Annotated in this window: 53 protein-coding genes (2 of these 53 only partly in view); 16 read left to right on the forward strand and 37 right to left on the reverse strand. The window is 70.0% G+C overall.

Annotation, left to right across the window (positions count from 1 at the left end):
* Positions 1–155: the final stretch of a cupin domain-containing protein gene (locus KBZ08_RS06760; protein ID WP_254972153.1), read on the forward strand. The gene continues 544 nt to the left of window position 1, outside the view; 155 of the gene's 699 nt are visible here — the last part of the coding sequence; the start codon falls outside the window, past its left edge; the stop codon is at positions 153–155.
* Positions 156–175: 20 nt separating this feature from the next.
* Here KBZ08_RS06760 and KBZ08_RS06765 read toward each other — a convergent pair whose 3' ends face one another.
* From KBZ08_RS06765 to KBZ08_RS06795, 7 genes are all read right to left on the reverse strand, one after another.
* Positions 176–1,012: a metal ABC transporter permease gene (locus tag KBZ08_RS06765; RefSeq protein ID WP_254972154.1), complete on the reverse strand. Its 837-nt coding sequence runs from the start codon at positions 1,010–1,012 to the stop codon at positions 176–178.
* A 196-nt stretch (positions 1,013–1,208) separates the two neighbouring features.
* A complete protein-coding gene (locus KBZ08_RS06770) occupies positions 1,209–1,421 on the reverse strand; it encodes a hypothetical protein (protein WP_106219513.1) in 213 nt (70 codons plus the stop codon).
* 289 nt (positions 1,422–1,710) lie between these two features.
* Complete coding sequence (locus KBZ08_RS06775; RefSeq protein ID WP_015110192.1) at positions 1,711–2,079, reverse strand: AbrB family transcriptional regulator; 369 nt, start codon at positions 2,077–2,079, stop codon at positions 1,711–1,713.
* 68 nt (positions 2,080–2,147) lie between these two features.
* The gene (locus KBZ08_RS16315) at positions 2,148–3,380 is read right to left on the reverse strand and encodes a mechanosensitive ion channel family protein (protein ID WP_106219512.1); all 1,233 of its coding nucleotides are present in this window, start codon (positions 3,378–3,380) and stop codon (positions 2,148–2,150) included.
* Positions 3,377–4,618 carry an extracellular solute-binding protein gene (locus KBZ08_RS06785; protein WP_254972155.1) on the reverse strand — a complete coding sequence of 414 codons (1,242 nt, stop codon included), beginning with the start codon at positions 4,616–4,618 and terminating at the stop codon, positions 3,377–3,379. Before KBZ08_RS06785 ends, KBZ08_RS16315 begins: the two co-directional genes overlap by 4 nt.
* Positions 4,619–4,693: 75 nt before the next feature.
* Entirely contained in the window at positions 4,694–5,563 is an 870-nt protein-coding gene (locus KBZ08_RS06790; RefSeq protein ID WP_254972156.1) for a methyltransferase domain-containing protein, read from the reverse strand.
* 14 nt (positions 5,564–5,577) lie between these two features.
* Positions 5,578–5,832: a hypothetical protein gene (locus KBZ08_RS06795; protein WP_015110195.1), complete on the reverse strand. Its 255-nt coding sequence runs from the start codon at positions 5,830–5,832 to the stop codon at positions 5,578–5,580.
* 62 nt (positions 5,833–5,894) lie between these two features.
* On the opposite strand from KBZ08_RS06795, the gene KBZ08_RS06800 reads away from it, so the two are divergent.
* Positions 5,895–6,374 carry a protein phosphatase gene (locus tag KBZ08_RS06800; RefSeq protein WP_254972157.1) on the forward strand — a complete coding sequence of 160 codons (480 nt, stop codon included), beginning with the start codon at positions 5,895–5,897 and terminating at the stop codon, positions 6,372–6,374.
* Here KBZ08_RS06800 and KBZ08_RS06805 read toward each other — a convergent pair.
* Complete coding sequence (locus tag KBZ08_RS06805) at positions 6,289–7,614, reverse strand: ScyD/ScyE family protein (RefSeq protein ID WP_254972158.1); 1,326 nt, start codon at positions 7,612–7,614, stop codon at positions 6,289–6,291. The two genes, KBZ08_RS06800 and KBZ08_RS06805, sit on opposite strands and share 86 nt — an antisense overlap.
* Positions 7,615–7,747: 133 nt before the next feature.
* Here KBZ08_RS06805 and KBZ08_RS06810 point away from each other — a divergent pair, with 133 nt between their 5' ends.
* Positions 7,748–8,407, forward strand: coding sequence for a 2OG-Fe(II) oxygenase (locus KBZ08_RS06810; RefSeq protein WP_106219507.1), 660 nt, complete (start codon positions 7,748–7,750; stop codon positions 8,405–8,407).
* A gap of 16 nt (positions 8,408–8,423) precedes the next feature.
* On the opposite strand, the gene KBZ08_RS06815 is transcribed toward KBZ08_RS06810, so the two are convergent.
* The 3 genes from KBZ08_RS06815 to KBZ08_RS06825 are packed head-to-tail and all read right to left on the reverse strand — an operon-like array spanning position 8,424 to position 11,526.
* The gene (locus KBZ08_RS06815) at positions 8,424–9,806 is read right to left on the reverse strand and encodes a 1-acyl-sn-glycerol-3-phosphate acyltransferase (RefSeq protein ID WP_254972159.1); all 1,383 of its coding nucleotides are present in this window, start codon (positions 9,804–9,806) and stop codon (positions 8,424–8,426) included.
* A gap of 50 nt (positions 9,807–9,856) precedes the next feature.
* A complete protein-coding gene (locus KBZ08_RS06820; RefSeq protein WP_254972160.1) occupies positions 9,857–10,366 on the reverse strand; it encodes a hypothetical protein in 510 nt (169 codons plus the stop codon).
* Positions 10,363–11,526, reverse strand: a complete 1,164-nt coding sequence (locus KBZ08_RS06825; protein WP_254972161.1) for a DUF2157 domain-containing protein — start codon at positions 11,524–11,526, stop codon at positions 10,363–10,365. Before KBZ08_RS06825 ends, KBZ08_RS06820 begins: the two co-directional genes overlap by 4 nt.
* A gap of 118 nt (positions 11,527–11,644) precedes the next feature.
* Here KBZ08_RS06825 and KBZ08_RS06830 point away from each other — a divergent pair, with 118 nt between their 5' ends.
* Both KBZ08_RS06830 and KBZ08_RS06835 read left to right on the forward strand, forming a co-directional pair.
* On the forward strand, positions 11,645–12,694 hold the full coding sequence (locus KBZ08_RS06830; protein ID WP_106219503.1) for a sensor domain-containing diguanylate cyclase: 1,050 nt from the start codon (positions 11,645–11,647) through the stop codon (positions 12,692–12,694).
* Positions 12,695–12,740: 46 nt separating this feature from the next.
* Positions 12,741–15,560, forward strand: a complete 2,820-nt coding sequence (locus KBZ08_RS06835) for a valine--tRNA ligase (protein WP_254972162.1) — start codon at positions 12,741–12,743, stop codon at positions 15,558–15,560.
* A gap of 28 nt (positions 15,561–15,588) precedes the next feature.
* On the opposite strand, the gene KBZ08_RS06840 is transcribed toward KBZ08_RS06835, so the two are convergent.
* From KBZ08_RS06840 to KBZ08_RS06875, 8 genes are all read right to left on the reverse strand, one after another.
* Entirely contained in the window at positions 15,589–15,795 is a 207-nt protein-coding gene (locus KBZ08_RS06840; RefSeq protein WP_254972163.1) for a hypothetical protein, read from the reverse strand.
* 174 nt (positions 15,796–15,969) lie between these two features.
* Entirely contained in the window at positions 15,970–16,458 is a 489-nt protein-coding gene (locus KBZ08_RS06845) for a hypothetical protein (RefSeq protein WP_254972164.1), read from the reverse strand.
* 96 nt (positions 16,459–16,554) lie between these two features.
* Positions 16,555–17,298 (reverse strand): hypothetical protein, encoded by a 744-nt coding sequence (locus tag KBZ08_RS06850; RefSeq protein ID WP_254972165.1) that lies wholly within the window; start codon positions 17,296–17,298, stop codon positions 16,555–16,557.
* Between the two features lie 148 nt (positions 17,299–17,446).
* Positions 17,447–17,755 (reverse strand): addiction module antidote protein, encoded by a 309-nt coding sequence (locus KBZ08_RS06855; RefSeq protein WP_254972166.1) that lies wholly within the window; start codon positions 17,753–17,755, stop codon positions 17,447–17,449.
* 264 nt (positions 17,756–18,019) lie between these two features.
* Positions 18,020–18,481 (reverse strand): hypothetical protein, encoded by a 462-nt coding sequence (locus tag KBZ08_RS06860; RefSeq protein ID WP_254972167.1) that lies wholly within the window; start codon positions 18,479–18,481, stop codon positions 18,020–18,022.
* A 247-nt stretch (positions 18,482–18,728) separates the two neighbouring features.
* Entirely contained in the window at positions 18,729–20,531 is a 1,803-nt protein-coding gene (locus KBZ08_RS06865) for a bifunctional UDP-sugar hydrolase/5'-nucleotidase (protein WP_254972168.1), read from the reverse strand.
* 310 nt (positions 20,532–20,841) lie between these two features.
* On the reverse strand, positions 20,842–21,699 hold the full coding sequence (locus tag KBZ08_RS06870; protein WP_254972169.1) for an NAD(P)-dependent oxidoreductase: 858 nt from the start codon (positions 21,697–21,699) through the stop codon (positions 20,842–20,844).
* Between the two features lie 27 nt (positions 21,700–21,726).
* The gene (locus KBZ08_RS06875) at positions 21,727–23,271 is read right to left on the reverse strand and encodes a jacalin-like lectin (RefSeq protein ID WP_254972170.1); all 1,545 of its coding nucleotides are present in this window, start codon (positions 23,269–23,271) and stop codon (positions 21,727–21,729) included.
* A gap of 51 nt (positions 23,272–23,322) precedes the next feature.
* On the opposite strand from KBZ08_RS06875, the gene KBZ08_RS06880 reads away from it, so the two are divergent.
* Entirely contained in the window at positions 23,323–24,003 is a 681-nt protein-coding gene (locus KBZ08_RS06880; RefSeq protein WP_254972171.1) for a TVP38/TMEM64 family protein, read from the forward strand.
* Positions 23,960–24,853 (forward strand): class I SAM-dependent methyltransferase, encoded by an 894-nt coding sequence (locus KBZ08_RS06885; protein ID WP_254972172.1) that lies wholly within the window; start codon positions 23,960–23,962, stop codon positions 24,851–24,853. The genes KBZ08_RS06880 and KBZ08_RS06885 overlap by 44 nt, the downstream gene beginning before the upstream one ends.
* On the opposite strand, the gene KBZ08_RS06890 is transcribed toward KBZ08_RS06885, so the two are convergent.
* The 8 genes from KBZ08_RS06890 to KBZ08_RS06925 all read right to left on the reverse strand — a co-directional run bounded on the left by KBZ08_RS06890 (position 24,819) and on the right by KBZ08_RS06925 (position 37,101).
* Positions 24,819–25,988 carry an HlyD family secretion protein gene (locus KBZ08_RS06890; RefSeq protein ID WP_106219495.1) on the reverse strand — a complete coding sequence of 390 codons (1,170 nt, stop codon included), beginning with the start codon at positions 25,986–25,988 and terminating at the stop codon, positions 24,819–24,821. The two genes, KBZ08_RS06885 and KBZ08_RS06890, sit on opposite strands and share 35 nt — an antisense overlap.
* A complete protein-coding gene (locus tag KBZ08_RS06895) occupies positions 25,988–28,948 on the reverse strand; it encodes an ABC transporter transmembrane domain-containing protein (protein WP_254972173.1) in 2,961 nt (986 codons plus the stop codon). Before KBZ08_RS06895 ends, KBZ08_RS06890 begins: the two co-directional genes overlap by 1 nt.
* The gene (locus KBZ08_RS06900; RefSeq protein ID WP_254972174.1) at positions 28,945–29,739 is read right to left on the reverse strand and encodes a peptidylprolyl isomerase; all 795 of its coding nucleotides are present in this window, start codon (positions 29,737–29,739) and stop codon (positions 28,945–28,947) included. Before KBZ08_RS06900 ends, KBZ08_RS06895 begins: the two co-directional genes overlap by 4 nt.
* A gap of 90 nt (positions 29,740–29,829) precedes the next feature.
* Positions 29,830–32,016, reverse strand: coding sequence for a glycosyltransferase (locus KBZ08_RS06905; protein ID WP_106219492.1), 2,187 nt, complete (start codon positions 32,014–32,016; stop codon positions 29,830–29,832).
* On the reverse strand, positions 32,013–33,299 hold the full coding sequence (locus KBZ08_RS06910) for an HlyD family secretion protein (protein ID WP_254972177.1): 1,287 nt from the start codon (positions 33,297–33,299) through the stop codon (positions 32,013–32,015). Before KBZ08_RS06910 ends, KBZ08_RS06905 begins: the two co-directional genes overlap by 4 nt.
* A gap of 123 nt (positions 33,300–33,422) precedes the next feature.
* Positions 33,423–34,493: an endo-1,4-beta-xylanase gene (locus KBZ08_RS06915; RefSeq protein ID WP_254972178.1), complete on the reverse strand. Its 1,071-nt coding sequence runs from the start codon at positions 34,491–34,493 to the stop codon at positions 33,423–33,425.
* Between the two features lie 67 nt (positions 34,494–34,560).
* A complete protein-coding gene (gene ligA / locus KBZ08_RS06920) occupies positions 34,561–36,675 on the reverse strand; it encodes an NAD-dependent DNA ligase LigA (RefSeq protein WP_254972179.1) in 2,115 nt (704 codons plus the stop codon).
* A 3-nt stretch (positions 36,676–36,678) separates the two neighbouring features.
* The gene (locus tag KBZ08_RS06925) at positions 36,679–37,101 is read right to left on the reverse strand and encodes a hypothetical protein (protein WP_106219489.1); all 423 of its coding nucleotides are present in this window, start codon (positions 37,099–37,101) and stop codon (positions 36,679–36,681) included.
* Positions 37,102–37,162: 61 nt separating this feature from the next.
* Between KBZ08_RS06925 and KBZ08_RS06930 the strand changes: the two genes are divergently transcribed.
* The 3 genes from KBZ08_RS06930 (at position 37,163) to KBZ08_RS06940 (ending at position 39,168) form a co-directional block, all read left to right on the forward strand.
* The gene (locus KBZ08_RS06930; RefSeq protein WP_254972180.1) at positions 37,163–37,705 is read left to right on the forward strand and encodes a SprT family zinc-dependent metalloprotease; all 543 of its coding nucleotides are present in this window, start codon (positions 37,163–37,165) and stop codon (positions 37,703–37,705) included.
* A 129-nt stretch (positions 37,706–37,834) separates the two neighbouring features.
* Complete coding sequence (locus KBZ08_RS06935; RefSeq protein WP_254972181.1) at positions 37,835–38,578, forward strand: hypothetical protein; 744 nt, start codon at positions 37,835–37,837, stop codon at positions 38,576–38,578.
* A 68-nt stretch (positions 38,579–38,646) separates the two neighbouring features.
* Positions 38,647–39,168, forward strand: coding sequence for a DUF1269 domain-containing protein (locus KBZ08_RS06940; RefSeq protein WP_106219487.1), 522 nt, complete (start codon positions 38,647–38,649; stop codon positions 39,166–39,168).
* Here the strand turns inward: KBZ08_RS06940 and KBZ08_RS06945 are convergent.
* The 4 genes from KBZ08_RS06945 to mnmG form a co-directional block, all read right to left on the reverse strand.
* Complete coding sequence (locus KBZ08_RS06945; RefSeq protein ID WP_106219486.1) at positions 39,089–39,607, reverse strand: hypothetical protein; 519 nt, start codon at positions 39,605–39,607, stop codon at positions 39,089–39,091. The two genes, KBZ08_RS06940 and KBZ08_RS06945, sit on opposite strands and share 80 nt — an antisense overlap.
* 77 nt (positions 39,608–39,684) lie before the next feature.
* The gene (locus tag KBZ08_RS06950; RefSeq protein WP_254972182.1) at positions 39,685–40,296 is read right to left on the reverse strand and encodes a chorismate lyase; all 612 of its coding nucleotides are present in this window, start codon (positions 40,294–40,296) and stop codon (positions 39,685–39,687) included.
* An 18-nt stretch (positions 40,297–40,314) separates the two neighbouring features.
* Positions 40,315–41,154 (reverse strand): hypothetical protein, encoded by an 840-nt coding sequence (locus tag KBZ08_RS06955; RefSeq protein WP_254972184.1) that lies wholly within the window; start codon positions 41,152–41,154, stop codon positions 40,315–40,317.
* Between the two features lie 26 nt (positions 41,155–41,180).
* Entirely contained in the window at positions 41,181–43,136 is a 1,956-nt protein-coding gene (gene mnmG / locus KBZ08_RS06960) for a tRNA uridine-5-carboxymethylaminomethyl(34) synthesis enzyme MnmG (RefSeq protein WP_254972185.1), read from the reverse strand.
* A gap of 91 nt (positions 43,137–43,227) precedes the next feature.
* Between mnmG and KBZ08_RS06965 the strand changes: the two genes are divergently transcribed.
* A complete protein-coding gene (locus KBZ08_RS06965; RefSeq protein WP_106219483.1) occupies positions 43,228–43,794 on the forward strand; it encodes a cysteine hydrolase family protein in 567 nt (188 codons plus the stop codon).
* A gap of 6 nt (positions 43,795–43,800) precedes the next feature.
* On the opposite strand, the gene KBZ08_RS06970 is transcribed toward KBZ08_RS06965, so the two are convergent.
* The 4 genes from KBZ08_RS06970 to KBZ08_RS06985 form a co-directional block, all read right to left on the reverse strand.
* A complete protein-coding gene (locus tag KBZ08_RS06970; RefSeq protein ID WP_106219482.1) occupies positions 43,801–44,520 on the reverse strand; it encodes a sterol desaturase family protein in 720 nt (239 codons plus the stop codon).
* Between the two features lie 94 nt (positions 44,521–44,614).
* Positions 44,615–46,024, reverse strand: a complete 1,410-nt coding sequence (gene dnaB / locus KBZ08_RS06975) for a replicative DNA helicase (protein WP_254972186.1) — start codon at positions 46,022–46,024, stop codon at positions 44,615–44,617.
* A 118-nt stretch (positions 46,025–46,142) separates the two neighbouring features.
* Positions 46,143–46,604: a 50S ribosomal protein L9 gene (rplI, locus tag KBZ08_RS06980; RefSeq protein ID WP_106219480.1), complete on the reverse strand. Its 462-nt coding sequence runs from the start codon at positions 46,602–46,604 to the stop codon at positions 46,143–46,145.
* A 42-nt stretch (positions 46,605–46,646) separates the two neighbouring features.
* The gene (locus KBZ08_RS06985) at positions 46,647–47,663 is read right to left on the reverse strand and encodes a fatty acid desaturase (protein WP_254972187.1); all 1,017 of its coding nucleotides are present in this window, start codon (positions 47,661–47,663) and stop codon (positions 46,647–46,649) included.
* 56 nt (positions 47,664–47,719) lie between these two features.
* Between KBZ08_RS06985 and KBZ08_RS06990 the strand changes: the two genes are divergently transcribed.
* Positions 47,720–48,535: a hypothetical protein gene (locus KBZ08_RS06990; RefSeq protein ID WP_254972188.1), complete on the forward strand. Its 816-nt coding sequence runs from the start codon at positions 47,720–47,722 to the stop codon at positions 48,533–48,535.
* 1 nt (position 48,536) lies between these two features.
* Here KBZ08_RS06990 and KBZ08_RS06995 read toward each other — a convergent pair whose 3' ends face one another.
* On the reverse strand, positions 48,537–49,415 hold the full coding sequence (locus tag KBZ08_RS06995) for a fatty acid desaturase (RefSeq protein ID WP_219903841.1): 879 nt from the start codon (positions 49,413–49,415) through the stop codon (positions 48,537–48,539).
* Positions 49,416–49,621: 206 nt separating this feature from the next.
* On the opposite strand from KBZ08_RS06995, the gene KBZ08_RS07000 reads away from it, so the two are divergent.
* The 4 genes from KBZ08_RS07000 to KBZ08_RS07015 all read left to right on the forward strand — a co-directional run bounded on the left by KBZ08_RS07000 (position 49,622) and on the right by KBZ08_RS07015 (position 54,647).
* Complete coding sequence (locus KBZ08_RS07000; RefSeq protein ID WP_254972189.1) at positions 49,622–50,935, forward strand: methionine gamma-lyase family protein; 1,314 nt, start codon at positions 49,622–49,624, stop codon at positions 50,933–50,935.
* 27 nt (positions 50,936–50,962) lie between these two features.
* Positions 50,963–51,352: a glycine cleavage system protein GcvH gene (gcvH, locus tag KBZ08_RS07005; protein ID WP_254972190.1), complete on the forward strand. Its 390-nt coding sequence runs from the start codon at positions 50,963–50,965 to the stop codon at positions 51,350–51,352.
* Positions 51,353–51,447: 95 nt separating this feature from the next.
* Positions 51,448–54,327 (forward strand): aminomethyl-transferring glycine dehydrogenase, encoded by a 2,880-nt coding sequence (gene gcvP, locus KBZ08_RS07010; protein WP_396122388.1) that lies wholly within the window; start codon positions 51,448–51,450, stop codon positions 54,325–54,327.
* 86 nt (positions 54,328–54,413) lie between these two features.
* On the forward strand, positions 54,414–54,647 hold the full coding sequence (locus KBZ08_RS07015; protein ID WP_015110242.1) for a hypothetical protein: 234 nt from the start codon (positions 54,414–54,416) through the stop codon (positions 54,645–54,647).
* Positions 54,648–54,656: 9 nt separating this feature from the next.
* Here KBZ08_RS07015 and KBZ08_RS07020 read toward each other — a convergent pair whose 3' ends face one another.
* Positions 54,657–55,172, reverse strand: partial view of a diflavin flavoprotein gene (locus KBZ08_RS07020; RefSeq protein WP_254972192.1) — the 3' portion only. Its footprint extends 1,302 nt past the window's final position; the window shows 516 of its 1,818 coding nt (coding positions 1,303–1,818); its start codon lies beyond the right edge, outside the window; the stop codon is at positions 54,657–54,659.

Consider the following 55,172-nt stretch of genomic DNA (forward strand, 5'->3'; position numbering starts at 1 on the left):
AGGGGGTGTTCGAGGACGAGCAGGGGGCCTACCCGGCCGGCACCTGGCTGCGCAACCCGCCCGGCAGTCGCCATGTGCCCTTCAGCGGCGGCGGTTGCCTGATCTGGGTCAAGACCGGCCACCTCGACCAGGGTCTGGCCGCGCCGCAGGTCTGATCGCCGCCCTTGGGATCGCCTCAGGAGGTCGCCGCCCGGCCCCGCAGCGGGGCCACCGCCAGGGCGACCAGGAAGGCCAGCAGCTGGGCGATCACGACGCAGGGACCGGAGGGCAGCGCGAAGGCGGCCGACACCAGCAGGCCGAGCACGGCCCCGCTGGCCCCCAGTCCGGCGGAGAGGAGCACGTAGGTGCCGAAGCGCCGGCTCACCAGCCGCGAGGCACAGGCGGGGATGACCACGAAGGCGCTGATCAGCAGCACCCCCACGGCCTTGACGGAGATGGCCACCACCACCGCCAGCAGGACCAGGAACAGCAGCCGGTGCAGGGAGACGGCGATGCCCCGGGAGCGGGCGAGCGGTTCATCGAGGGTCAGCAGCACCTGGTCGCGCCGGGTGAGGGTGAGGTAGCCGGCGGTGACGACGAGCAGGACCCCGATCAGGGCCAGGTCGAGCCAGGTGACCCCCAGGATGTCGCCGAACAGGAGCTGCTGGATGCCGCCCTTGTAGACCCGCAGCAGGCTCAGGGCCACCACGGCCATGGCGAGCGACGAGGAATAGACGATGTTCAGCAGGGCATCGGCCGGCAGCTTGCTGCGCTGCACCAGCTGGTTCGTCATCAGGGCGAACAGCACCGCGAAGGGGATCAGCACCAGGGTGGGATCGATGCCCAGCAGCAGGCCCAGGGTGATGCCGAGCAGGGCGGAATGGCCGAGGGCGTCGCTGAAGAAGGAGAGCTGGCGCAGCACGGCGAAGCTGCCCAGCACGCCGCCGAGGGCGCCGCTGAGCAGGCCCCCCAGGAGGGCCCGCTGCATGAAGGGGAGCTGCAGCAGCTCCGCCAGGGTCGAAGTCCCAGCCATCGGCCCAGGGTACCCAGGGCGGCGGGCCGGGCCTCAGGAGAGCGGGTGGGCCAGGGCCAGCTCCAGGGCCTCGACGACCAGGGCCAGGGAGGCCGCCAGCAGGGCCAGGCGGCCGGCACGGCAGAACAGCCGTGAGGTGATGACGAAACCCATCGGGATCATGGGTGAGCTCCGGTGCAGGGCAAAGGGAACGGTCTCAGTGGCTGGGGCGGTGCAGGGGACGCAGATCCGGCAGGGCGACGGAGAAGGCGGGGGAGCCGTGGCGGGTGAGGGGCCAGCGCCGCACCCAGCAGCTGTCGGTCTCCTCGTCGATGCTGATCACCTGGTAGGTGCCGCCCTGGCGGCTGCTCAGCGCCACGAAGCTGCCGGGGTGCAGGGCCGCTGCCGGGTGGGATGGGGGGTGAGGCATGGTTCGAACCACGCAGCAGCCTTCAACGTAACAGAAGGTTGCGGATTGGTTGACGATTCGCCCCGTCGTGTGCATTCCAAAGCACAGGGGTTGTGCCCGGAAACGCGTAGCCCCCCTCGAGCATGACCCGAGGGGGGCTACTTTGCCGAAGCCATGGGAGTTGATCAATCTCCCCGGCCCCGCACCTTTGATCTAGATCGGGCGGGACGGCACCGGCGGGTAGCCGTACATAGCTTCACGGAACTGCTGGGGAGCGGCTGAAACCGGGAACGGCTCAGGCGCGATGGTGTCACTCGTCGTCGTCGGAGCCGCCCACCGGCACGAGCCGGATCGCCTTGCGACCGAGCTTGATTTCGAATTCATCGCCCGGCTCGAGGCCCAGCATCGCGGTGTAGGCCTTGCCCACCAGCAGGTTGCCATTGAACTGGACCTTGGCGGTATAGCCGAGCTTGCGACCGGCCTTGGTGGCAGCCTTGCCGACGCCGTCGCCGAGGTTGATCCCCTTGGCATCGAGAAGGGCTTCGTAGAAGGCCGTGAAGTTCAGCCGCTCGTTGCCGTCCTTCTTGGTGCTCACGTAGCCGCAGCTGCGCACCAGATCGGACTTCGAAGCATCACCCAGCTCTTTCACCTTGGCGAGCAGATCAGCACCTTTGAGCATGATGCAATGGCGGTTGGTATTGCTCGAAATTGTACAACTCGGGCCTGCGATCGCCAGTCGGGCCAGGTTCAGCTTTTCGGTGGACCCTCCACCTGATACTGCACCTGCTGGGGAAAGGGGATCTCGATCTGCCGGTCCCGGAAGGCCCGCCAGATCGCGGCCTGCACTTCGCTGCAGATGGAGACGTTATCCATCGGGTTGGCGATCCAGAAACGCAGGGCATAGTCGATGGAGGAATCGCCGTAACGGAGCAGCAGGCCCTTCGGCGCCGGGGTGGCCAGAATGCGGTTCTGGCCGCGGGCCGTGGCCTCCAGCAGGGCGATCACGTCCTCGGGATCGTGGTGGTACGCCGCGCTCACCAGCACCTGGCTGCGCCGCAGGGTGTCGGTGCCCGTGTAGGTCACGGTGGTGTTGGTGAAGAAGGTCTGGTTCGGGATCACCAGTTCGGCGTTGTCCCGGTCGCGCCAGAGCACCGCCGCCCGCAGGCCGAGGCTGCGCACTTCGCAGGGATCGCCATCGATGAACAGCACCTCGCCCGGCCGCACCGATCCCTCGAACAGCAGCCACAGACCGCTGACGAAGTTGGAGAAGACTTCCTTGATGCCGAAACCCAGGCCCACCGAAAGGCCGCCGGCCACCGCCAGGATCGCGGTGCGGTTGAAGCCCACGTGATCGAGGGCCCAGACGATCCCCACGGCCACCGCGGCATAGCGGATCATCAACGCCAGGGCCCGGCGGCTGCCGTTGCTGATCCCCACGCTGCGCTGCACCAGCCAGGCCACACCCTGGGCCGGCGGCCCGGTGCCCATGGCCAGCACGTAGACGATCAGCACCGCCAGCAGAAAGCTGCCCAGGGTGACCTCGGAACCGAACCATTCACCGATGGGGATGAGGGCCAGATCCTGGGGGTTGTCGAACACCCGGATCACCAGAAGCACGGCCACCAGGAGGTAGGCCGGGCGGATCAGGCGGGTCTCCAGCACCTGCATCTGCTGGGGCTGGATGAACCGGCCCAGCAGCAGACGCACCCCCCCCAGACCCAGCCAGCCCAGGTAGAGGAGCAGGCCCAGCAGCAGCAGGCCGAAGGGCTGGCCGGCCAGGGCCAGGGCCAGGGACAGCAGGCCCAGCAGGCCGGAGATCACCAGCGAGCGCCGGCCGGCCAGGGGAAGGCGGGCGCCCAGCCGCCGCGACAGCACGCCGTGGCCGAAGAACACCAGCAGCAGCAGGATCACCTGCACCCGCACCTCCAGGCGCTGCAGGTAGCCGAACCAGCCGGCGATCTCCATCAGCAGCAGATTCATCGTGCCCTCCCGCCACTCAGGAGCTGCACCAGGCCCTCGAGGGCTGCCGGCTGGCTCAGGTCATCGAACAGGTAGCGGGTGAGCAGGGCCTGCCACCCCTCCCGCTGGTTCCTTGTGCTGGCCTCGATCAGGCGGATCGTCGCCCGATGCAGCGACTGCTGCCGCCCCTCCACCATGGCCGCCACCACCGACGAACTGCGCACCGGCGGCGCCACCTCCCGGTTCACCGGCAGCACGTACTGGTTGCGCTGGATCATGTCCCGCTGGTGCAGGGGGCTGATGGCGAACCGGGCCAGGGCCAGCGCCAGCTGGCGCTGGCCAGGACTGGAGTTGACGCCGAAGGCGATCACCCGCTCCCGCGTGATCGGGCTGGCTTCGCCGAACGGCCCCGACGGCAGGGGGGCGACGCCCAGGTTCCTGCCCAGCCGTGAGCGCAGCCGGGTGATGTTGATGCTGCGGCAGGGAATCCAGTCGAGGACCCCGGCCATCAGCCCCTTGAGCAGTTCCGTCTCGGTGGGGTACACGGTGACGTGCTGCTGCTGGTCGGCCATGCGCAGCCACTCCAGCCAGCCCTGCAGGCCCTGACGGGTCACCGGGGTCGCCGGCTTCCCGGCCAGCAGGTCACTGACGGCATCGATCGCCCCGAGGGGGCCCAGGGTCCAGGCGAGGTTGATCGCATCCAGGGACAGCCCCACCTCCATCCCCTTGGCGCTGAAGGCCAGCAGCTCATCGAGGCTGTCCGGGCTGCGCTGGACGTGGCGCCGATCGAAGCAGGCCACCTGGGGCTGGAGCTCCATCGGCAGGCCGGTCAGGGTGCCGTCCGAGCGCCGCACCCGCACCACCGAACCCACATCGAGCTGGTCCAGCACCGTGTTCGGGAAGGGGACGGTGTTGATGAGCCGCTCCCGGGCCAGCTCCTGGGCCGTGGATTCGTTCACCAGCAGCAGATCGGGACTCAGGCCGGTGCGGTTGCGGACGAGGAGTTCGTTGCGCAGGTTCTCCTCGGGAAAGACCTCCACCTGCAGCCTCACCCTGGGCTGGAGGGTGCGGAAGGTCGTCTGGAGCAGGGTGGTGCGCATCCGGATCTCCTTCTGCAGCTCGGTGTCCAGGGCCTCCTGGCTGACCCCCACCGCGATGTACAGGGTGCCCTCGAGGGGGCGCAGCATCGGCTGCAGGCGCCGGCCCTGACAGCCCCCCATGGCGGCCATCAGCGGGAGGGCCAGGCCCGCGGCGATCATCCCGATGGCGGCCCGCCGCCGGCCTTGGCCGGGCGGGATGGGGGAAGGACGGCGGAGGGGAATCACATGGGGAGGTTAGGGGCCTTCGCCGCGGCGGGCCCGCAGGGACAGGACGGTGGGGCCCACCCAGTAGGCCCCCGGATCCCGGCGCGCCCTGGCCATGGCGTCGGCGGCGGCGGTGGCGTCCTCCTCCGTCCAGCGACCCTGGCGGATCAGCTCCCGCCCGTAGAGGGTCACGAAGTGCTCCAGCCAGCGGGCCCAGGGATCACCGCCCCGCCCCAGCACCGGCAGGGGCACCAGTTCCTCGATCCCGAAGCCCCGCGCCGCCAGCAGCCCGGGCAGGCGCCGGTTGACGTCCGGATCGCCGCCGGCGTCGCGGAAGCTGGCGATGGCGGCGTCGCGGAAGCGGGCGATCGCGGTGCCGTCGGGATGGAGACCGAAGGTGTTCCAGTGGACGTATTCGTGGGCCACGAGGACACCGCCGGGCCGCAGGCTGGTGCTCACCAGATCCAGCAGCGGGTCGAGCCGGGGCAGGAACATGGCCAGCCAGCGGCACCAGGCCAGATCGAAGCCGCCGGTGCCGAGACCGGAAGCGTCCAGGCCCGGCGAGGCTGCGGCCGCAGGATCCCCGAGGTCCACCGCCAGCACCTCCAGCTGGCCCCACCCCTCGCGCGCCGCTGCCGCCCGGGCCGCCGCGACATAGGCCCCACTGCGCTCGAGGGCCAGCACCCGGCCGCCGGGGCCGACGAGGCGGGCCAGATCGCGGGCGCAGAAGCCTGGCCCCGCCCCGAGATCGAGGACCCGCTGGCCCGGCCCCACGCCAGCCCGCTCCCAGGCCGCGATGGCGGCCGGTCGCCAGAGCTCATGCTGCAGCCGCAGCCGCTCCTGCTCCTCCGGTTCGGTCCCCAGGACGTAGGTGTCCGCTGCCGTGTCGCCTGAGGTCATCGCCCGGGGGCCGTTCAGTCCTCGGGGTAGAGCAGTTCGGCGAGTTCGTCGGGATCCACGTCGTAGACGCGGGCCAGGGTGGTCTCGATGGCGCTGGTCACCACGTCCGGCAGGAAGCGCATCGCGTTCAGGGCGTCGTCGGCGATGTCATCGGTGAGGACCTTGTCGCCCCCCAGCTTCTCGTCGTTGATCACGGCCATCACCCAGCTCTGGTAGGCGGTGACGAGATCGGCGAACTCGAGCTCCGGATCGTTCAGATCGAGGGCCATCGGGCGTCTCCAGGGACGGTCGTTGCCCCTGCAGTTTGCCGCCTGGCCGTCAGGATGGCCGGATGGATCAGGAACCCCTGCCATCGGTGGCCTCCCTGCAGGGCACCCTGTTCGACTTCGCCATCGCCGAGCTGGTGCGCCAGCACCGGCAGAGCTTCCCGCCCCTGTGGACGGCGGAGAGCTGGGCCAAGCTGCTCATCTGGCTGGCGCTGAGCTGCGGCTGCTCCGGCGAGCCCCGGGCCCTGGAGGCCTTCGCGGCCGCCCTGGGTCCGGCGCTCACGGCGCGGATGCGGCGGCTGTTCTTCGAGCGGGAGCTCCCCGACCTCAACCTGCGGGTGATGGCCGATCCGGCCGAGCAGCAGGTGCTGCTGCTGCCCCTGGAGGCCGCGCCCGGAGCCGGAGCCCAGGAGCCCATCGCTGTGGAGCGGGTGGCCGCCGCCCTCGAGGCCGTGGGCCTCAGCCCCCTGGTGACGGATGATCGCCTCCGCTGGCAGTCGCTCGAGGCGCTGGTCGCCGTGCCCTGGCGGGACGGGCCGGGTTGAGGCCGCCGCAGCGGCGCCGCAGCCGCCGGGCCTGGGCGAAGGCGACGCCGACACCGAGCAGGGGCAGGGGGCCGGGGGTCGGCACCGGGGTGAGGGCGAGCAGCGCGCCGTTCACCCCGTCGCCATTGTTGGCCACGTAGATCGTGCCGTCGCGGCCGACGGCCAGCCCGGTGGGGCTGACCAGGTCATCGAAGATCGTGCGGACGCTGCCGTCGAGGCCCAGTTTCAGGACGCTGCCCGACGGGGGGCCAAAGAAGTCATTGCTGTACTGGAGCAGGTAGAGCGCATCATCCGGACCGGCGGCGATGTCGATGAGGTTGCTGAAGCCCCCCGCGAACCTGGTCACCGGGTTGGTGAAGTCGTAGCGGAACACATCGGCGCTGCCGGGGGCGAAGGGAAAGCCGGAGAGCTGGGTGATGTACAGCGCCCCGTCGGGGCCGATGGTCATGCCGGTGGGCACGGCCTGGGCCGGGACTTCGGGGAAGGGGAAGGGGAACGGCAGGTGGGAGGTGCTGACGAGTTCCTCCGGGAACACGTTCACCAGCGAGACCTGGTTGGCGGCGTCGGCCTTCACCAGGCTGTTGCCGCCGGAATCAGTGACGTAGGTGTCGTCCCCGCGCACCACCAGGGCGAAGGGATTGCTGTTGAGATCCTGGCCGTCGGGGTTCTGGGTCGCTTCGAAACCGGCGATGTCGGCCAGGGGCGTCAGGCTGCCGGCGGCCAGGTCGATGGCGACCGTCCTGCCGAAGAGGGGGCTGCCGGCGGCGGGAATCAGGGTGGGGTTGGCACCGAAGCCGAAGACCCCGAACAGCTGGCCGGAGCCGTTGAAGGCGAGGTCCTGGATGCCGGTGCCCTCGGGGAACAGGGGGGAGGACTGGACCGCCAGGGACGGGAGGTTGGCGAGGGCCCTGGAATAGACGTTGGTGGAGCGGTCGAACTGACCCACGGCCCCGGTGGTGCCGTAGCAGAGGGTGTTGCCGCTGCCGGCGAGGATGCAGGGGCCGCTGCCGCCCCGGCCCGCCTCGCTGAGCACCAGGTTGCCGTTGGGCGCGATCGTCAGCCCGCGCGGATTCTCCAGCCCCGTCACCAGGGTCCGGGCCCGGTACGGGGCGGCGTCGGCGGGGGCGCCCGCCGCCAGCAGGCCGGCCCCGGCCCAGGCCCCCAGGACCAGGCCCAGAAGCCCCTGGCCCTGCCGCAGCGGGGGTTGGCGGGAGGCGGTGGTCCGCGGCGATGGCAACATCGGCAGGCTGGTCCGGAGGAGGCGTCAGGCGGCACTCTGCCGATCCTGCGGGCCCCGTCAAGACGCCGCCGACACCTGCCGTGGACGGCGAGGCTCCGGTCTAGGTTGCCTGTCCGAGAGGACCCGGGCGCGGATGCGGCTGATCGCCAGCTTCGAGGATCCCGGCTATCTGGCCCTGGCCGATGCGGCGATGGCCTTCTTCGACCGCCGCACCGACCTGCAGCGCCGCGGCGTCGCCTTCGGCTTCGGCGCCGAGGAGGGCGACGGCGATCCCGGTGCGGTGGGGACGGCGGCTCCCGGCAAGGTCTCCACCGACATCAGCCTGGTGTGGATCGACCGCTCCGATCCGGAGGCCCAGGGCCTGGCGGACGTGATCATGCGCGGCGTCTCCGTCGGCCTGAAGCGTTACCTGGCCGAACGCCCCCTGTTCCTCTCCTGCTGCCCGGAGCGCTCCCTGTTCGTCAACCCGATCTTCAACCTGCAGCGCTACGCGCCGGGGGAGGGTTTCCACAGCTGGCACTGCGACTGGAACACCAGCGACGAGGCCACCGAGCCGATCCGGCGTGTCCTGGCCTGGATCCTCTACCTCAACACCGTCCCCGACGGCGGCACCGAATTCCACTGGCAGGACCACCACGAGGAGGCCGTCAAGGGCAAGCTGGCGATCTTCCCCGCCGGCCTCTCCCACCTGCACCGGGGCCGCGTCAGCCAGACCCACACCAAGACCATCGCCACCGGCTGGATCAATGCCGGCAGCCTCGACGCCTACGTGGCGCGCCTCGCCGCCGGCTGAGGCCCCGGTCCGGTGGTCAGTCCAGGGGCGAGGGCACGATCAGCCCCTCCAGGCGCTGCTGCAGCTCCTCGGTGAGGGCCTGCACCGCCCGGCGCCGATCCCGGCGGTAGTCGGCCAGGCGCCCATCCACCCCGATCGGCCGGTCGATGCTGATCCGCACTTTCCGCTGCCCCAGCCGGGGGCGCTGGTTGGCGGTCTGGCCCTGGATCCGGCACTGGGTGTCCCAGAGCAGCAGCAGGGTGTCGGCGAAGCGCTCCTGGCTCGGCCGCTCCCGCACATAGCTGCCGCTCACGGCGACGAAGGACTCCACCACACGCATGTGCCACAGCTGGGCCCCGGTCTCCTCCGCCAGCCGGTCGGCCAGGGCCCGGGCCAGGGGGCTGGGGGGCTCGGCGTCGGGGGGCCGGGCGGGGTAGAGCCGATCCCAGCCGGCCTGCTCCAGGCGCCGGCAGCGGTCGGTGAGGCTGCCGCAGGGCTGCATCCCGAAGGACTGCTCCACCCGCCGCAGGGCCAGATCCATGAGTCGCTGCAGCCGGGGGCCGAAGCCGGGGGCGGACTCCGGGTCGGCGCTGTCTGCGGCGGGAGCGCACGCCTCGGGCAGGGCCAGGTGCACCTTTTCGCGGTAGAAGGCCTCCATCTGCTCGAGCATCCGCTCCCCGAGGCGCACCAGCCGCCCATGCAGCCGGGAGGGGTCAAGGTCGTGGCCGGGATCGGGGACCAGGCCTGCCCCCTCCTCCAGGCGGCAGAGCAGGGCCTCGATCGGCCCCCAGACCGGCTCGATGAAGCTGTACTGCAGACCGATCGGCAGCAGATCCATCCGTTCATGGCGTCCGGCCTCGGCCAGGTCGGCGGCCGTCCAGAAGGCGAGCTGGGCGGTGCCGGGCTCCAGGGGGCTGAGGCGTTCGTTGTGGCCGTTGGTGGCCCCCTCCGGCGCCAGGGCGAAGGGGTGGGGTCCCTCCAGCAGCAGCTTCCGGGCCGTGCGCAGGGCGGGCAGATCCAGCTTGCTGCGCTGGATCGAGGCGCCCCCCAGGTGGGTGAACAGCCACCCCATGGTCGGCCCGGCCCAGAGGGGGATGCCGCGGTCGAACAGGAACTGGCCGGTGGGGGCCGGATCGAAGCGCAGGCCCTGCCGTCGGCCGGCCCGGGCCAGCTCCACCCACAGCAGCCGGGCCATGCTCAGGGGATCGTCGAGGCTCGGGTGGCGGAAGGCGAGCAGCAACCGGCTCTCCCCGGCCTGGAAGGAGCGCATCGCCTCCACCAGCGTGGCCATGCCCTCCACCTCCACCGCCGCGATCCGGCAGCGCCACCGCAGCCAGAGCGGCAGCACCAGCCGGCCCAGCGCCAGCACCCGACCATCCAGGCGGGGGGGCAGGAACTCCAGCGGCGGGGCGGTGGCCATCGGCGGACGTTAGGCGGGCTGCCGGGGCCGGGCTGTGTCCACGGCCAGCTTCAGCGCAGCTCCAGGGGGGTGATCGGCCCGTCGCCCCGCCGTACCCCCAGCCGGATCGGCCGCGGCGGACCCTGGGCCGGCAGGGTCACCTCCACCCAGAGCTGCTCGCCGGCCGGGCGACGGGAGGGATCCGCCACCCCGGGCGGGATGAAGTAGGCGACCGACGGCCCCAGGCGCCAGCCTTCGCCCTGCGGTGTCGCCGGCAGGCTCTTGGAGCGGGGGGTGGCGGGTCCGGCCAGCTCGGCCCGCACCCGGTCGGCCTCGCTGCGCAGCACCAGCCGCTCCCCCGACCAGGGCCTGGCCTGGCCGCCCGGCACCTCGGGGGCCGGTACCAGCAGGGCCAGGTTCACGTAGCGCCCCCGGATCGGCAGGTGGGGATCCACCGGCTCGCTCAGGATCCAGCCCCGGGGCCGGGTGGCCCGATCCAGCAGCAGCTGGCCTGCCAGGCTCAGCAGCAGCCCGCCCTGCAGCAGGGCCAGCAGCAGGCCGCGCGCCGGCCCGGGGATCATGGGGTCCCCCGGCCAACGGCGCGGGCCACGAGCCGGCGGCGCAGCAGCTCCAGGCCCCAGCCGCCGCCGAGGAACAGCACCCCCAGGCCGATCAGGCTGGCGGAGCGGCCGAGGCTGTCCATCACCTGGGACACGTAGAAGGCCAGCACGTCGATGGCGATCAGGGCGGCGCCGAGGTTGACCCGCTCGGAGCGGCCCTCCATCACGCCCCAGGCCACCAGCAGCAGGCCGCCGACGGCCCACCACAGATAGGGGAACACCCCGGCGTCCTGGTGGGTGGACCAGGCCAGCGCCACCCCGGGGAGCAGCCAGCCGATCGCCACCGCCAGAGGCCAGGCGCGCCGGCCCCGCAGGCGCAGGCCCAGCAGCAGCGGTGCCCCCAGGGCGACCGCCCAGCCGACGGCCGCCAGGGGCAGGGGCAGGGGGGCGGAGGTGGGGCCCCCGTGGCTGAACAGCTGCCAGAGCAGGCCCGTCGGCAGCAGGCCCAGCCCGCCGAGCCAGAGCAGCACCCGCCGCGGCGCCGGGACGGCGCCCGCCCCCGCCGGCGCCGCCAGATAACAGAGGCTGAGCAGCAGCAGGCCCGCCGCCGGGGCCAGCACGACCGTCGGATCCCCGGATCCCCGCTGCAGTCCCTCGGTGGCGGCATCGACGGCCCGCTGCCATTCAGCGACCAGCCAGGCCGGCCCCAGCAGGGCCAGCAGCGCCAGCTGGGGCCACTGGCGCAGCAGGGCCCAGCCCAGGCCCGCGCCGATGGCCCAGAGCAGCAGCCCCAGGGGCCAGTGGGCCTCGAGGTGGAACAGCTGGCCCGCCAGGAACAGGCCCGCCCCCAGCGTCACCGTGCCCACGCCGTGCAGGCTCACCGCCAGGGGCGGGAAGCGGTTCTCGAGGGCGGCGCCGCCCCCGTGCAGACCCACCACCAGGGCCAGCAGCAGCCCGAAGCGCTGCCCGGGCCCGAGGGCCTGCCAGTGGGTGGAGACGAACAGCAGCAGTCCGGCGGCCACCAGCACGCCCCCGAGGGCGACGGCCACCAGCACCGGCACCCGCAGCCGGCGGCGACCCGGCTGGGCCCTCTCCCAGGCCAGGATCGCTTCGGCGCCGGCGGGGTCGATCAGGCCCGCCTGCCGCCAGCGCTCCAGCCGTGATTCCCAGCCGTCTGCCATGGGAGGAGGCTACGGGGACCGGGTGGCTCCAGAGCCGCGCTCCGCGTGAACGTTTTCCGCGCCGCGAATCGGGGGGGCCGGGGGGTGTCGATGATGCAGAGACCCTCTGATCCGTCCCGTGTCGGCCATCGGAGCGCCACGGTCCGATCCGGACAGCCCTGCTGACGGGTGGATCGGCGCCGCCGAGCGGGAACGGCGCCTGATCGAGGAGCGCCATCGGCTTCTGGCCGAGAACGCCAGGGATGTGATCTGGACCATGGCCGCCGATGGCACGATCACCTCGGTGAGCCAGGCCGTGGAGAGCCTCAGGGGCCTGACGCCGGAGGAGGCGATGGCCCAGCCGATCGAGCAGATCCACCCACCCGACTCCCTGGCGATCTCCCTGGGTTACTTCAGCCAGCTGGTCGAGGACCTGCGGGCCGGCCGACCGCCCCAGTCCTTCCGCGGCGAGCTGGAGTACTACTGCCGCGACGGTTCCACCGTCTGGATGGATGTGATCGCCCTGCCGGTGCTGGATGAGCAAGGGGCCTTCCTGGAGCTGCTGGGGGTCAGCCGGGACATCACGGAGCGCAAGCGCACGGCGCTCGAACTGCAGCAGGCCCGGGCGGACGCCGAGGCGGCCAATCGGGCGTTGCTGGCCGCCAACCGGGCGCTGGAGCGGCTGGCCACCACCGATGGCCTCACCGGGCTCTGGAACCGGCGGGAGCTGGATGAGCGGGTGCGCCGCGAGATCGACCGCGCCGACCGCTACGGCGATGTCCTGTCGCTGGTGCTCTTCGACATCGATCACTTCAAGGATGTCAACGACCGGTTCGGCCATCTGGCCGGCGACCTGGTGCTGGTGGAGCTGGGGCGACGGGTGGCAGCCCTGCTGCGCAGCTGCGACGGCGTCGGCCGCTGGGGCGGCGAGGAGTTTCTGGTGCTGCTGCCCCGCTGCACGGCCGGGCAGGCCCATCAGATGGCCGAACGGCTGCGGCGGCGGGTGGAGGCGGAGCCCTTCGGGGTGGTGGGACGGGTGACGATCAGCTCCGGGGTGGTGCAGCGACGGCCCCTGGAGTCCGCCGAGGCCTGGTTCCATCGGCTGGACCAGGTGCTGTACCGGGCCAAGGAGCTGGGCCGCAACCGGGTGGAGCTGGAGCCGGAGCCGGGGGCTGAGCCACGGCGCTGAGCCACGACCGCTTTGAGACCATGGGCCCACTGCCCGCGCCCAGCCCGTGACCGAGTCCTCCCTGCCCAAGACCTACGACCCGGCCGCCACCGAGGTGCGCTGGCAGGCGGCCTGGGAGGAGGCCGGCGCCTTCCACCCCGATCCGGAGGCGCCGGGTGAACCGTTCTCGGTGGTGATCCCGCCGCCGAACGTGACCGGCAGCCTGCACATGGGCCACGGCTTCGAGACGGCCCTGATCGACACGATCGTGCGCTTCCAGCGCCTGCAGGGGAAGAACGTGCTCTGCCTGCCCGGCACCGACCACGCTTCGATCGCGGTGCAGACGCTGCTCGAGAAGCAGATCAAGGCCGAAGGCGGCAGCAAGGAGGATCTGGGCCGCGACGCCTTCCTGGAGCGGGCCTGGAGCTGGAAGGGGGAGAGCGGCGGCACGATCGTGGGCCAGCTGCGCCGGCTGGGTTACTCGGTGGACTGGCGCCGGGAGCGCTTCACCCTGGATCCGGGCCTGAGCGCAGCGGTGGCGGAGGCCTTCGTGCGGCTGCACGAGGAGGGGCTGATCTACCGCGGCGAGTACCTGGTGAACTGGTGCCCGGCCTCGGGATCGGCGGTGAGCGACCTGGAGGTGGAGATGAAGGAGCTCGACGGCCACCTGTGGCATTTCCGCTATCCGCTCAGCGGCGGCCCCGCCGCCGATGGCACCGACCACCTGGTGGTGGCCACCACCCGCCCCGAAACCCTCCTGGGGGACACCGGCGTGGCCGTGCACCCCAGCGACCCGCGCTACGCCGCCCTGGTGGGCCAGACGATCACCCTGCCCCTGGTGGGACGCCAGATCCCGATCGTGGCGGATGAGCACGTGGATCCGGCCTTCGGCACGGGCTGCGTCAAGGTGACCCCCGCCCACGACCCCAACGACTTCGCCATCGGCAGCCGCCACGGCCTGTCCTTGATCACGGTGATGGCCAAGGACGGCAGCATGAACGCGGCGGCGGGGCGCTTCGCCGGCCTGGACCGCTTCGAGGCCCGAGCGGCGGTGGTGGCGGCGATGGAGGCGGAGGGGTTCCTGGTGAAGGTGGAGCCCCACCGCCACAGCGTGCCGTTCTCGGATCGGGGCAAGGTGCCGGTGGAGCCCCTGCTCTCCACCCAGTGGTTCGTGAAGGCCGAGCCCCTGGCGGCCCGCTGCCGGCAGGCCCTCGAGGGCGGCGCGCCCCGCTTCGTGCCGGAGCGCTGGGAGAAGGTCTACCGCGACTGGCTCACCGACATCCGCGACTGGTGCATCAGCCGCCAGCTCTGGTGGGGCCACCGCATCCCCGCCTGGTTCGTGGTCAGCGAGACGGGCGGCGTGATCACCGAGGCCACGCCGTATGTGGTGGCCCGGGATGCCGCGGAGGCCGCCGCCAAGGCGGAGGCCCAGTTCGGCGCGGCGTCCCGGGCCGCCGGCCGGGAGCTGCAGCTGGAGCAGGACCCGGACGTGCTCGACACCTGGTTCTCCAGCGGCCTGTGGCCCTTCTCCACCCTGGGCTGGCCCGAGGGCGAGGCCGCCGATCTGGCCCGCTGGTACCCCACCAGCGTGCTGGTGACGGGCTTCGACATCATCTTCTTCTGGGTGGCCCGCATGACGATGCTGGCCGGCGCCATGCAGCCCCTCGGCGCCGGCAAGGCCTGGATGCCCTTCGCCGACGTGATGATCCACGGCCTGGTGCGGGATGAGAACAACCGCAAGATGAGCAAGAGCGCCGGCAACGGCATCGATCCCCTGCCGCTGATCGAGCGCTACGGCGCCGATGCCCTGCGCTTCGCCCTGGTGCGGGAGGTGGCCGGCGCCGGCCAGGACATCCGCCTCGACTACGACCGCAGCGACGGCAGCTCGGCGACGGTGGAGGCGGCGCGCAACTTCGCCAACAAGCTCTGGAACGCCACCCGCTTCGCCCTGATGAACCTGGGCGGTGAAACGCCCGCCAGCCTCGGGGAGCCGGACCCGGCGCAGCTGCAGCTGGCCGACCGCTGGATCCTGTCGCGGCTGGAGCGGGTCAAGCGGGAAACGGCGGAGCGCTACGCCAGCTACGGCCTGGGGGAAGCGGCCAAGGGGCTTTACGAGTTCGCCTGGAACGAGGTCTGCGACTGGACGATCGAGCTCCTCAAGCGGCGCCTCAACCCACGGCCCGCCGCCGAAGGGGAGCCCCTCGCTGCCGAGGTGCTGGCCGACCAGCGGGTGGCCCGGCAGGTGCTGGCCAAGGTGCTGGCGGAGCTGCTGGTGCTGCTGCATCCGCTGATGCCCCACCTGAGCGAGGAGCTCTGGCATGGGCTCACCGGCGCCCCCGAGGGCACCTTCCTCGCCCTGCAACCCTGGCCGGCGGCCGAGGCGGCCGCCCTGGATGAAGGTCTGGAGGCGTCGTTCGCCGAGCTGATCGAGGCGATCCGGGTGGTGCGCAACCTGCGGGCCGTGGCGGGCCTCAAGCCCTCCCAGGGGGCTCCGGTGCTGTTCATCACCGGCCGCCAGGAGCTGGCCGCGGTGCTGCGGGAGGGCAGCGACGACATCACCACCCTCACCAAGGCGGAGAGCGTGACGGTGCTGGATCCAGCGGCGGCCGCCGAGCGGCCGGCGGCCCGGGCCCTGGCGGCGGTGAGTGGCGAGCTGCAGGTGCTGCTGCCCCTGGAGGGCCTGGTCGACCTCGACGCCCTGCGGGCCCGCCTGGAGAAGGACATCGCCAAGGCCACCAAGGAGATCAGTGGCCTGGCCGGCCGCCTCGCCAACCCCAACTTCGCCGGCAAGGCGCCGCCGGAGGTGGTGGCCGAGTGCAAGGCCAACCTGGCCGAAGCCGAGGCCCAGGCGGCCCTGGCGCGGCAGCGGCTGGCGGATCTGGGCTGAGGGGGTCCGGCCAACGCCTGAGCACCCTTCAGTGGTGGAATTCGAGGAAGTTCTCGGATATCTTGTGGGTTGCACCGGGGCATTGCAGAGCCGATACCTCCGCTGCCAGGGCCTCAAGAAACGCGACCCGCGGGTAGGGATGGAGCAGGGCCTGCTGGTGCCACTGCTGCACATCCGGAACCTGGACGATGGCGATGCAGGTGCCACCGCCGAATTCCCACCAGAAGCGCACCACCCCATCAGGGAGGGTGATGACGACATCGCCGGAGCGCCCCTGCGATGTAACGCGGACCTGTCCTCTGAGGCTGAACATCTGGCTTGGTTTGAGGTTAGGCCGGTGCGCTGATGCTGCTCTGTTCACGCCAGGGGCCTGTCAGGTCTGGCCAAAAACGGTGTGCGTGTGATCGCGCTACTCACGCTCCGCGATAGTGGTGAATAATCCAAGAAACGAGTCGGAGCAACTCTGTTCAATGCGAGTCGCGTCCGCCGATACGGAACCGTTGCACTCGCCAGACGAGATTTTGCCTGACTGGTATTTTGCCGTATACCGACTCATCAGACGATTCCCGACAAGACTGCCCGTTCCGGACGATTCAAATTGGACACCGTTCGGCAACCTGCCCCAACGGTTGAACGCGAAGCTGCTGTCGACCTGGGAGACCTTTGTGCCATTGTCCGGGTTATCACTATCGCGCCAGACGCCGGATATCTTTGGTATTGGAACGGTGGCCGGAGCTTCGATGGGCTTGATCCTTTTGGAGAGCTCCTCATTCACAACTTTAGGTTGGGGGGCGCGACTGAAGATCTTGTCCCAGTTTGAAAGGAGCGCAGCTCCCAGTGTGCCCGCCAAGCCGATGATCGCAACCGTGATCGCCACTCGATGACTCGGGTCCGCCATGGCTTGTCTCCGGGACGTGTGGATTGTAGTCGCCCAAGGCTTGACGATCAAGTTGACCATGCTTTGGCGAGTCAGGGTTGAACGAGGTGTTCGGCATCAATGGGCGAGGTAGCGATTTGGTATGTTGTTGAGAGGAGGAATATCTCTATCAGACGCACGCAGTAACTCCACCACGTTGGCGTAGCTATCGTGTTCAGTTCGCTGCATCTGCGGCAGCAGACCAAGTTGGGCATAGGAGACCGGAGTGACATCAAAGCACGTTGTTTCCCAGTCGAAGCCTTTGCCCCAAGTGATGCCGCGCAGTTGCACATCCGCTCTGGCACCCGCTTCCAGCAACAGCCTCATGACACGCGCCGACCGATTCGCGTTGGAGTTGACCGTGTGGAAGAGTGGGGTATGACCATTCAGACCGAAGATATCAGTGTCAGCCCGCACATCGACTTCGGCGCCAAGCTCAAGCAGCTTGGCCGCCGCATCAATGTGTCCGTACTCCGCTGCGACGTGGAGCAGCGACGCTCCGACTAACGGCGTGAACGCGCAAGGCAGTGTCACCTTATGGCTTAAGAGGTTCCTGTCTGCCCGCACCGCAGCCTCAATGGCCGACGGGTCGTTTAGGAGAACTGGTTCAAGGTCTGGGTCTTCCAGGACGGCTCCTCGATCCAGCAGCAAGCGAAGGCATGCCGAAAAGGCATCCGACCTGAAATACATCTCTACCAGGTGGTTGACGGGAGACTTCCCGTTGATCGGAGCCTGAATGTCGAATCCAGTGTCAAGGATGGCGCGGATGCGCTCAACCGAATGTGATTCGAAGGCGGCTAGCAGGTCATCGGCGGACTTCATGTGATGGCTAACGCTGCCCCTAGGTGGCAGGTCAAGAGTATCTGTTTCCTGAAGTGAACCCTTGGATGCCTGTTCACTCAAGGGTCTTGCTCGAAGGTGTCGCACCTCCACAGGAAGCGTTTCATGACCTTCGCCTCGTCTGCAAAGCTCAAGTCACCTCCGCTTCGCTTCGCACGCTCGCGCTCACCTTCAGACCCAGGGCCGTGACCACTTTCAGGATGGTGTCAAAGCCAGGACTGCGCTCTCCAGACAACGCCTTGTAGAGGCTCTCCCTGGAAAGCCCTGAGTCTCTGGCCACCTGGGTCATCCACTGGGCCCGTGAAATGTCGCCCAGGGCCTTGGCAATGAAGGTCGCATCACCATCCGCCTCTTCGATGCAGGCTTCCAGGTCAGCCGCCATCTCCTCCGGTGTTCGGAGATCCTCGGCAACGTCGTAGGGGGTGGTCGTCGTTTTCACCAGGTCCCCTCTGTCAGGTTGTCTGCGAATCGAAGGGCGTCATCAATGTCCCTGGCTTGTGACCTCTTGTCTCCACCAGCCAAAAGGATGATCAAGGCGGTTCCTCATTGCTCGGACAACCTGAATGACTCTCATGCTGAGGCACTCAAAGGAGTTGAATAGAAACCCTTTGTCGGGACTGTATAGCGCTCCAGATCGGTGGTTGGGCAGTGATTTTCCAAATGATCAATGTGACCTCATGATCCTGTCCACCGCATCTAGTTGTCAGGCTGAAAGATCAAAGGCTTCACTTAGCTGTTTGAGAAGTACTAGAGCTTTCGGCCAGGCCTCGCAGATGTAGGCCTCCCATTCGGTGGAAACGTCTTGATCGACCACCATCCTCGTGCCTGCTGGTATGGCAAGGAAGGTGTAGTTCTCGTACGCGGGTGCCCAAGCCTTGACTGCTTCACTTGTTGTGTCCACGATGCCATTGGCAATGAATCCGAGGTGACGGATGGAGATAAACTCGTTCTGTCTGTTTTCCGCGATCTCGGCGACCATGCCATCACCACTCGGAGATAGAAACTGAATCTTCGATCCCTGCTCCCATGAGCCGTTGAAGTGCGAGCCTTCAGCAAACGCAGCTGTCCAGATCTTGTAGCTCTCGAGTGAAGTAACATGTCGCCAGACTACAGAAATTGGCGCATTGATGTCCTTGTTGAACTGGAGGCGCTTAGCGGATGACATCGAAGTTCTCCGACAGTGTGTTTGTGAGCGACCTGACGCTGCCGCTGAGTGGCAGGCCAGGAGACCATGGCGCTCTGACAACTCTATGGCGGCCTGATCACTCCAGCGGCTTGTTGGCTGGCCTGCCTGCTTCAGTTCTCTCGGAGCACATGGCTTATTGATAAAAGGTAGCAGCACCACTTGAACCAGCCATCTCAGTGCCCCCGAGCATCTTGCACATCGTTGTCATGCACCACGGCGGGGACATCTAGCTCGACTTGATCGCCCGCACCTCGGCAGCGCGTTCATCTGTGGGAATCACAGGTAACTCGCCCTTGACCGTGACCGGAAGACGACGTAGGTGGTCCATGATCGCTTGCCATTCCTTGATCTCATGAGCCGCATTGATGCCCACCCCCTTTTCAATACTCTCCACATCAGTCGTGCCTGGTGGCGGCAGCAAATAGCCCGGATTTTCGCGGGGTAGCTTCAGTGCATCAACTCTGGAGGTGAGAGGAGTGCCATCCATCTTCTTGGGCACAAGGGCCAGCTTGCCCTTCGTATACCTGGGAATGGCTACGATAATCGGAGCGAGCATCAGCGGGCAGCTCAAGCTGAAGAGGCGCTCATCCTTGCCACTGATGTCGATAGCCTTGTAGCCGCTGTCGATGTCACCCAGTTCGATGGCCGTCACCACGTCGAACTTCGGACGAGTGGGGTCGTAGCGGATGCGCATGCCTGAGGCGCGCGGGAAATACTCTCCCGGATGGGCTGCGCTGTCGACGAGCAGGAACTCAAGCAGGTTCTTGAGATCCATACCGGTGAAATAGCCGGTCACCAGTGTGCTGCCGGGAGTCGGATCCACGACGCCCGATCCGAGCGGTGCCACAGCGAACACGTCGTAGACCGTCACGACACCGGTTTTGCCGCGCAGGAGCCCCGCGCGCATCATGCCGTTGGCGGTGAAGCCGATGTCCGCCTTGGTTGCCGCACGGAACGAGTCGGTGACCAGGTTCGCCAGCAGGGTGCCGGCAGCGATGTCGCTGAAGGTATTGGGCAGATCCCGGGGGGTGATGGCCAGGGGCTGTTCGATGCTGTAGCCCCGCGATGCGAAGGCGGTGGCACTGACCGACTTCTTCAGTTCATCGATCTCCTTGTCGATGGTCCGATCACCGAGGATGCTGTCATCGATCGGCAGCAGTCGGTACGAAGTGACGGACAGCTTGCTGCCGTCCAGCGCGATCACAAGTTCGCCGAGATTGTTGCTCTCCTTTCCGGTCTGTACCACCGGCGTGCGGCCATTCACGATGATGGGTTCGTTTAACTCCGTGTGGCTGTGGCCGCTGATCACAATATCAATCCCCGGTACATCCTTGGCCAGTTGCACGTCTTCTCCGGTGTCGTAGCGGCCATCAGGGCCCTTCTCAACGCCTCCGTGGCTCAGAGCGATGACAACATCAACTTTTTCGCTCTCGCGCAGGATCTTCACCACCTGACTCGCCGCACTGATGGGATCGGCAAAGCTCGTGGCGCCGCCACTGGTGTAGATCAAGGCCTCCTTGCCAAGGACGCCAAAGATGCCGAAGCGCAGCCCGCCCCGCTCGATGACCGTGTAGCGGCGGATCATACCCTTGCGGGTCAGCGCCTGAAGAGCGGCCAAGCTGGGATTGCTTCCCAAAAAGCTGGTATTCGCAGAGAGTATTGCTGGGATGGGGCCCACCTTGACGGCCGCGCCGATGGAACTGCCCAGGCCCGCTGGTCCGAGATCGAACTCATGATTGCCAAAGGTGGTGGCGTCATAACCCATCTTTCCCATGAGGTGGAGTTCACCGCCGGTTTCACGTGTGGCGGCGCTGAATGCGGAGCCCATGCTGTAGTCGCCTGCATCCAGCACCAACACCGGCCCCTGGCTCTTGCGCGCAGCGATGCGCTGAGCGATGAGGCTCGCTAGCCGCGCATAACCACCACGGGTGGTGTCGTCGTTCAGCGTGAAAGGGCTGTAATCTGAAGACGGGCCCATGCCGATGAAGCTCGCGTGCATGTCATTGGTGTGCAGGATCGTAAACGTCATGGATCCAGCTGTCGCGGCACGTAAGAATTCTGGCAAGAGGACGGTGATGCCCCCCATTGCCGAGACTGCCAAGAACTTGCCGCGGGAGAACTTTCCAAGGGCTCCCTTGGTTGCCGTGTGGTCGTCGAGACTTGTTGTTGCTGGTTGGTGATGATCAGGCTTCACTGTTGATTCATCAAAAACTGGTCATTGAAGGTGCAGTCCGTGGTCTGGCCAACGCTGATTAGATGGTTTCCGCAAACCACGTCTTTTGATGACCTCGCTTCCGTGAACCACTTATTCATTGTGATGCACGAGTCCCTTCCCCCTGCTAAGCCCCCGCCGTCAGCCGGTGCAGCGCGCTGTAATCCAACTCATCCAGGCCGGCGGCCGTCGCCCGCTCCAGCAGTGTCGCCAGCCCATCGAGGCCCTCCGTCTCCAGCCCCAGGCCCCGGGCGGTCTGCAGGAACAACAGCAGGTCCTTGCGCAGGTGGGCGGTGGGGAAGTTGGCGTTGGTGTAGTCGTCGGCGAGTTCCTTGGCCAGCTTCTTGTCGAAGGTGGGGGCGTACAGGGCGCTGGCGCGCAGGATCGCCATGAAGGCCTCCACGTCCACGCCGGCCCGCTGCACCAGGTGCAGGCTCAGGCTGAAACTGTGGGTGAGGCTGACGATCAGCTGGTTGAGGGCCAGCTTGGCGGTCAGCGCCGCCCCCACCGGGCCCAGCAGGCGGGGTTCACCCCCCAGCGCCGCCAGCACCGGCCGGGCCCGCTCCAGGGCCGCCGCCTCGCCGCCCACCATCAGCTGCAGGGTGCCGGCCAGGGCCTCCGGCCGGCTGCCCAGCACCGGCAGCTCCAGCAGCTCCGCGCCCCGCTCCGCCAGCGCGACGGCGAGTTCCCGACTCTCCTCGGGCGCGATCGTGGCCACCTGCAGCACCAGCCGGCCCGCCAGCGTCGTGCCGGCCTGCTCCAGCAGCACGGCCCGCGTGGTGGGGGCATCGCTCAGCACCGTGATCACCAGCGCAGCGGCGGCGACGGCCCCGGCCGGCGTGGCGGCCACCGTCGCCCCCAGGGCCTGCAGCGGCCCGCAGCGCTCCGCGTGGCGGTTCCACACCGTGAGCCGGTAGCCGCTGCCCAGCAGCCGTTCGCCGATGGCCGCCCCCAGCAGGCCGGTTCCCAGCAGGCAGATCTCCATCGACGCGGCCCTGCGGCGGCCGTCAACCTACCCGGACCCCTCCTCGGTCTCCGCCAGCGGCCGCCAGATCAGCGGCCCGAAGCGGGCCACCACGGCCCGCAGGCCGTCGAGTTCGCGGCCGCTGCGGCCGCTGAAGCCCAGCACCACACAGTCTTCCGGCACCGTCCAGTCGATCGGGCGGTCGCCGGCATCGCCGCCACCGCCGATGCGCTGGCCATCGCTGCTGGTGAGGAACAGCCGATCCACCCGGGTGCCGCTGAGGCCCTCGATGCGCCGGATCGTCACGCCCTCCGCCAGCTGCAGCCGGCCCCTGTCGCCACCGCCACCGCCGCCATGGAGCTCCGGCTCGCGGGGGTCGCCCTCGCCGGCGTAGCGCAGCCGGATCTGGTCCACCCGGGAGCCGGTGCGCAGCCCCACCTCCACCAGCCGCTGGCGCCGGCGGATCGCATCGGCCCGCCCGGGGAAGGCGAAGGGGGCGCCGCCGTTGCCTCCCATCGCCAGCTCCTCGGTCAGGGATACGTTCAGCTCCGGGCTGCCCGCGTCCAGGGACGGCAGCGCCGGCACCTCCAGGGGGCTGGCGGCGGCGGCCCGGTAGGCGGCCCGGCAGGCGTCGAGGGCGCGGCGATCGGCGGCGGCGGTGTCGCGCCGCTCGCCCAACGTCGGGTCCGGCGTGACGCCATAGAGCCGGTACGTTTCGGCCACCCAGTCCATCTGGCGGAGCAGTCCCACCACCTGCTCGCGCTTCTCCAGCAGGCCGGCGCCCGAGCCGTCGCCGCTGAACAGCCGCCGGTTGGCGGCCACCGCCTCGAAGGCGGCGCCGATGGCCGGCACCGTCTCGTAGCCCCGGGTCCGCATCCCGATCAGCGCCGGCTGGTCCAGCGGCAGCCGGGCGAAGTCGTGGGCGAAGGGGATCAGGGAGGCGGCGTCCGCCGGCGGCTGGACCCTGGTGCCCATCACCTGCATCCGGAAGCCGAGATTCACTGCGGCGCTGCGGGCGACCGACGTGACGGTCTCCACCAGGGCGGGGTTCAGGCTCACGCCGCCGAGGCCCAGGTCGGCGCCGATCTGCCGCTCCACCAGGCGGGCCTGCTCCCGCGACTGGGCGTAGAAGGTGAACACCCCATGGCACTCCCCACCCACCTCCGCCGCCGCCACGAAGCCATCGCCGTGCAGGGCCACGAAGGCCTCGAGTTCGCCGGCATCGGCCGGCACCGCCACCCCCTCCAGCAGCCGGGTCTGGTCCACCTCCAGCGCCGCGCTCACCTGCCGGGCCCACACCACCAGCGACAGGCTGAAGGCGGTGGTGTTCAGGGAGTCCCGGAACGTCCGCTTGGCCCGCAGCAGGCTCAGGGGCCCCAGGCCCACCCCGAGGGCGCTGCCGTTGTGCAGCGAACGGACCAGCTCCTCGCTGCTGCGGCAGAGCTGCCAGCCCACGGTGCTGCCGCCGCCCGCCGCCAGCACCGTGCCGCCCACGGCCGCCTCCAGGGGCTCGCCCGGGTCGGCGACGCTGTGGCGCCCCCGGAACAGGGCCCCCCGGGCCACCTGCTGGGCCAGCTCCGACGGGTCAGCCATGGCGACACGGGCAGAGAACCCAAGCCTAGGCAGGGTCGATACGGTGGCCCCATGGACCCGCTCTGGTTGTCGGATCAGCTGCTGCCCTGGCTCCGTTCCCCGCTCGGGGCCGTGGCCTTCGTGCCCCTCTATGCGCTCTGGGTCACCCTGCTGCTGCCGGGGGTCTGGGCCTCGATGCTGGCCGGGGTGCTCTATGGCCCCGTGGGGGGCAGCGTGCTGGTGTTCGCCGGCGCCTGCCTGGGGGCCCAGACGGTGTTCCTGCTGGGGCGCGGCCGCTGGCGGGGCTGGGCCCGCCGCCGTCTGGCCGGAGCGCCGCGGCTGCAGGCGGTGGAGCGGGCCGTATGCCGCCAGGGCCTGGTGCTGGTGCTGCTCACCCGCCTGTCGCCGGCCTTCCCCTTCAGCCTGCTCAACCTCGCCTACGGCCTCAGCGAGGTGAGCCAGCGGGACTATGCGATCGGCCTGATCGGCATCCTCCCGGGCACCGTGCTGTTCTGCGCCCTGGGGGCGGCGGCCGGTGATCCGCGCCACTTTTCGGCGCTGCTGGCGGGCCCGGCCGATGGGGCCACCTGGGTCCTGCGGCTGGCGGGGGTGGCGGCCACCCTGGCGGCGGTGCTGCTGGTGGGCCGCCAGGTGCGTCTGGCCCTGGAGGAACGCGGGGTAGCCTCCCACGTTGCGATGCAGGCCAGCGATGGTGACGGCCGAGATTCCCCCACGCCCCGGCGCCTGCCCTAACTGCGGCGGCGATCGCCTCACCCCGGTGCGCCGGGTGCGGGTGAGCAAGGCCCGGGTGGCGGCGGAACTCGCCCACTGCAGCGACTGCGACTTCCTGTTCCTGGCCGAGCCCACCTGGCTGGACGTGGCCTACGAGGAGTCCTTCTACGGCGACACCGGCTACGTCGACCGCAACCTGCATGCCTCGCGCCTGCTGCGGCTGCTGCTGGTGATCGGCCGGCTGGGCCGCTTCGGCCCCAGCGAGCCGGGCTGCGACCTGGGCACCGGCCTGGGCATGCTGCCGCGACTGCTGCGCGACCACGGCTTCGATTTCCACGGCACCGACGCCTACGCGGCCATGGAGCTGATCCGTCCTTTCTGCGGCCCTCCCGGCGATGGGGCGATCGGCTGCAAGACCGCCTTTGAGGTGATCGAGCATGTGCCCTCCACCCCCGACTTCCTGCGCGACGAGGTGGGGGCCACGCCCCTGTTCGTCTTCTCCACCCTGATGCGCCGGGAGGGTGAGATTCCCGGGCCGGACTGGTGGTACTACGCCTTCGGCAACGGCCAGCACATCAGCTTCCACAGCCGCCGCAGCTTCCAGGTGGCCATGGGCCGGGCGGGGATGGATCCGGCCTGGCTGGTCTGCATCGACGGCCCCGTGCATGAGCGGGCCCTGCATCTGATCGCCCCTGACGCCCGCTGGCGGCGGGCCTTCCAGGTGGCCGGCGCTCTGGTGAACCGGGGCCTCGACGGCCTGCTGCTGCCGTGGTTGGAGCCCCTGGTGGGGCTGCGCACCCGCATCATCCCCGACCACACCATCGCCATGGAGCGGCTCAGATCTGCCGCAGAGCGTCAGCCTTGTCCTTGAAGTCGCTGAGCAGCAGCTGCAGGTAGGTGACCTTGCGCAGCTTGACGTTGGCGGTGAGGGACATGCCCACCTGCAGCGGCAGCACCTTGCCACTCTTGAGCTTCAGCTGCTGGGAGTTGAGCCGGATGTCCACCGGAAAGCGGTAGAAGTTGTCGATCTGATCCGGCGGCAGGGCATCGGAGCCGATCCGCCGCACCGTGCCCTGCAGCACGCCGAAATCGGTGGCCGGGAACGAATCGATGCTGATGTCGGCGGCCTTGCCCACCGAAACGAAACCGATCTCCCGGCTGGGCACTTCCACCCGCGCCTCCAGCTTGTCGAAGGGCACCACCTTCATCACCGGTTCGCTGGTCTGGGCGACGAAGCCGCGGGAGCGGGACTTGAGCTCGAACACCACCCCCGCCTCCGGCGCCCGGATCTCCTGGTAGCGGATGTTGACGTTGAGCTCGGTCAGCTTGCTGCGCAGATCGGCCAGCTCACTCTGGATCTCGCGGACGCCCTGCTGCAGGATCGCCTTCTGGCGCAGCCGGTCGACCTGGGTTTCCTCCAGCTTGCCCTGCACCTCCTGCACCTTGTTGCGCTGGGAGAGGTACTGGAGTTCGGCGGTGGCGCCCTCCTTGTTGAGGGTCTCGAGCCGGCCGAGCACGTCCTTCTCCAGGGTGAGGCTCTGGCGCAGCACCCGTTGTTCGGTGTCGTTGAACTGCAGGTAGCGGTCGAGCTCCACCTGCTTGAGCCGCAGCTGCTGCTGCTTGTACCGGATCGTCTGCAGCAGGCTCCCCTGGCGGTCGCGGGTGGCCTCGGTGTCGAGGCGCAGCAGCACCTGGCCCTTCTCCACCCGCTCGCCCTCCTTCACCAACACCTCGTCCACCACGCCGCCGACCGGCATCTGGATGTCCTTCACGGCGCCGATGGGTTCGAGCTTGCCCGGGGCGGTCACGATCTCCTCGGTCTGGGCGAAGGCCAGCCAACCGAGGCCGAACAGGGTGACCCCCATCAGCGTCCAGGTGATCGAGCGGGCCCAGAAGCGGGACTGCTGCAGCACCACATCGTCGCTGTCGGTGTGGATGCTGCGCTCGAGGCCGTTCTGGGCGCGGCGCAGGAGGTCGGCAGGGGTGGGCAGGGTGGGACGTGCCATCAGCCCGCCTCCTGCTGGCGATACAGCGCGAAATAGCGCCCCTTGAGGGCCATCAGTTCGTCATGGGTGCCGGTCTCGACGATGGCGCCCTGGTGCATCATCACGATCAGGTCGGCGCGGCGGATGGTGGACAGGCGGTGGGTGATGAAGAACACGGTGCTCTGGCTCATCGCCTCCCGCAGGTTGTCGCACACCTGGCGTTCGGTGTCGTAGTCGAGGGCGCTGGTGGCCTCGTCCATCACCAGCAGCTGGGGCTGGCTCAGCAACGTGCGGGCGATGGCGATGCGCTGGCGCTGGCCGCCGGAGAGGGAGGCGCCCCGCTCCCCCAGCGGGGTGCTGTAGCCGGCGGAGAGCTCCATGATGAAGTCATGGGCGCCGGCGATGCGGGCGGCCTCGACGATGGCGTCGCTGGAGGCCTCCGGGTTGGTGAGGGCGATGTTCTCGCTGATGGTGCCGGAGAAGAGCAGGGGATCCTGGGGCACGATGCCCACCTGGCGCCGCAGGGAGTAGAGCTCCACCTTGTCGATGTCATAGCCGTCGACGAGGATGCGGCCCTTGCTGGGGGCGTAGAGCCGCGGCAGCAGCTTCATCAGGGTGCTCTTGCCGCTGCCGCTCTGGCCCACGACCCCGGTGAAGGTGCCGGGGGGCACGTGGAGACTGACGTTGCTGAGCACCTCCGGCCCGCCCGGGTTGAAGCGGAAGCTGATGGTCTCGAACACCACGTCGCCCTTCACCGGTGGCAGGGGGATGTGGCCGCGGTCGGCTTCGCTGGATTCCTCCGGGGTGTCGACCACGTCGGCCAGGCGCTCGAACGAGACGCGCAGCTCCTGGATGTTCTGCCAGATGGAGGAGAGCCGCAGCAGGGGCTGGGTGACATAGCCGCTGATGATCCGGAAGGCGATCAGCTGGCCCAGGGTCAGCTCCCCCTTGAGCACCAGGGTGGCCCCCACCCAGAGCACCAGCAGCTGGGAGAGCTTCTGGAGCACCGAGCTGGTCTCGTTGAGGAAGGTGCCGGTGATCGTCTTCTCGAAGGTGCGGGAGATGTATTTGGCGTACATCTCCTGCCACTTCCAACGGCTCACCATCTCCACGTTCTGGGCCTTCACCGTCTGGATGCCGGTGAGCACCTCCACCAGGTGGCTCTGGGTGCGGGCGTTCTCCTCGGCCGCCTGGCGGTACTGGCGCCGGAACAGGGGGGCCCCCAGCAGGGTGAGGCCCACCTGGATCGGCAGCACCGCCAGGGCGATGATCGTCAGCAGCCAGCTGTAGATCGCCATCACGATGATGTAGATCACCGAGAAGGCCGCATCCAGCAGGGTGATCAGGGCCTGGCCCGTGAGGAAGTTGCGGATCTTCTCCAGCTCGGCGATGCGGGTGCCCAGCTCGCCGACGGGGCGCTTGTCGAAATAGCCGAGCGGCAGCCGCAGCAGGTGGTCGATCACCTCGGCGCCCAGGCGCAGGTCGATGCGGTTGGTGGTGTCGGTGAACAGGAAGGTGCGCAGCGAGCCGATCACCCCCTCCATCAGGGTGACCACCACCAGGGCCATGCCCAGGATCTGCAGCGTGTCGAGGCTGCGCTGGGAGATCACCTTGTCGATGATCACCTGGATCAGCAGGGGGTTGGCCAGGCTGAACAGCTGGACAACGAAGGAGGCCAGCAGCACCTGGAGCAACATGCCCCGGTAGCGCTTCAGGGCCGGCCAGAACCAGCCTGGACCGAAGGTCTGCTCCGGAGTGTCGATGCTGCGCTCCAGCAGCAGCAGCTCCAGCCCCTCCGGGTACTGCTCGGCGATCTGGGCGGGGCTCAGCTGCACCCAGCCCTCCGCCGGCGAGGCCAGCCGCAGGCCGGCGGCGTTGCTGGCGGTGGCGATGGCGAAGCCCTCCTTCCACGGCACCAGGCAGGGGGTGATCAGCCGGGTGGCCGACGCCGCCGGCACCTTGGCGCCGGTGACCAGCAGGCCGAGCATGGCGGCGATCTGGCCGCAGAGCTGCAGATCCGGCGGCTGGCCGCGGCGCATCTTGTCGCGCAGGATCTTGTCCACCGCGTCGCGGCGGTAGGGCAGCTCCAGCAGCTTGCCCAGCATCTGGAAGCAGGCCAGGGTCTCCTCCAGCGGGCCGTTGCCCCGCACCAGGGTGAGGCCCCGGTCGCTGCGGTCCTGGCCCAGATCGAGGCTGCTGATCTGGAGGCTGCCGGCCGGGCCGGCTTCGGACGCCAGCGGGCCGGCCGCGCCGTCGGTGGCAGCGGTGGCGCCACTGGTGGCGACCCGCTCTTCGGCGGCGGCAGCCGCCTCGGTGAGGGCCACCAGGCGCAGTGGCAGGGGGGGACGGGGCTGGGGCAGGGGTTCCGCCGGGTTGAGCACCGAGCCGATCGCCAGGCCGGGAACATTGGCGCTGGCCAGCAGCAGTTCCTCCCCCTCCGACAGGGCAACGGCCCCATCGGCCTGCGGCAGCACCGCCCGTGCCCGCGGGCCCAGGCGTTCGAGCTTCTCCCGCCAGAGGGACGGCTCGAAGCGGCCCGCGGCGGCCCCCTCCCGCTGCAGCAGCAGCTGATGCAGCTCGGCCGTCCACAGGTGGCGGCCACACCACTGGCGCAGCCCGTTTTCGGCCAGCAGCAGCTCGAGCATCACCGTGTCCGGGATCGCCGTCGCCAGCAGGTCGGAGGCGGCGCTCACCGGCTCGATGCCCTCCGCCCGCAGCAGCGACACCAGACCCACGACAGCGCCGGGTCCGAGCCGCTCCAGGGTGAAGGGCCGGCCGTCCCGTTCCGCCAGCAGGCGGGCCTCCCCCTCGAGGATCACCAGCACCCGGTCGCCGATGCTGCCGGCGTTGCTCAGGTCTTCGCCGACGCGGAAACGGCACGGCCGGGCCTCCGCCAGCAGTCGCTCCCGGCCGGCGGCGGAGAGGCCGTCGAAGGGCGGCAGGGTGAGCCAGTCGGTGCGCCCGGGGACGGTGGAGGTCATTGCCCCTGCCCCGAACGCAGCCGCAGGGCCACTTCCTGATCCACCCATTCCTCGAACAGCTCCCGCGCCATCCGTTTCTGCATGGCGTCGTCGAAGCTGGCGGAGCGCAGCGTCTCCAGCCGCACCACCAGCCACCAGCGGTCGATGCGCAGGGGCGGGTGCAGCTGGCCCGGGCGGCTGGTGCGCAGCAGTTCGGCCAGGGAGGGATGGGCCTGCAGCAGCGGCACCGGACCCACCACCCCCCGGGTGGAGCGCTCGGGCCCCTTGGCGTAGGTGGCCGCCAGCTCGGCGAAATCGGCTTCGCCCTCGGCGATGCGCAGGTAGAGCTCCCGGGCCAGGGCCCCGTCCTCCACCCGCAGCAGGCTGTAGATCACCTGGTCGAGCTGGTTCTTGCGGGCCAGGTAACGCTGCTCGGCCCGGTGCAGGAAATGCTCCTGGCAATGGCGCTCGATCCTGGCCGGCAGCTCCGCCTGCCAGAGCACGTCGGCCTCCGTCAGCTCGTGGCGCTGCAGGTGGGCCCGCAGGTCGTCGGCGGAGCGGAGGCCGTGGCTCGCGCCCCACTCCTGCTGGGCCTTCTGCCGCTCCTCCTCCGTCAGGGTCACCGCGGCCACCGCCGTGGCGATCACCGACTGGCGCAGCAGGGGAATCAACAGTTGGTGGCGGGCCAGCTGGCGCCTCAGCTCCCCGGGGATCTCGGGCAGCGGTTCGGCCCGCACCACCAGCGGCGGTCCGGAGGGACGCGCGGGCGGATCGAGGCTGATGTCGTGGTCCAAGGAAGGGGCGACGGCCACGGGATCGGCTGACATCCGACCATTCTGGGGCTGAAGCCCCGAATCAAGATGTATCCGCGGCTGGATCGACGCGGGTTGACGGGTCGGGGGTCAGGAGCGACGCACAATCGGTTCGGCGCGCACCACGCTGCCCAGCAGCAGGAACAGGGCTTCGATGCTGCCCACCCGCGTCACCTTCTGGAACCAGGCATTCTCCCCGTAGATCAGCTGAATCAGGGCGGCCTCCGTTTCCTGGGCCGGCATCTGGAAGCTGAGCCCCAGCAGTGGCAGCTGGCGGCGTCGGCCCGAGCGCATCAGACGCACCGGCAGTTCCAGCTTGTACTGGGGCACCCGGAGCAGCCCCTCCGTCTCCGGGCCGGTGGGGGCGGCGGTGTTGAGCACCAGGCTCGCCCCCTGCTCGGACACGTCGTTGGTGGTGCCCCAGTAATCCTTGCCCCCCAGCTCCAGGCAGGCGGCCAGTTCCAGGGGGAAGCGGTCGGCCTGGCGGCGCACCGGTTTGTCGATGCAGGCCAGCAGACAGATGAACATCAGCAGGCCGTTGTAGAGGTTCCAGCCCACCATCAGGCCTTCCCCCTCAAAGACGGATCGGGACCAGCGGATGTCCAGCAGCGGCAGGCCGTAGTTCAACACCAGCACCCCCACGAACAGCACGAGATAGGTGAGGAAGGGCCAGGCGAAACGCAGATCCAGGGTCTGTTTCTGGCTGGTGACGTCCTTGTTGGTCACCAGGCTGCCCACGGATCGGAACGGCCGGAACAGAATCTGTGACAGCCTCCTCAGGGCCGGGAAGCAGAACAGGGCTTCATAGACTTCCGTCCAGAAATGGAAGTAGTGGCCGTTGGTCTGCCAGGAGGGCAGGAAATACAGCAGGATCACGAAGGGCAGGCCATAGGCCAGATACTCCACCGGCGGAGCGGCGATCAGGGTGAAGCCGATCAGCATCGACAGCAGCGGGAAAATGATGTAGACGGCGCGAAACAGGGGTGTCAGCAGGCTGAGCAGGAGGTTCAGATAAAACACCTTCTGCCAGAAATCCAGCGTCTTCCAGATCGGCAGCTGCTTCGGGGAGGTGAAGATCTGCACGTTGCCCTGCATCCAGCGCAGCCGCTGCTCGAGGTAATCGCGGAACGTGCGGGGCACTTCCCCCAGGCTCAGCACCTCATCGAGGTAGATCATGCGCCAGCCACGGGTGAGCAGGCGGGTGCCGGTCTGGCTGTCTTCGACGATGCAGTGGGTGACATAACCGCCGATGGCCTCCAGGGCCGAACGTCGGGCCAGGTAGGAGGTGCCGCAGCAGACCACGGCATTGAAGGGATCCCGGATCACCTGGACGTAATGGAAGAAATAGTCCATGTCGTCCGGCACCAGCACATCCAGCCCGAGGTTGCGATTGTGGAAATCGGAGTTGAAGTAATGCTGCGGCGTCTGGACCAGGGCCACCTCGGGATCCTGGAAGAAACCCACCGTGCGATCGAGGAAGCGGCTGAAGGGAATGAAATCGCAATCGAAGACGGCGATCAGCTCCCCCTTGGAATGGGCCAGGGCGTAGTTGAGGTTGCCGGCTTTGCGGTGCAGGTTGTCGGGCCGGCTCAGGTACTGCACCCCCAGCTCTGCGGCCAGGGCGGCAATGGCGGGGCGGTGGCCATCGTCCAGCACGTAGATGGTCTTGTTGGCGTACTGGATGTTGCGGCAGGCCAGGACGCAGCGCCGGATCAGGCGCTCGGATTCGTTGTAGGTGGGAATCCAGAGGTCCACACTGGGCTGCTGCTCCTTGGCCCAGGCCAGCAACTGGTCCGCCTGGCGTCGCCGTTGCTGGGGCCGGTAGCGGAGGGAGGGGTAGAACTGCAGCGCCGATGTCAGCAGGTAGGTGACCTCGCAGAGGAAGAAGACGAGGCTGAAGAACAGGCTGACCGGGTGGGCCGTGTTGATGGTGGTGGCGCGCCAGATGAAGTAGCGGACGGTGAACAACGACAGCAGCACGTTCACCAGCAGGTAGCTGGAGGGACGTCGGGGCAGCAGGTTCACCCCCAGGCAGATCCCCATGGCCAGGGCCAGGGGCAGCAGCACGTCGATCCACACATCCCGCACCTGCCAGAGCTCGGGCAGAACCCGGAAGCTCAGGGGATTGAGCAGCCCGATCGCCACCACGGACACCTGCAGGTTGGCCAGCAGCACCGCCAGCACCAGGCACCCCGCCGAGAGCAGCAGCACCATCCAGACCCAGGGCGAGATCCGCGAGCGGCCCTGGGGATCCGAAAACGCATGCAGGAACTTCATCGCTGGAAGCTGACCTTCGCCGTGAACCCCACGTAGCAGAACTCCCCCGGCGGCGCCGGGAAGTCGTTGAGGATGCGGATCTTCACCTCGCTTTCCCGGGCCAGGTTGATCGGCACCGGCGTGGGGGCCTCCTCACCCAGCTGGGTGCGGCCGATGCCGGAGCGGATCCCCACCACCTCACCGCGCAGCTTGTCCCGGCTGCCCACCAGCTCGATCTTCGCCTTGCTGCCCAGGCGGATCCGGTTGAGGTCGTTCTCCGCCACCGTGGTGGTGAGCCAGCGCTGGCTGCAGTCGATCATCTGGATCACCGACTGCATGGCATCGACGGAGTCGCCCCGCTGCGCCCCCAGCTGCCAGATCACCGCCTTGCGGGGGCTGATCAGGCGGGCGCTGCTGCGCTCCTGCCATTCCTTCCGGGCCACGGCCACCTGCTGCTCCAGGCCACTCACCTGGAACGCCTGGGTGCGCACATCCCCTTCGGCGTTCTCCAGGGCGATGGTGGCCTCCTGAAGCCGAACCACCGGATCGGAGTTGCTGCGGTTGTTGCGCAGGGTCAGTTCGTTGCGGGAGGCCTCCAGCACCGCCGCCTGGCCGGCCAGCTGGGCCTCCAGACCGCGCACCTCCCGGGCCCGCTGCAGCTCGGTGGTGCGGGCCCGGTCGACCACGTTGGCGGCCACGGCACCGGCCCGGAACAGCTCCTCCTGGCGCTGGGTTTCCCTTTGGGCGAAGGCCAGTTCCTTGCGGGCGCGATCCAGGGCGAAACCGAGACTGTCGCGGTCGCCCTGGTCGCGGGCCACCTCCAGGTTGCGCTGCTGGCGGGCGTCCTGGCTGAGCCGCTCGACGAGCTTCTGGCGCAGGTCGCGGCGGGTGCGCAGTTCCTGCAGGCGGCCCCGGGCCGTCTCCAGTTCGGTCTCGAGGGCGGAGAGGGTGTCCCGGGAGGCCCTGGGGTTGACGATGATCGCCAGGGTCTGGCCGGGGCGGACCTCCACCCCCGTCCCCACGTTGAGGCTTTCCAGGGTGCCGGTGACCGGGCTTCTCAGCACGATCGGGGTGGCATTGATGACCGCATCGCGGGAGCGGGCGGTGAAGAAATTGATCACGATGGCCAGGGCCGTGATCAGCAGCCCCGCTGAAATCAGCAGGATGGTGAGATCGGCCCTGCGGGAACTGGGGATCGCGTCATCGTCATCCGTCGCGGCGATGTCAGGGGCGGTGACATCCAGGACCTGACCGGCCGGCCCGGCGGAGTCAGGCTCACTGGCGCCCGCGGCGGATGGGGGCATTCCGACGTTGGATGAACGAATTTCCATTCTACCAGGGGCGAATTTTTTTGCTTGGGTAAGCCCTATCGACAGCGCAGGAATCCGTCATCTGCCAGCTCTGCTTGGATCGCCCATCTGAGCCGCTCAGCGCTTCTCGAGGGCCGCCTGAATCGTGGCGGTCGCCGCTTTGGGTCGGTTGTCTTCATCGAAGGGCAGGGGCCGCTGGGGCAGGCCATCCGCCCTTGGCATGAACGCATTCAGCCAGGTGGTGCGATCACTCAACCCCCAGGTGGTGATCAGTTTCAGCCGCGGTTCCGGCAGGACCGCCGCCAGGAAGGCGCCGTACACCGCCGCCACGGCCCGGTCCCGCTCCGGGATGGCCGCCGGCAGTTCCCGGTCGTTCACGTCCAGTTCGGTCACGAGGATGTCCAGGTCCAGGGCCGCCAGCTCCCGCAGGAAGGCGGGCAGGGTGCGGAAGGTGGTCGGTCCGCTGCCGTTGGCGTAGAGATGGGCCTGCAGGCCCACGGCGTTGAGCGGGACGCCGCTCTGCCGCAGCTGCCGCAGGAGTGTCAGGAAGGCCTGCCGCTTGCGCGCCGTCTTGGCGTCATCGCCCTCCAGCCCGTACTCGTTGATCACCAGGGCCGCCTTCGGGTCGGCCTGGTGCGCCCGGGTGAGAGCCCGGGCGATGTAGTCGGGACCCAGCCGCGCGAGCCAGAGGCTGCGGCGCAGGCCCGAGCCGTCGTCGGCGATCGGCTCGTTCACCACGTCCCACGACGGCAGCTGGCCGCGGTAGTGCCCCACCACCGTGCGGATGTAAGTGGCCATGGCCCGGTCGAGCTCCGCCGGCGGCAGGGCCTTCACCCAGGCCGGCAGCTGCTCGTGCCACACCAGGGTGTGGCCCCGCATCGCCAGGCCCTGCGCGCGGGCGAAGGCCAGCAGCCGGTCCGGGGCGCTGAAATCGAAGCGCCCGGGCGCGGCCTCCACCCCATCCCACTTCAGCTCCGACTCGGGCACGATCAGGCCGCTCTGCTCGCTCACCAGGCGGCGCAGGCCCGGATCCCGCAGCTGGTCATTGGTGACGGCGGAGCCCCAGCGCAGCCCGCGCGCCGCCGCCAGCCCCTGAAGGGTCGGGGCCGCCGGCGGCGGCAGGGCCCGCGCCACGCTCCAGCCCAGGGCCGCCACCACGGCGATCACGATCAGTTGCCGTCGTCGCATGGGCAGGGACAGGGGCACCACCGTCACTCTGGCCGTCCGTCCCGGCGCCGTCATCCACGGGGCCGCCTCAGCCCGGATCCGCCGCCAGCAGCGCCCGCAGGCCGTCCTCATCCAGCACGGCAACGCCCAGGGACTGGGCCTTGGTGAGTTTGCTGCCGGCCTCCTCGCCGGCCACCACGTAGCTGGTGCGGCGGCTCACCGAACCGCTCACTTTCCCCCCGGCCGCCTCGATCAGGGCCTGGGCCGCAGCGCGGCTCAGGGAGGGGAGGGTGCCGGTGAGCACGAAGCTGAGGCCCGTCAGGGGCGTCGCCGCCGGTGCCCCCCCATCGCTGCTGCCGTCCAGCTCCGGGGGGGCGGCCAGGGAGAAGCCCAGCGCCCCCAGCTGCTCCAGCAGCAACCGGTTGGCCGGCGTGGCGAACCACTGCCGCAGGGACTGGGCGATCTCGGGGCCGATGCCGAAGACCGCCGTGAGCGGATCCGGCGCCTCGCCGGCCTCGCCGCCTTCGTCGGTTTTCCCGGCGAGGGCGGCGGCCTCCAGCGCGGCGGCGCTGGGGAAGGCCCGGGCCAGGGCCTTGGCGTTGACCTCGCCTACATGGTGGATGCCGAGGCCATAGAGCTGGCGGTGCCAGGGCTGCTGCTTCGACGCCTCCAGGGCGGCCACCAGCTTGGCGGCGGAGGTCTCCCCCATCCGCTCCAGGCTGGCCAGCAGGGCGGCATCGAGCCCGTAGAGGCCGGGGATCGACCGCACCAGACCCCGGTCCACCAGTTGCTCGATCAGCTTGATCCCGAGGCCGTCCACATCGAGGGCCCCCTTGCTCACCCAGTGGCGCAGGGACCCCCGCAGGATGGCGGGGCAGCCGTTGTTGACGCAGCGGGTGGCGGCCTCCCCCTCCTCCCGCACCAGGGCCGAACCGCACTCCGGGCAGGTGGGGGGCAGCTGCAGCCGACGGGCCCCCTCCGGACGCAGCTCGACCAGCACCCGCACCACTTCGGGGATGATCTCCCCCGCCTTGCGCACCACGATCGTGTCGCCGGCGCAGAGATCCAGCTCCGCCAGGCGATCGGCGTTGTGGAGGGTGGCGCGGCTCACGGTGGTGCCGGCCAGGGGCACCGGCTCGAACTCCGCCACCGGCGTGACGACCCCCGTGCGCCCCACCTGGCAGGTGAGGCGCAGCAGGCGGCTGGGGGCCTCCTCGGCGGCGTACTTAAGGGCGATCGCCCAGCGGGGCGCCTTCTGGGTGAAGCCCGCCTCCTCCTGCAGGCGCAGGTCATCGAGCTTCACCACCACCCCATCGGTGGCGTAGGGCAGCCCGCGGCGCTCCTGCTCCCAGCGGTCGCTGAAGGCCTTCACCGCCGCCAGATCGGGGCAGAGGGCGCAGTGGGGGTTGACCCGGAACCCGGCCGCCTTCAGCCACGCCAGGGCCTGCCACTGGCTGCGGGGCACGGCAGGGTCTCCAGGCCCGGCCTGCCAGTCCTCGGGCAGGTGCAGGGTATAGGCGAAGAACGACAGGCCCCGCGCGGCCACCACCTTCGGATCCAGCTGCCGCAGGGTGCCGGCACAGGCGTTGCGCGGATTGGCGAAGGCGGCTTCGCCCCGCTCGGCGCGCTCGGCGTTGATGGCGGCGAAGGTGGACTCCGGGATGAAGGCCTCGCCGCGCACCTCCACCCAGGCCGGCGGCTGCTCCAGGTCGAGGCGCAGGGGCACGCTGCGGATCGTGCGCACGTTGGCGGTGATCTCCTCGCCCCGCTCCCCGTCCCCCCGGGTGGCGGCCCGCACCAGCACCCCCTGCTCGTAGCTGAGGGCGAGGGCGTTGCCGTCGATCTTGAGCTCGCCCACCAACGGCAGGGCCGGAGCGGCGGATCCGGCCGGCGGCTCCCGGTCGAGCACCCGCAGCAGGCGGGTGTACCAGACGTCGAGTTCGTCGTGGGAGAAGGCGTTGTCGAGGCTCAGCAGGGGGATCCGGTGGGCCACGCTGGTGAAGCCCTCGGCCGGGGCACCGCCCACCCGGCGGGTGGGGCTGTCGGGCCGGATCAGCTCCGGATCGGCCTCCTCCAGCGCCACGAGTTCCCGGTAGAGCCGGTCATAGACCGGGTCCTCCATCACCGGAGCATCGAGCACGTAGTAGGCGTGGGCGGCGCGATTGAGCAGCCGCCGCAGTTCCTCCGCCCGGGCTTGGGCCACGGCTCAGGCGGCCGCCAGCTTGGTGATGCGGTCCACCCGCCAGGTCTCCTCCACCTTCACGAAGGTGAAGTCGAGGGGCAGCTCCTCCTTGCCGTCGCTCTTGAGCTTCACCGTCAGGATCACCTGGCCCTCCTGCAGCCGGGGACGGCCGGACTTGAGGTTGCGGTACTTGTTGAGCTGCAGGCCGGCCAGGAAGCGGATGAACTGCTGCCGGTTGACGTGGGAGCGGTAGTTGCGGGTGGTGAGCAGGTAGGCGCCGTCCACCTGGCCGGAGGCCACCTGGGTGAAGAACTGCTTGATCAGCGGATTGATGCCCCGGGCGCTGAGCACCAGCTTCACCGCCGAGACGGTCCAATAGAGCAGCAGGCCACCGGCCCCCGCCAGCAGGAGCTTGGTGCCGATGTCGCGGGCCAGTCCCCAGTCCATGGTGATCCCATCCGTTCGCAGCGTTGCAGAGTCTGACGGACGACCCCACCAGAATGGGCCGATGCCCCTGGAACCCCTGCTGCCCCTGTTCCACCGGCTCAACCGCGAGCATTTCGACGGCCAGCTCACCCGGGAGAGCCGGCCGCTGGTGGCCGTGCGCTGGAGTGACGGCCGCCTCACCCGCACCGCCGGGCTCTACCGCCGGGGGCGTCTGGCCGACGGGCGTGACCTCTGCGAGATCGTCCTCTCCCGCCCCCTGCTGGAGCCGCTGCCGCGGCAGGCCACCCTGGGCACCCTCTGCCACGAGATGATCCATGCCTGGGTGGACCGGGTGCTGGCGGTGCAGGAGGTCCATGGTCCCCGCTTCCGAACCCGGATGGAGCAGATCAACCGGGCCCAGGACGACTTTCAGGTGAGCCTGCGGCACCGCTATCCCCTGCCGGTGGCCGCCAGCCGCTGGATCGCCCGCTGCCCGCGCTGCGACAGCCGCACGCCCTACCAGCGCCGCCGGCAGGGCCTGGCCTGCCGCCACTGCTGCGAGCGCCTCCATGGGGGACGCTGGGATGCGAGCTGCCTGCTGGTGTTCGAGCCCAACACCGCCTAGGTTCTGGCGCAGGTGTTGGGGCCGATGGCGACGTTTCTGTGGACCCTGGAATGGGGCGGCTTCACCATTGCCCTGGTGGGGATGGGGCGGGAGCACTGGCTCTCCGGTCGGCGTCGTTAGATTGGCCTGATGCATCCGATGGATCAGGGCGACGGCCGCATGCGGGATCCCTGGGACCGCGATCCCCCCGAGCGCGAATCCCGTGACCGCGAACCCAGGGAGCGCGAACTCCGTGATCGCGACCTCCTGCAGCGCGATGGCCGCGAGCGTGACCTCCCCCGGCGCCCCCGTGGCGGCACCGATCCCCTCGACCAGCGTGTGGATCGGTGGGTGACCGCCGGCCGGCAGTTTGTCGAGGGGGTGGCGGGGTCCCGGCCCGGTGGCCGTCCAGCAGGGCGGGGGGCCGAGCGTCGCCCCCAGCTGCGGCCCCGGATCGACGACCTCGGCCGCTGGGTGGAGGGCCGTCTCGACTGGCTGCTCGACGATGGCGACGACTGGCGGGAACCCTGGCAGGAGAGCGACCGCGGCGCCCCCGGGGCCCCTGAGCCGGCCCCGGCTCCCCTCCGCTCCCGCCGGCCGATGCTCGAGGCAGTGTCCCGGCGCGGCCGCCCGGCTCCGCCGTCCCGTCCCCCAGGCGCCGAGGCCCGCTACGCCCCCGCCCCGTCTCCCTCGGCGCCCTCCGCTCCCGCCACCGGGGCCGACGATGACTGGCCCGATGACAACAGCTTCACCCTGCCCCGCTGGCAGCGCCCGGAGCCGGCCCGCCGCGATGCCGGTGGCGATCGCCTCCCGGGCTCCGGTGAGCCGGACGCGGCCTTCACCCCTCCTGCGGCCGGCCGGCCGCTGCCCCGCTCCACCCGCCGCCGTGCCTGAGCGGTCGACACCGCCATTTCGGCAGGCAGTGGGTTAGGACTGACGTCGTACCTGCAGGGATGTCGGCCATGAGCAGCCTGGTGGTGGTTGGGTTTCCGTCCGTCGAGGAGGCCGACCAGGTGCGGCGTCAGCTGGTGGAGATCCAGAAGGAGGAACTGATCGCCCTCGAGGACGCGGTGGTCGTCGAGGCCGAACCGGACGGCAAGGTGCGCCTGCACCAGTCGCTCAATCTCACCAAGGCCGGCGCCCTCGGCGGTGGCTTCTGGGGCACGCTCGTGGGGCTGCTGTTCCTCAACCCCCTGCTCGGGGCGGCCGTCGGCGCCGGCCTGGGGGCCGCCTCAGGTTCCCTGTCGGATCTGGGCATCAACGACAACTTCATGCGCGAGGTGGGTGAAACCCTCCCCCCCGGCAGCGCGGCCCTCTGCCTGCTGCTGCGCGACGCCACCCCCGACCGGCTGATCGAGCGGCTGCGGGTTCATGCGCCCCACGCCAAGCTGCTGCGCACCAACCTCAGCCATACCGACGAGGACCGGCTGCGTCAGATGCTCGAGCAGGCGAGCAAGCAGGCCCAGGCCCTGCGGCTGTCCTGAGCTTCGGGTTGACCCGGAAGCTGCAGCCCCGCTGACGCAATTCCCTGTTCACTGGCTTCACCAGGTCGCGGGGCACGTCAACGGCCATCTCCTCGGCCGAGATGCTGATCGACGGGGAGCCGTTCTGCAGGGCGCTGAGCAGATCGGCCCACAGGCTCACCATGGTGCGCTGGGCCTGGGGCACCAGCCCCAGGCGCTCGAGGTAGGGCGCGCACCCCTGGTGCAGCCAGAGGCTGGAGTGGTGATGGCCCGGCTGGGGCCGCATGGCCAGGCCGGCCGCCAGGGCTTCGGCGGTCGGTTCACCGCTGCTGCGGCGCAGGCCGGAGGCGACCAGCAGCTTTCCGGTGTGGACGGCGGAGACGCCGTAGCGGCGGCCCAGTTCGGTGAGGGTGAGCCAGTCCCCTCCCGGCGGGGTCTGGGCGCTGTGGCGGGTGGCCATGGTCCGGTTTCGAATGACCGAATCCTGGCCAGGGAGCCTGGAGCGTCAATTCGTCAACAGCAAACCGCCACACGGCGTTACTGAATTGATGAGTCTTTACGAACAGATCCTGCCTGGGCCGGTCCCAGCCACCGCTCCAGCGCCGGGGAGAACACCTCCCGGATCACCGTGAGCTCCCGCCCGTGGCGAAAGAAGCGGTAATGGCGGCTCCAGAAGGGGCCGTCGCAGCCGAAACGCTCCGCCAGCCAGGGTTCCTGCACCTGGCCGAGGCCATCCACCTCGCGATACAGCTCCGCCCGCCCCGCCGAGAGGCTGCGCCAGATCGGCAGCCGGCGATCCTGCAGATGGGCCTCCGCCTCGGCCCGGTTCCACCAGCTCTCGGCCCAGCCCAGGGTCTGGGGCCCGCAGGTGAGCCACACCTGGCGCCGCAGCAGCGGCTCGGCCAGTTCGGCCACCTCCGCCGGCGCGCCGGGGGAGACCCCCGGTTCGGAAGCCATGGCGATCAGCTCCACCTCCACCGGATGGCCGGTGAGCAGCTGCAGGTGGCGCGTCGGGCTGCCGTCCCCGAGCAGCAGCAGCGTCCACGGGCCGGTGAGCTCACCGCCGGCCGGCGGCTGCGGGCGCTCGGCGGCACTGGCTTGCCACAGACACGCGGGGGACGGCAACAGGCCGCCGGTGGCTTGGTTCATGGCGGGCCGGAGGGCAGGTCAGTAGCCGTTGCTGATCGAGATGCGCCGCACCTCGCCGCCCCGTTCGATCATGGCGGTGTCGCCATCGGCGGAGCGAAGCCGCCAGCCGCTGGATCCGATCGCTTCGCCGACGCTGACGCTGGTGGAGCTCCCCCCCATCTGGAAGATCGCCGAGGCGGGCCGGCCCGCCGAGCCCACCACCCCCACCAGTTCGGGCACGGGCCCAGCGGCCGGGGCGGCGCTCCGTTGGGCGTAGCCCCCATCCCCACCGGTGGCGGGGGGCGCAGCGGCGGCCAGTTTCGGACTCACCGGCACCCGCAAAACCGGGGCCCTCGAGCCCTCCGGCTGGGGCAGCTGGGAGAGCTGCTCGATCCAGGGTTCCTCCGGCGGCGGTGGCAGCTGGTCGCTGGCGAGCGGCAGGACGGACGGGCCGCCGGCCAGGTTGGCGCCGACGCCGGCTCCGAGCGGGGAGGGGTTGGCCGGGCCGAGGCTCCGCAGCCGTTCCACCAGCAGCAGGCTGCGCTCCTGGCTGAGGGCCTGCTGCATGCGGCTGGAGTGGGTGAGATACAGCACCGAACTGGCGACGCTGACCATGCAGACCCCGCCCATGGCCGTGAGCAGCAGGGTGTTGCGGTCGGCCCGCGACGGGGCCGGGGCCGGGGCGGCCGGCCGTCCCCGCAGCCGCCGCACCGAGGGGGCCAGGGGCAGGGCCGGGGGGGCCTCGGCCTGGGAGGCCACGTCGAGATCGATGGTGGCCTCCGGGTCGAAGACCCGGTTCATCATCTGCTCGGCCTTCAGCTCCCAGTAGGCGCGGGAGGTGGGAATGCCGCGCAGGGGACGCCGAGGGGAGGGGCTCATCTGCAGTCCTCGGCGTCAGGCGTGCGTCACTGTAACGATGCTTCCACGGTCTGACGAGGGGCCGGCGGCTCCCGGCGCCGCTGCAGCTCCAGCCAGAGCAGCAGGGCGTTGACATCGGCGGGGCTGACCCCGGGAATGCGGGAGGCCTGGCCCAGGCTGTGGGGCTGGATCGCCGCCAGTTTCTCGCGGGCCTCCGCCGAGAGGGTGCCGATGGCGGCGTAGTCCACACCAGGCGGGATGGCCCGATCGAGCTGGCGGCGCACCCGCGCGATCTGCTGTTCCTGGCGGGCCAGATAGCCGCTGTACTTGATGTCGATCTCGGCGCCGTCGCGCACATCGATCGGCAGATCCGGATCCAGGAGCCCCAGCCGCACCAGATCCTCGCCGTGCAGGCCCGGCCGGCGCAGCAGGTCGGCCAGGGTGATCGAGCCGTTGATGCCGGCGCCGGTGGCGGCGGCCACGGCGGTGGCGGCGGCATCGGAGGCCTTGAGCCGCACCGTTTCCAGCCGCTGCTTCTCGGTGTCAATGGCGGCCTGTTTCTGCTCGAACAGGCGCCAGCGCCGTTCGTCGATCAGGCCCAGCCGGTGGCCGAGGGGCGTGAGCCGCCGGTCGGCGTTGTCGCCGCGCAGCACCAGGCGGTACTCGCTGCGGCTGGTCAGCACCCGGTAGGGCTCCTTCAGGTCCTGGGTGACCAGGTCGTCCACCAGGGTGCCGATATAGCTGCCCTCCCGGGGGAAATGCACCGGGTCCTGGCCCCCCAGCAGCCGGGCGGCGTTCAGGCCGGCCACCAGCCCCTGGGCGGCGGCCTCTTCGTAGCCGGTGGTGCCGTTGAGCTGGCCCGCCGAGAACAGGCCCCGCACCCGTTTGGTTTCCAGGGACGGCTCCAGCTGGGTGGCCGGCAGGATGTCGTAGTCGACGGCGTAGGCGGGGCGCAGCATCACGCAGGCCTCCAGCCCGGGCAGGGTGCGCAGCAGGGCCAGCTGCAGCGATTCGGGCAGGCCGGTGGAGAAGCCCTGGACATAGAGCTCGGGCGTGTCGCGCCCCTCCGGCTCCAGGAAGATCTGGTGGCTGTCCTTGTCGGCGAAGCGCACGATCTTGTCTTCGATCGACGGGCAGTAGCGGGGCCCCTTGCTGTCGATGAAGCCGCCGTAGATCGGCGTGAGGTGCAGGTTGTCGCGGATCAGCTGGTGGGTGGCCGCCGTGGTGCGGGTGATGTGGCAGGCCATCTGCTCGCCGCTCACCCGGGCGGTGGGATCGAAGCTGAAGAAGCGGTCGGCGGCGTCGCTGGGCTGCTCCTCCAGTTGGTCGAGGGCCACGCTGCGCCGGTCGACGCGGGCGGGGGTGCCGGTCTTGAGCCGGTCGGTGCGGAAGCCCAGGGCCTGCAGCGCTTCGGTGAGCCCTTCGGCGGGCTGCTCGCCGGCCCGGCCCGCCGCCATCGAGCGGTTCCCCACCCAGATGCGGCCCCCCAGGAAGGTGCCGGTGGTGAGGATCACGGCGCCGGCGCCGTAGACACTGCCGAAGTAGGTGCGCACGCCGATCACCCGGGCCGGCGAGCCGGCCGGATCGTTGGGATCGCCCTCCAGCTCCAGCCCCGTGACCATCGCTTCACGCAGGGCCAGGTGGGGGGTGTGCTGCAGCAGCTGCAGCATCTGGCGGGCGTACTGGCGTTTGTCGGTCTGGGCCCGCAGCGCCCACACGGCCGGGCCGCGGCTGGCGTTGAGCAGCCGTTTCTGCAGGGCGGTGGCATCCGCCAGCCGGCCGATCACCCCGCCGAGGGCATCCACCTCATGCACCAGCTGGCTCTTGGCCGGGCCGCCCACGGCCGGGTTGCAGGGCTGCCAGGCGATGCGGTCGAGGTTGAGCGTGAACAGGGCCGTCGAGACCCCCAGCCGCGCAGCGGTGAGGGCCGCCTCGCAGCCGGCATGGCCGCCGCCGACCACGATCAGGTCGAAGCGTTCGGTGGGGTCTGCGCTGAGGGCCATGCCTTGAATGTATGGCGTGGCAGGGGCCGGTGGGGCTGGGGGACATGGTCGGGCGGCCGATGATGGAGCCCTGCGGCCGAGGTACCTGCCCATGCGCACCGCCCTGGTGCTGATCGATCTGATCAACGACCTGATCCACCCCGATGGGGCGATGCCCACCTACGCCGCCGAAGTGCAGCGACGCGGGGTGCTGGCGGCGGCCAACCAGGCGCTGGAGCGGGCCCGCGCCCGGGGCTGGCCCACGCTCCTGGTGAAGGTGGCCTTCCGGGCCGGCTACCCGGAGCTGCCCGCCCATGCGCCGTTCCTGGGCCGGGCCCGGGAGCTGGGGGGCCTGCGGCTCGGCCAGTGGGGCACGGATTTCCACGCCGATCTGGCGGTGGAGCCCGGCGACCCGGTGCTGGTGAAGCACCGGGTGAGCCCCTTCCACGGCACCGCCCTGGCGACGCTGCTGCGGGCCGCGGGGATCGAGCGGCTGCTGCTGGGGGGGGTGAGCACCGCCTGGGCGCTTCAGGCGGCGGTCCGGGAGGGCCACGACCGGGACTTCCGGGTGGTGCTGGTGGAGGACGCCTGCGCCGCGGCGAGCCCGCAGGAGCACGACCAATCCATCGGGCAGCTCTCCCGCCTGGCCGCTGTGGTGCGGGCCGCCGATCTGGCCTGATCGCGCTCAGGCGGCCGGTGGCTGCAGCGAAGCGGCGTAGGCGGGATCCTCGGTGCCGAACACCCGATCCCAGAAGGTGAAGTAGAGCCCGAAATGGTGGCCGTGGCGGCGGTGGTGCACGGAGTGGTGGGCGGGGCCGATCAGCCAGCGCCCCAGCCAGTGGTGGGGGAAGTGGAGCGGCAACACCTCCAGGCCCAGATGGTTGACCACGGCCCACACCGTCATCGTGGTGAGCACCGCCAGCAGGGTGGCGAAATGCAGGGGAATCAGCAGCACGATGGCGACCAGGAACACGGCCTGAACAACGGCTTCCAGGGGGTCAAAGGCGAAGGAGGTCCAGGGTGTGGGCTGCCGTGATCGGTGGTGGCCCCGGTGAAACCAGGGGAACAGTTTCGGCTGGTGAAACAGACGGTGGGTGGCGTAGAAATAGGCATCCTGCAGCACCAGGACGGCCAGGTAACTGAGTGGCAGGGTCCACCAGCTTTCGGCATGGATCTGGCCATGCAGACGGGTCAGGCCCTGCTCCTGCAACGTCATCACCAGGGCGGTGGCCAGGGAGAAGATGGCGGCGGAGATGACGGACAGCTGGATGTCATTGAGAACCGACACCCTGGCCTCCTGCCGTTGATACAGAAGCCAGTGGGCAAAGCCGGCCATGGCGAGATAGCGCGCCAGAATGATGCCGAAAAACGTGAACAGATAGAACCAGAAGGAATGATGCTGCACGTATAGCTTCGCGATGCCTTGATCCTGAGGCTACTGGCAGTTTCGCTGGCGCGATACGGCGGATATCCCTATGCCGTGACGCGCTGCAGCGGATCTAGGCAGCGAGATTGCGGAAGCGGGTGAACTGGGGCTCGAACAGGAGCTTCACGGTGCCGACAGGGCCGTTGCGGTGCTTGGTGACGATCACTTCGGTGATGCCGCGGTCGGCGGTTTCCGGGTTGTAGTACTCGTCGCGGTAGATCATCAGCACCAGATCGGCATCCTGCTCGATCGAACCCGATTCCCGCAGGTCGCTGAGCATGGGGCGCTTGTTGGTGCGGGACTCGACACCGCGGCTGAGCTGGGAGAGGGCGATCACGGGCACGTGCAGTTCGCGGGCCATGCCCTTGAGGCCCCGGGTGATGCGGGAGAGTTCCTGCACCCGGTTGTCCGGGGTGCTGCCCTCCATCAGCTGCAGGTAATCGATCACGATCAGGCCCAGTTCCTTGCCGGTCTCGGCCATCAGGCGCCGGCAGAGGGAGCGCATTTCGAGCACACCGGAGTTGGGCTTGTCGTCGATGAACAGGGGCAGCTGGCCGAGGCTGTTGATGCCCTGGCCGAGCAGGGGCCATTCTTCCTGCTGCAGGCGGCCGGTGCGCAGGCGGCCGCTCTCGATGCCCACCTCCATCGACAGCAGGCGGTAGGTGAGCTGTTCCTTGCTCATCTCCAGGCTGAACACGCAGACCGGCAGCTGGTGCAGCTGGGCCACGTTCTTGGCGATGTTGAGCACGATCGAGGTCTTGCCCATGGCGGGCCGTCCGGCGACGATGATCAGGTCACTGCGCTGCAGGCCCTGGGTGATGGCGTCGAGGTCGTAGAAGTTGACCGGGATGCCGGCGACGGCGGTGCCGAGGGAGCGGCTCTCGATCTCGTTGAAGGTGCTGGTGAGGATCTCGGCGGTGGGGGTGAGGCCGGCGGTGGGTTTCTCCTGGCTGATGGCGAAGATCTTCTGCTCGGCCTCATCGAGCACCTGCTCCATCGGCAGGCTCTGGTCGAAGCCGAGCCGGATCACCTCGTTGGCGGAGCGGATCAGCTGGCGCCGCAGGTGCTTGTCCATCACCAGCCGGGCCACCTGGTCGATGGAGGCGGTGGAGAGGGTGCGCTCCACCAGCTCCACCAGCCGGGCACTGCCGCCCACCTTCTCCAGCTGGCCGGTGTCGGCGAGCCAGGCGGCCATGGCCGTGAGGTCGGTGGGCTTGCCCTGGCTGTGCAGCATCAGGGCGGTGCGGTAGATCTCGCGGTGGGCGCCGAGGTAGAAGGCCTCCGGCCGCAGCACATCCGCGACCCGGCCGATGGCGTCGGGGTCGAGGAGGATGCCGCCGAGCACCGACTCCTCCGCCTCCAGGTTCTGGGGCGGAACCGAATCGGGCAGGGCCTCAAAGCCGGCCTGTTCGTCGCGCCTGGATGGGGGCCGCGGACCGTCGGGCCGGGGTGGGTCGGAACCAGCCAGGGGCACGCTCACCATGGACGGGACTCCAGAACGCGACGGACCGGAGGAAATGCCGGATCGATCGGGATCGGGCGCCGGTGAGGACGATCACTCTGGCGCCCGGGGCGTAAAAGTTCGGTTCGCGGCTGGCCGATCAGTAGCTGACCACTTCCAGGTTGACGTCGGCGACGACCTCGGGGTGCAGCTTGACCTGCACCTTGTAGGAGCCGGTGCGGTGGATCTCGGGAACGGTGATGACGCGGCGATCCACTTCCTTCTTGGTGGCCGCCTCGATGGCCTCGGCCACATCACCGTTGGTGACGGTGCCGAACAGGACATCGTCGCCGCCGGTCTGCTTCTTGACGGTGAAGCGGCCGATGGTGTCGAGGGCGGTGCGGAAGGCGATCGCCTCGGCCTTCAGGGCCGCCTGGCGCTCCGCCTCCTTGGCCCGGCGGTGCTCCACCTGACGCAGCACCGCGGCAGTGACGGCCAGGGCCTTGCCGGTGGGAAGGAGGTAGTTACGGGCGTAACCGGGCGCGACATCCACCAGGTCCCCGTCTTTGCCCAGGGAAAGGATGTCCTCGCTCAGGACCACCTGCACACGCTTCTTGACCATGACAACGCCCCGGCTGAGCCATCTGAAATCCGATCGGCAAGCCTACGACATGGCCCTGGTGGGGGCTGCGGCCCGGGGCAGGCGGACCTGGGTGGCCAGGCCCAGGGCGCGCATCAGGCGGATGTGCTGCCAGGTGAGGTCGAACTGGCGGGGGCCGAAGCCATGGCGGGCCGAATGGGGATAGGCGTGGTGGTTGTTGTGCCAGCCCTCACCGAAGGTCAGCGCCGCCACCCAGGGGTTGTTCTTCGACTTGTCACCGCTGTCGTGGACGGCCTCGCCCCACATGTGGGTGGCCGAATTCACCAGCCAGGTGCACTGGTAGACGAGGACCAGGCGCAGGGGGATGCCCCACAGCACCAGGGCCCAGCCGCCGGCGCCGGTGACGGTGCCGATCCAGAACAGCAGCAGGCCCAGGGGCACCTGGAGCAGCAGGAAGCCCTTGTTCAGCCAGCGGTAGTAGGGGTCGGCGGCCAGGTCGCCGGTGAGCCGGGGCACGGCGGCCATGGCGGGAATCTCCTCGAACATCCAGGCCATGTGGGACCACCAGAAGCCCTTGTTGCTGTCGTGGTGATCCGCTTCCGTATCGGAGAACTTGTGGTGGTGGCGGTGCAGGCCCACCCAGTCGATGGGGCCGTGCTGGCAGCTGAGGGCGCCGCAGGTGGCGAAGAAACGCTCCAGCCACTGGGGCACCCGGAAGGAGCGGTGGCTGAGCAGGCGGTGGTAGCCGATCGTCACGCCCAGGCAGGCGGTGACCCAGTACATCACCAGCAGGGCAGCCACGGCCTCCAGGCTCCAGAAGCGGGGCAGCAGGGCCACCACCGCCAGGATGTGGATCAGCACCATGAAGCCGATCGTGCCCCAGCGGGTGCCCTTGGGGGAGACGCCGCGGGGCTCGCCGCGGCGCGGATCGTGCAGGGCCCGCGCCCGGACCAGGGCATCGGCCCCCTGGTTGATGGTGGCGGGACGGCGGGTGTGGCGGGCCCTGGTGCCGGCCTCACGGCGGTTGCCGGATGGGGCGCCTGGCTGGATGCCGGGGCGGGAGAGGGGGGTGACGGCCATGAAGGACCGGGCTCCTGTTGAGTGATTACAATGGTAGCAATACGAATCCTGATCGAGTGGGATATCGAGACGAACTCGTATCTGGCCGCGTCGCCTTCGCCCACCTGATCCGCGTCTGGCATGAGCGCAACGGCTGGTCCCACCGGGTTCTGCCGATGCTGGCCGAGGCCCTCGACCTGGGTCGGGTGCACAACTCCCAGCTCTCGATGCTGCGCAACGGCAAGCTCGCCTCCCCGGGCCCTGAGGTGTTCCTGGCCCTGGGCAGCGTCAACCTGTGGCTCGATGCCCAGGCCCCCGGGGGCCGGCTGGAGCCGCTCCCGGCCCGCACCCTGCTGGCGGCCAACCCTGAGCTGTTCGAAGCCCTCAGCAGCTCGGCCCTGCCGGTGCGCGACGAGCAGCAGCGGGTGCTGGGGCCCGGGGCCCTGCTCGAGGTGTTCGTGGGCTTCCGCCAGCCGCCGGCCAGCTTCGATCTGCGCATCAGCGAGGCGGAGGCCGCGGGGCTCAGCGGGGCCCTGGCCCAGCTGCTCACCGCCGGCCGGCCCTGGCGCGACTGCCGCGACCGGCTGATGGCGGCCTATCCGGTGGCCAAGCGCCAGCGGCGGGAGCGCTTCGCCGAGGTGATCGCCGGCCAGCGCGACTACACGGCGGTGGAACTCGACGCCGAGCTGCCCGAGCTGCGGCGCACCCTGGCGGCCCTGGGGGCGGCGGGGGAGGAGGAGCTGGGCCCGGACCGCTTCCTGGAGCTGCTGCGGCAGCGGGCCCGGCGCCTGCAGGGGGACGGCTCCCACCAGGCCCCGGACGACCTGGCGGCCGCCATCCGCCGCGAGATCGGCACGGCGATCCCGGCGGCGGTGGAACCGGCCGAGCTGTGAGTCAGGCGCCGGCGCCCGCGTCGGCACGCCGGCCGAAGCCCGGGGCGATGCGCACCTTCCTGGCCAGGCCGAGGGCCCGCAGGGCGCGGATGTGCTGCCAGGTGATGTCGAACTCGAACCAGCGCAGTCCGTGGCGGGCCGAGTGGGGGTAGGCGTGGTGGTTGTTGTGCCAGCCCTCGCCGAAGGTCAGCAGGGCCACCCACCAGCAGTTGCGGGAGCGGTCCGGGCAGTCGAAATTGCGGTAGCCGAAGGCGTGGGTGGCGGAGTTCACCAGCCAGGTGACGTGATACACGAGCACCAGGCGCAGGGGGATGCCCCAGAGCACCAGCCCCAGGCCGCCGCCATGGACGCCCGCGGCGTTGCCATACCAGTACAGGGCGGCCCCAAGGGGCAGCTGCAGCAGCAGGAACCAGCGGTCCAGCCAGCGGTAGAAGGGGTCCTTCTCCATGTCGCCGGTGAAGCGGTGGATCTCGGTGAGGGCCGGGATCCTGTGCAGCATCCACTCGCTGTGGGCCCACCAGAGGCCGCGGGCGGCGTCGTGGTGGTCGTTGGGCTGGTCGGAGAAGAGGTGGTGGTGGCGGTGCAGGCCCACCCATTCGATCGGTCCGCTCTGGCAGGCCAGGGTGCCCATCAGCACCAGCAGCCGCTCCACCCAGCGGGGCGCCTCGAAGCCCCGGTGCGCCACCAGCCGGTGCAGCCCCAGGGTCACCCCCAGCACCGTGGCCCAGTAGAGGACCGCCAGCACGATCACCCCCTGGAGGCTCCAGAAGCGCGGCAGCAGGGCGAAGACGGCGCCCACATGGATGGCCAGCATGAAGCCGGTGGTGCCGGTCTTGAATTTGCGCTGGTTGGCCGGCAGGGGCGGGCGGGGTCCCTCCATGGCCGCCAGCAGCTGGGCCTTCTTGCGGGAATGGCTGGTGTCCTGCAGGGGCACCCGCACGGTCCGGGCGCTCTGGCCTGATCGGGAGGCTTCGGAACGTGCGACCAAGCGGTTCTCCGGTGGAAGGGCGGGGGGGCTCTGGGGCTCGGCTTCCCATCCTCACCCACGGCGACGATGGCAGAGTGACCCCTGCTGGTCCCAGGGCTTTGGAGCAGGTCTGTCCCGGCCCCACCGGCCCCACGGACACGGCGCACCCCGCCGACACCGTCGCCGCCGCCCTTGAGCGGCTGGCCCCGGTGGCCGCCCGCCGCACCGCCGCCGTACGGCCCCGCCTGGCGCGGGTGCTGGACGCCTTCGCCGCCGAACGCCTCGGCGTGCATCACTTCGCCTCGGTCAGCGGCTACGGCCACGGCGACCTGGGCCGGGAGGTGCTGGACCGGGTCTTCGCCCGGGTGCTGCAGGCCGAGGCGGCCGCCGTGCGGCTCCAGTTCGTCAGCGGCACCCACGCCATCACCGCCGCCCTGTTCGGGGTGCTGCGGCCCGGGGACCGGCTGCTGGCCCTCACCGGCCGTCCCTACGACACCCTTGAGGAGGTGATCGGCCTGCGGGGCACGGGCCAGGGGTCCCTGGCCGAGTTCGGCATCACCTACGACGAGCTGCCCCTCGGCGCCGATGGCGAGGTGGACGAGGCGGGCCTGGAGGACGCCCTGGCCCCCGAGACCCGGATGGTGCTGATCCAGCGCAGCTGCGGTTACAGCTGGCGCCCCTCCCTGCCTGTGGCCACGATCGGGCGCCTCTGTGAGCGGGTCAGGGTGCTGCGGCCCGACTGCGTCTGCTTCGTCGACAACTGCTACGGGGAACTGGTGCAGGAGCTGGAACCCACCGCGGTGGGGGCCGACCTGATCGCCGGCTCCCTGATCAAGAACCTCGGCGGCACCATCGCCCCAACAGGGGGCTACGTGGCCGGCCGCCGCGACCTGGTGGACATGGCCTGCTGCCGGCTCACCGCCCCGGGCATCGGCAGCGAGGGCGGCACCGGTTTCGACCAGTACCGCCTGCTGTTCCAGGGGCTGTTCCTGGCCCCCCAGATGGTGGCCGAGGCCCTGATCGGGGCCGATCTGGTGGCCGAGGTGTTCGCCGGTCTGGGCTATGCGGTGAACCCCGCCGCCGGCGCCGAGCGCAGCGATGTGATCCAGGCGGTCCGGCTCGGCCATGCCGAGCGGCTGATCGCCGTCTGCCGGGCGTTCCAGCGCAGCTCACCGGTGGGGGCCTACCTCGATCCGGTGCCGGCCCCCATGCCCGGCTATGCCAGCGATCTGGTGATGGCGGGCGGCACCTTCATCGACGGCAGCACCAGCGAGTTCTCCGCCGACGCGCCGCTGCGGGAACCCTGGGTGCTCTACGCCCAGGGCGGCACCCACCACGGCCATGTGGCCCTGGCCCTCGAGCGGGCCCTGGCGGCCCTGGCGTCCCTTGGTGACATCGGGAAGGCCCCGGACTGCGCCGCTCGGTCAGACTGATGGCCGCTTCTCCGCATCGCACCGGCCTTGGCGCACTCCTTCCCCGACGACTGCCGCTATTCCGAGAGCCACGAATACGTGCGTCCGGAGGGTGATCTGGTGCGGCTCGGGATCAGTTCCTTCGCCGTCGACCAGCTGGGGGACATCGTCTTCGTCGAGCTGCCGGCGGTGGGGGCCGCCCTGGCGCGCGGCACGAGCTTCGGCAGCGTCGAGTCGGTCAAGGCGGTGGAGGATCTGATGGCTCCGGTGAGCGGCACCGTGGAGGCCCGCAACGAGGCCGTCCTGGCCAGCCCCGAGGAGCTCCAGAACGATCCCTACGGCGAGGGCTGGCTGCTGCTGGTGCGGCTGGGGGCCCCCGCTGAGCTCGACGACCTGATGGATGCCGCCACCTACGGGGCCAAGGTGCAGGCGGGCTGATTGTCCTTAGGATCCCGCCACCTCCACGCCGAACGCCCGTGTCCGCCTCCTTCCTGGTCCGGCATCTGGGTCCGGATCCCGAGGATCAGCAGCGGATGCTGGCGGAGCTCGGCCTCGGGTCCCTCGATCAGCTGGCGGCCGAGGTCGTTCCCGCCGACATCCTGCTGACGGCGGAGGAGGCCGAGGTCGGCCTGCCGCTGCCCTGCCCGGAGGCCCAGGCCCTGAAGGAGCTGGGGGTGCTGGCCTCCCGCAACCAGGTGCTGCGCAGCCTGATCGGCCTCGGCTACCACGGCACGGCGACGCCGGCCCTGATCCAGCGCCATGTGCTGGAAAACCCCTGCTGGTACACCGCCTACACCCCCTACCAGGCGGAGATCGCCCAGGGGCGGCTGGAGGCCCTGCTCAACTTCCAGACCTTGGTCAGCGAGCTGACGGGGCTGCCGATCGCCAACGCCTCCCTGCTGGATGAGGCCACCGCCGCCGCCGAGGCGATGGCGATGGCGACGGCGGTCACGACCCGCCCCAGCGCCCGCCGCTTCCTGGTTGACCACGCCGTCCTGCCCCAGACCCTGGCCGTGCTCCACACCCGGGCCGAACCCCTGGGGATCGTCATCGAGACGTTCGACGCCGAAGCTGCCGCCAGCGGCCCCGATGGGGTGCTGGGCGAGGACGTGTTCGGCCTTCTGCTGCAGCTGCCCGGGGTCGAGGGGCGGCTCTGGGATCCCGCCGCGCTGCTGGCGGCGGCCCGCTCCCTCGGGGTGATCAGCACGGTGGCCGTGGATCCCCTCGCCCAGGCCCTGCTGGCCCCCGTGGGTGCCCTGGGCGCCGACATCGCCGTCGGCAGCCTGCAGCGCTACGGCGTGCCGATGGGCTTCGGGGGGCCCCACGCCGCCTTCTTCGCCACCCGGGAGGCGTTCAAGCGCCAGATCCCCGGTCGCCTGGTGGGCCAGTCGAAGGACGCGGAGGGGAACCCGGCCCTGCGGCTGGCCCTCCAGACCCGGGAGCAGCACATCCGGCGCGACAAGGCCACCAGCAACATCTGCACGGCCCAGGTGCTGCTCGCCGTGATGGCGAGCTTCTATGCGGTTCACCACGGCCCCGATGGCCTCGAGGCCATTGCCCGCCGCCTGCCGGTCCTGCGCCAGGGTCTGGTGCTCGGCCTGGACGCCCTGGGCCTGCCCGCCGATCCCGGGGCCGGCTTCGACACCGTCGTGGTGCGCACCGCCGCGGCCCCTGCCCTGCGCCTGCGGGCCGTGGCCGCCGGCTTCAACCTCCGCTGCGGGGTCCGGGGCGACGACGGCCAGGACGCCCTGGCCATCAGCCTCGATGAACTCTCCACGCCCGAGGAGCTGGCTGCCCTGCTGGGCGCCCTGGCGCCGGATGCTGCCGCCGGCGCGGCGGCCCAGGCGGCCCTGCGGGCCGGCCTGTCCACCCTGGAGGCCCGGCCCCTGGCGGAGCTGCTCGAGGGGGTGCCCCTGCGCCAGTGCCCCTGGCTGCGCCAGGAGGTGTTCCACCGCTATCGCAGCGAGACCGAACTGCTGCGCTACATCCAGCGCCTGGTGAGCAAGGACCTGTCGCTGGTCCACGGCATGATCCCCCTGGGCAGCTGCACGATGAAGCTCAACGCCGCGGCCGAGCTGGCCCCGGTGAGCTGGCCGGCCTTCGGCCAGATCCATCCCTTCGCCCCCGCCGACCAGACCGCCGGCTACGCCGCCCTGGTGGCGGATCTGGAGGCCTGGCTGGGGGCGATCACCGGGTTTGCGGGGGTGTCCCTGCAGCCGAATGCCGGCTCCCAGGGGGAGTACGCCGGCCTGATGGTGATCCGGGCCTGGCACCGCAGCCGGGGCGAGGGCCATCGCCAGGTGTGCCTGATCCCCACCAGCGCCCACGGCACCAATCCGGCCAGCGCCGTGATGGCGGGCATGCGGGTGGTGGCGGTGGCCTGCGATGCCCAGGGCAACATCGACATCGCTGACCTGGAGGCCAAGGCCGCCGCCCACGCCGCCGACCTGGCGGCCCTGATGGTCACCTACCCCTCCACCCACGGGGTGTTCGAGACCGGCATCCGCCGCATCTGTCAGGTGGTCCATGACCACGGCGGCCAGGTGTACCTCGACGGCGCCAACCTCAACGCCCAGGTGGGCCTCTGCAAGCCCGGCCTCTACGGCGCCGACGTCTGCCACCTCAACCTGCACAAGACCTTCTGCATCCCCCACGGCGGCGGCGGCCCCGGGGTGGGTCCGATCGGGGTGGCGGCCCACCTGGTGCCGTTCCTGCCCTCCCACCCCCTGGCCGTCGCCGCGGGCGACCGGGCCATCGGTCCGGTGTCGGCGGCCCCCCTGGGCAGTGCCGGCATCCTGCCGATCAGCTGGATGTACATCCGCATGATGGGGGGCTCGGGCCTGCGCACCGCCAGCCAGGTGGCCCTGCTGGCGGCCAACCTGATCGCCGAGCGTCTCGAGCCCCACTTCCCGGTGCTTTACCGGGGACGGGGCGGCCGGGTGGCCCACGAGTGCATCCTCGACCTGCGGCCCCTCAAGCGCAGCTGCGGCCTGGAGGTGGACGATCTGGCCAAGCGGCTGATGGACTACGGCTTCCATGCCCCCACCGTCAGCTGGCCCGTGGCCGGCACGGTGATGGTGGAGCCCACCGAGAGCGAGTCGCTGCCGGAGATCGACCGCTTCTGCGCGGCCATGGAGGGGATCCGCCGTGAGGCCTGGGCCATCGAGACCGGCGCCGCCGACCCCCTCGACAACCCGCTCAAACAGGCGCCCCACACCCTGGCGGCGGTCACCGCCGACCACTGGGATCGGGCCTACAGCCGCAGCGAGGCGGCCTTCCCCGCCGGGGAGAGTCAGCGGCAGGCCAAGTTCTGGCCGGCCGTCGCCCGCATCGACAACGCCTTCGGTGATCGGAACCTCGTCTGCACCTGCCCAAGCGTCGAGGAAGTGGCAATCCCGGAACTGGCCGCCTGAGTGTTCCGGCGGTACCTTTTCTCCCCGGGATGGCGCATCATTGCTGTGCCATCCCCACACGGCGATGGCAACCGCCTTTCATTGTCATGGGGTTCATGAACGGCAACGACAGTTCAGGCGGTGAGCCGGGCACGGGGATCCTCTCCCCGGATCTGCCGGAGGCCAGCCAGCGGGTGGACGGCACCAATGTGGTGCGGGTGCCCTTCGGGGTGCGCCGGGCCCGGCGCCGCCGCCCGGAGCGCCCCGACCACTGGGCCACCCTCGTGCTTCCCTTCCAGGCAGGAGGCGGCGGATCGCCCACGCCGCCCCACGCGGCCTAGGCCGGCGCCTCAGTAGGCGGCGCCGCTGCGGCGCTGGTGCACGGCCGTCGTGGCGGCCGCATCCAGCAGGTCGCCGCTGAGGGCCTCGGCGTACAGCAGCCAGTGGTCGCCGCATTCCATCCGCTGGCTGACCCGGGCCTCCAGCCAGGCCAGCGCCTCCGGCAGCAGGGGCTGGCCGCCGGGACTGGTCTCCAGCTCCAGCCCCGCCAGCCGGTCGGCCCCGGGGGGAAAGGGCTGCAGAAACCGCTTCATCGGGCCGCTCTCGCGCCCTGACGCCAGCACGTTGAGCGAGAAGGCGTCGCCCACGTGCAGCAGGCTCTCGATCGCCCGGTCCTTGGCCACGGCCACGGTGAAGCCGGGGGGGCTGAAGCTGGCCTGGCTCACCCAGCTGGCCACCATGGCCCCTCCGATGGCGTCGGCGCCGTCCCCCTTGCGGGCCAGCACCACGCACAGGGATCCCACCACCCGGCCCAGGGCCTGGATCGCCGGGTTGGTGCGACTCTCGCTGAGGCCACCGATGCTGCT

The sequence above is a fragment of the Cyanobium sp. Candia 9D4 genome (genome assembly GCF_024346155.1).
Lineage (GTDB): Bacteria > Cyanobacteriota > Cyanobacteriia > PCC-6307 > Cyanobiaceae > Cyanobium > Cyanobium minutissimum.

Excerpts from the sequence above, each read along its gene's own strand:
- KBZ08_RS06765 (WP_254972154.1), bottom strand. The coding sequence starts at position 1,012 with ATGGCTGGGACTTCGACCCTGGCGGAGCTGCTGCAGCTCCCCTTCATG.
- KBZ08_RS06770 (WP_106219513.1), bottom strand. The coding sequence starts at position 1,421 with ATGCCTCACCCCCCATCCCACCCGGCAGCGGCCCTGCACCCCGGCAGC.
- KBZ08_RS06775 (WP_015110192.1), bottom strand. The coding sequence starts at position 2,079 with ATGCTCAAAGGTGCTGATCTGCTCGCCAAGGTGAAAGAGCTGGGTGAT.
- KBZ08_RS16315 (WP_106219512.1), bottom strand. The coding sequence starts at position 3,380 with ATGAATCTGCTGCTGATGGAGATCGCCGGCTGGTTCGGCTACCTGCAG.
- KBZ08_RS06785 (WP_254972155.1), bottom strand. The coding sequence starts at position 4,618 with ATGATCGCCGCGGGCCTGGCCCTCCCGCTGATGGCCGCCATGGGGGGC.
- KBZ08_RS06790 (WP_254972156.1), bottom strand. The coding sequence starts at position 5,563 with ATGACCTCAGGCGACACGGCAGCGGACACCTACGTCCTGGGGACCGAA.
- KBZ08_RS06795 (WP_015110195.1), bottom strand. The coding sequence starts at position 5,832 with ATGGCCCTCGATCTGAACGATCCGGAGCTCGAGTTCGCCGATCTCGTC.
- KBZ08_RS06800 (WP_254972157.1), top strand. The coding sequence starts at position 5,895 with ATGGATCAGGAACCCCTGCCATCGGTGGCCTCCCTGCAGGGCACCCTG.
- KBZ08_RS06805 (WP_254972158.1), bottom strand. The coding sequence starts at position 7,614 with ATGTTGCCATCGCCGCGGACCACCGCCTCCCGCCAACCCCCGCTGCGG.
- KBZ08_RS06810 (WP_106219507.1), top strand. The coding sequence starts at position 7,748 with ATGCGGCTGATCGCCAGCTTCGAGGATCCCGGCTATCTGGCCCTGGCC.
- KBZ08_RS06815 (WP_254972159.1), bottom strand. The coding sequence starts at position 9,806 with ATGGCCACCGCCCCGCCGCTGGAGTTCCTGCCCCCCCGCCTGGATGGT.
- KBZ08_RS06820 (WP_254972160.1), bottom strand. The coding sequence starts at position 10,366 with ATGATCCCCGGGCCGGCGCGCGGCCTGCTGCTGGCCCTGCTGCAGGGC.
- KBZ08_RS06825 (WP_254972161.1), bottom strand. The coding sequence starts at position 11,526 with ATGGCAGACGGCTGGGAATCACGGCTGGAGCGCTGGCGGCAGGCGGGC.
- KBZ08_RS06845 (WP_254972164.1), bottom strand. The coding sequence starts at position 16,458 with ATGGCGGACCCGAGTCATCGAGTGGCGATCACGGTTGCGATCATCGGC.
- KBZ08_RS06850 (WP_254972165.1), bottom strand. The coding sequence starts at position 17,298 with ATGAAGTCCGCCGATGACCTGCTAGCCGCCTTCGAATCACATTCGGTT.
- KBZ08_RS06860 (WP_254972167.1), bottom strand. The coding sequence starts at position 18,481 with ATGTCATCCGCTAAGCGCCTCCAGTTCAACAAGGACATCAATGCGCCA.
- KBZ08_RS06865 (WP_254972168.1), bottom strand. The coding sequence starts at position 20,531 with ATGACGTTTACGATCCTGCACACCAATGACATGCACGCGAGCTTCATC.
- KBZ08_RS06870 (WP_254972169.1), bottom strand. The coding sequence starts at position 21,699 with ATGGAGATCTGCCTGCTGGGAACCGGCCTGCTGGGGGCGGCCATCGGC.
- KBZ08_RS06875 (WP_254972170.1), bottom strand. The coding sequence starts at position 23,271 with ATGGCTGACCCGTCGGAGCTGGCCCAGCAGGTGGCCCGGGGGGCCCTG.
- KBZ08_RS06880 (WP_254972171.1), top strand. The coding sequence starts at position 23,323 with ATGGACCCGCTCTGGTTGTCGGATCAGCTGCTGCCCTGGCTCCGTTCC.
- KBZ08_RS06885 (WP_254972172.1), top strand. The coding sequence starts at position 23,960 with ATGGTGACGGCCGAGATTCCCCCACGCCCCGGCGCCTGCCCTAACTGC.
- KBZ08_RS06890 (WP_106219495.1), bottom strand. The coding sequence starts at position 25,988 with ATGGCACGTCCCACCCTGCCCACCCCTGCCGACCTCCTGCGCCGCGCC.
- KBZ08_RS06895 (WP_254972173.1), bottom strand. The coding sequence starts at position 28,948 with ATGACCTCCACCGTCCCCGGGCGCACCGACTGGCTCACCCTGCCGCCC.
- KBZ08_RS06905 (WP_106219492.1), bottom strand. The coding sequence starts at position 32,016 with ATGAAGTTCCTGCATGCGTTTTCGGATCCCCAGGGCCGCTCGCGGATC.
- KBZ08_RS06910 (WP_254972177.1), bottom strand. The coding sequence starts at position 33,299 with ATGCCCCCATCCGCCGCGGGCGCCAGTGAGCCTGACTCCGCCGGGCCG.
- KBZ08_RS06915 (WP_254972178.1), bottom strand. The coding sequence starts at position 34,493 with ATGCGACGACGGCAACTGATCGTGATCGCCGTGGTGGCGGCCCTGGGC.
- KBZ08_RS06925 (WP_106219489.1), bottom strand. The coding sequence starts at position 37,101 with ATGGACTGGGGACTGGCCCGCGACATCGGCACCAAGCTCCTGCTGGCG.
- KBZ08_RS06930 (WP_254972180.1), top strand. The coding sequence starts at position 37,163 with ATGCCCCTGGAACCCCTGCTGCCCCTGTTCCACCGGCTCAACCGCGAG.
- KBZ08_RS06935 (WP_254972181.1), top strand. The coding sequence starts at position 37,835 with ATGCATCCGATGGATCAGGGCGACGGCCGCATGCGGGATCCCTGGGAC.
- KBZ08_RS06940 (WP_106219487.1), top strand. The coding sequence starts at position 38,647 with ATGAGCAGCCTGGTGGTGGTTGGGTTTCCGTCCGTCGAGGAGGCCGAC.
- KBZ08_RS06945 (WP_106219486.1), bottom strand. The coding sequence starts at position 39,607 with ATGGCCACCCGCCACAGCGCCCAGACCCCGCCGGGAGGGGACTGGCTC.
- KBZ08_RS06950 (WP_254972182.1), bottom strand. The coding sequence starts at position 40,296 with ATGAACCAAGCCACCGGCGGCCTGTTGCCGTCCCCCGCGTGTCTGTGG.
- KBZ08_RS06955 (WP_254972184.1), bottom strand. The coding sequence starts at position 41,154 with ATGAGCCCCTCCCCTCGGCGTCCCCTGCGCGGCATTCCCACCTCCCGC.
- mnmG (WP_254972185.1), bottom strand. The coding sequence starts at position 43,136 with ATGGCCCTCAGCGCAGACCCCACCGAACGCTTCGACCTGATCGTGGTC.
- KBZ08_RS06965 (WP_106219483.1), top strand. The coding sequence starts at position 43,228 with ATGCGCACCGCCCTGGTGCTGATCGATCTGATCAACGACCTGATCCAC.
- dnaB (WP_254972186.1), bottom strand. The coding sequence starts at position 46,024 with ATGGTGAGCGTGCCCCTGGCTGGTTCCGACCCACCCCGGCCCGACGGT.
- rplI (WP_106219480.1), bottom strand. The coding sequence starts at position 46,604 with ATGGTCAAGAAGCGTGTGCAGGTGGTCCTGAGCGAGGACATCCTTTCC.
- KBZ08_RS06985 (WP_254972187.1), bottom strand. The coding sequence starts at position 47,663 with ATGGCCGTCACCCCCCTCTCCCGCCCCGGCATCCAGCCAGGCGCCCCA.
- KBZ08_RS06995 (WP_219903841.1), bottom strand. The coding sequence starts at position 49,415 with ATGGAGGGACCCCGCCCGCCCCTGCCGGCCAACCAGCGCAAATTCAAG.
- gcvP (WP_396122388.1), top strand. The coding sequence starts at position 51,448 with ATGCTGGCGGAGCTCGGCCTCGGGTCCCTCGATCAGCTGGCGGCCGAG.
- KBZ08_RS07015 (WP_015110242.1), top strand. The coding sequence starts at position 54,414 with ATGGGGTTCATGAACGGCAACGACAGTTCAGGCGGTGAGCCGGGCACG.